General features: G+C 73.3%; 53 protein-coding genes, 3 pseudogenes and 2 riboswitches (2 of these 58 cut by a window edge). Of the genes and pseudogenes, 21 read left to right on the top strand and 35 right to left on the bottom strand.

Annotated features, from left to right (window positions below; genetic code table 11):
- The 9 genes from ACY8FT_RS03070 to ACY8FT_RS03110 all read left to right on the top strand — a co-directional run.
- Nucleotides 1-26, top strand: partial view of a DUF881 domain-containing protein gene (locus ACY8FT_RS03070; protein ID WP_462417470.1) — the 3' end only. Its footprint begins 799 nt before the window's first position; the window shows 26 of its 825 coding nt (coding positions 800-825); its start codon lies beyond the left edge, outside the window; the stop codon is at nucleotides 24-26.
- Nucleotides 23-355: a small basic family protein gene (locus ACY8FT_RS03075; RefSeq protein ID WP_462417471.1), complete on the top strand. Its 333-nt coding sequence runs from the start codon at nucleotides 23-25 to the stop codon at nucleotides 353-355. The genes ACY8FT_RS03070 and ACY8FT_RS03075 overlap by 4 nt, the downstream gene beginning before the upstream one ends.
- The gene (locus ACY8FT_RS03080) at nucleotides 348-1109 is read left to right on the top strand and encodes a DUF881 domain-containing protein (RefSeq protein WP_462417472.1); all 762 of its coding nucleotides are present in this window, start codon (nucleotides 348-350) and stop codon (nucleotides 1107-1109) included. The genes ACY8FT_RS03075 and ACY8FT_RS03080 overlap by 8 nt, the downstream gene beginning before the upstream one ends.
- A 65-nt stretch (nucleotides 1110-1174) precedes the next feature.
- Entirely contained in the window at nucleotides 1175-1564 is a 390-nt protein-coding gene (gene gcvH, locus ACY8FT_RS03085) for a glycine cleavage system protein GcvH (protein ID WP_462417473.1), read from the top strand.
- Nucleotides 1565-1636: 72 nt separating this feature from the next.
- Nucleotides 1637-2092, top strand: coding sequence for an FHA domain-containing protein (locus ACY8FT_RS03090; RefSeq protein ID WP_462417474.1), 456 nt, complete (start codon nucleotides 1637-1639; stop codon nucleotides 2090-2092).
- Entirely contained in the window at nucleotides 2089-2799 is a 711-nt protein-coding gene (gene ftsR, locus ACY8FT_RS03095; protein WP_462417475.1) for a transcriptional regulator FtsR, read from the top strand. Before ACY8FT_RS03090 ends, ftsR begins: the two co-directional genes overlap by 4 nt.
- Before the next feature lie 111 nt (nucleotides 2800-2910).
- The gene (locus ACY8FT_RS03100; RefSeq protein WP_462417476.1) at nucleotides 2911-3462 is read left to right on the top strand and encodes a MerR family transcriptional regulator; all 552 of its coding nucleotides are present in this window, start codon (nucleotides 2911-2913) and stop codon (nucleotides 3460-3462) included.
- Between the two features lie 45 nt (nucleotides 3463-3507).
- A riboswitch (glycine riboswitch) is annotated at nucleotides 3508-3593 on the top strand.
- A gap of 72 nt (nucleotides 3594-3665) precedes the next feature.
- Complete coding sequence (gcvP, locus tag ACY8FT_RS03105; RefSeq protein ID WP_462417477.1) at nucleotides 3666-6623, top strand: aminomethyl-transferring glycine dehydrogenase; 2958 nt, start codon at nucleotides 3666-3668, stop codon at nucleotides 6621-6623.
- A gap of 102 nt (nucleotides 6624-6725) precedes the next feature.
- The gene (locus ACY8FT_RS03110) at nucleotides 6726-8231 is read left to right on the top strand and encodes a glutamate--cysteine ligase (protein ID WP_462417478.1); all 1506 of its coding nucleotides are present in this window, start codon (nucleotides 6726-6728) and stop codon (nucleotides 8229-8231) included.
- A gap of 25 nt (nucleotides 8232-8256) precedes the next feature.
- Here the strand turns inward: ACY8FT_RS03110 and ACY8FT_RS03115 are convergent, their stop codons facing one another.
- Complete coding sequence (locus ACY8FT_RS03115) at nucleotides 8257-9021, bottom strand: histidine phosphatase family protein (RefSeq protein ID WP_462417479.1); 765 nt, start codon at nucleotides 9019-9021, stop codon at nucleotides 8257-8259.
- Nucleotides 9022-9040: 19 nt separating this feature from the next.
- Between ACY8FT_RS03115 and ACY8FT_RS03120 the strand changes: the two genes are divergently transcribed.
- Nucleotides 9041-9496 carry an OsmC family protein gene (locus ACY8FT_RS03120; protein ID WP_462417480.1) on the top strand — a complete coding sequence of 152 codons (456 nt, stop codon included), beginning with the start codon at nucleotides 9041-9043 and terminating at the stop codon, nucleotides 9494-9496.
- A complete protein-coding gene (locus ACY8FT_RS03125) occupies nucleotides 9493-10863 on the top strand; it encodes an APC family permease (RefSeq protein ID WP_462417481.1) in 1371 nt (456 codons plus the stop codon). The genes ACY8FT_RS03120 and ACY8FT_RS03125 overlap by 4 nt, the downstream gene beginning before the upstream one ends.
- Here ACY8FT_RS03125 and ACY8FT_RS03130 read toward each other — a convergent pair.
- Entirely contained in the window at nucleotides 10796-11638 is an 843-nt protein-coding gene (locus ACY8FT_RS03130) for an aldo/keto reductase (RefSeq protein ID WP_462417482.1), read from the bottom strand. The two genes, ACY8FT_RS03125 and ACY8FT_RS03130, sit on opposite strands and share 68 nt — an antisense overlap.
- Before the next feature lie 130 nt (nucleotides 11639-11768).
- Between ACY8FT_RS03130 and ACY8FT_RS03135 the strand changes: the two genes are divergently transcribed.
- Nucleotides 11769-13013, top strand: a complete 1245-nt coding sequence (locus ACY8FT_RS03135) for an alanine racemase (RefSeq protein WP_462417483.1) — start codon at nucleotides 11769-11771, stop codon at nucleotides 13011-13013.
- Nucleotides 13010-14353, top strand: coding sequence for a D-arabinono-1,4-lactone oxidase (locus ACY8FT_RS03140; RefSeq protein WP_462417484.1), 1344 nt, complete (start codon nucleotides 13010-13012; stop codon nucleotides 14351-14353). The genes ACY8FT_RS03135 and ACY8FT_RS03140 overlap by 4 nt, the downstream gene beginning before the upstream one ends.
- Here ACY8FT_RS03140 and ACY8FT_RS03145 read toward each other — a convergent pair.
- The 4 genes from ACY8FT_RS03145 to ACY8FT_RS03160 are packed head-to-tail and all read right to left on the bottom strand — an operon-like array spanning nucleotide 14343 to nucleotide 19444.
- Nucleotides 14343-15737: an aldehyde dehydrogenase family protein gene (locus ACY8FT_RS03145; protein WP_462417485.1), complete on the bottom strand. Its 1395-nt coding sequence runs from the start codon at nucleotides 15735-15737 to the stop codon at nucleotides 14343-14345. The genes ACY8FT_RS03140 and ACY8FT_RS03145 overlap by 11 nt on opposite strands.
- A gap of 19 nt (nucleotides 15738-15756) precedes the next feature.
- Nucleotides 15757-16656 (bottom strand): homoserine kinase, encoded by a 900-nt coding sequence (gene thrB, locus ACY8FT_RS03150; RefSeq protein WP_462417486.1) that lies wholly within the window; start codon nucleotides 16654-16656, stop codon nucleotides 15757-15759.
- Complete coding sequence (thrC, locus tag ACY8FT_RS03155) at nucleotides 16653-18176, bottom strand: threonine synthase (protein ID WP_462417487.1); 1524 nt, start codon at nucleotides 18174-18176, stop codon at nucleotides 16653-16655. Before thrC ends, thrB begins: the two co-directional genes overlap by 4 nt.
- Complete coding sequence (locus tag ACY8FT_RS03160) at nucleotides 18173-19444, bottom strand: homoserine dehydrogenase (RefSeq protein ID WP_462417488.1); 1272 nt, start codon at nucleotides 19442-19444, stop codon at nucleotides 18173-18175. The genes thrC and ACY8FT_RS03160 overlap by 4 nt, the downstream gene beginning before the upstream one ends.
- 215 nt (nucleotides 19445-19659) lie before the next feature.
- On the opposite strand from ACY8FT_RS03160, the gene ACY8FT_RS03165 reads away from it, so the two are divergent.
- Complete coding sequence (locus ACY8FT_RS03165) at nucleotides 19660-20841, top strand: hypothetical protein (RefSeq protein WP_462417489.1); 1182 nt, start codon at nucleotides 19660-19662, stop codon at nucleotides 20839-20841.
- Nucleotides 20842-20953: 112 nt separating this feature from the next.
- Nucleotides 20954-22312 (top strand): MFS transporter, encoded by a 1359-nt coding sequence (locus ACY8FT_RS03170; RefSeq protein ID WP_462417490.1) that lies wholly within the window; start codon nucleotides 20954-20956, stop codon nucleotides 22310-22312.
- On the opposite strand, the gene ACY8FT_RS03175 is transcribed toward ACY8FT_RS03170, so the two are convergent.
- The 8 genes from ACY8FT_RS03175 to ACY8FT_RS03210 form a co-directional block, all read right to left on the bottom strand.
- Nucleotides 22280-23533 (bottom strand): acyltransferase family protein, encoded by a 1254-nt coding sequence (locus ACY8FT_RS03175; RefSeq protein WP_462417491.1) that lies wholly within the window; start codon nucleotides 23531-23533, stop codon nucleotides 22280-22282. The genes ACY8FT_RS03170 and ACY8FT_RS03175 overlap by 33 nt on opposite strands.
- Before the next feature lie 69 nt (nucleotides 23534-23602).
- The gene (locus tag ACY8FT_RS03180) at nucleotides 23603-24847 is read right to left on the bottom strand and encodes a sugar phosphate nucleotidyltransferase (protein WP_462417492.1); all 1245 of its coding nucleotides are present in this window, start codon (nucleotides 24845-24847) and stop codon (nucleotides 23603-23605) included.
- A 42-nt stretch (nucleotides 24848-24889) separates the two neighbouring features.
- On the bottom strand, nucleotides 24890-26026 hold the full coding sequence (locus ACY8FT_RS03185; RefSeq protein WP_462417493.1) for a ThiF family adenylyltransferase: 1137 nt from the start codon (nucleotides 26024-26026) through the stop codon (nucleotides 24890-24892).
- Nucleotides 26023-26820, bottom strand: a complete 798-nt coding sequence (locus tag ACY8FT_RS03190) for a thiazole synthase (RefSeq protein ID WP_462417494.1) — start codon at nucleotides 26818-26820, stop codon at nucleotides 26023-26025. The genes ACY8FT_RS03185 and ACY8FT_RS03190 overlap by 4 nt, the downstream gene beginning before the upstream one ends.
- On the bottom strand, nucleotides 26817-27053 hold the full coding sequence (gene thiS / locus ACY8FT_RS03195) for a sulfur carrier protein ThiS (protein ID WP_462417495.1): 237 nt from the start codon (nucleotides 27051-27053) through the stop codon (nucleotides 26817-26819). The genes ACY8FT_RS03190 and thiS overlap by 4 nt, the downstream gene beginning before the upstream one ends.
- Complete coding sequence (gene thiO / locus ACY8FT_RS03200; protein ID WP_462417496.1) at nucleotides 27050-28195, bottom strand: glycine oxidase ThiO; 1146 nt, start codon at nucleotides 28193-28195, stop codon at nucleotides 27050-27052. The genes thiS and thiO overlap by 4 nt, the downstream gene beginning before the upstream one ends.
- A riboswitch (TPP riboswitch) is annotated at nucleotides 28185-28290 on the bottom strand. Its footprint overlaps the gene before it by 11 nt.
- Nucleotides 28291-28294: 4 nt before the next feature.
- Nucleotides 28295-29485, bottom strand: coding sequence for a methyltransferase domain-containing protein (locus ACY8FT_RS03205; protein WP_462417497.1), 1191 nt, complete (start codon nucleotides 29483-29485; stop codon nucleotides 28295-28297).
- Nucleotides 29486-29489: 4 nt separating this feature from the next.
- Nucleotides 29490-30224, bottom strand: a complete 735-nt coding sequence (locus ACY8FT_RS03210; protein ID WP_462417498.1) for a glutamine amidotransferase — start codon at nucleotides 30222-30224, stop codon at nucleotides 29490-29492.
- Nucleotides 30225-30332: 108 nt separating this feature from the next.
- Here ACY8FT_RS03210 and ACY8FT_RS03215 point away from each other — a divergent pair, with 108 nt between their 5' ends.
- Nucleotides 30333-31142, top strand: coding sequence for an alpha/beta fold hydrolase (locus ACY8FT_RS03215; protein WP_462417499.1), 810 nt, complete (start codon nucleotides 30333-30335; stop codon nucleotides 31140-31142).
- Between the two features lie 39 nt (nucleotides 31143-31181).
- Here the strand turns inward: ACY8FT_RS03215 and ACY8FT_RS03220 are convergent, their stop codons facing one another.
- The 6 genes from ACY8FT_RS03220 to ACY8FT_RS03245 form a co-directional block, all read right to left on the bottom strand.
- Nucleotides 31182-32723 (bottom strand): MDR family MFS transporter, encoded by a 1542-nt coding sequence (locus tag ACY8FT_RS03220; RefSeq protein WP_462417500.1) that lies wholly within the window; start codon nucleotides 32721-32723, stop codon nucleotides 31182-31184.
- Entirely contained in the window at nucleotides 32720-33370 is a 651-nt protein-coding gene (locus tag ACY8FT_RS03225; protein WP_462417501.1) for a TetR family transcriptional regulator, read from the bottom strand. The genes ACY8FT_RS03220 and ACY8FT_RS03225 overlap by 4 nt, the downstream gene beginning before the upstream one ends.
- Before the next feature lie 90 nt (nucleotides 33371-33460).
- Nucleotides 33461-34504, bottom strand: coding sequence for a DUF2207 domain-containing protein (locus ACY8FT_RS03230; protein ID WP_462417502.1), 1044 nt, complete (start codon nucleotides 34502-34504; stop codon nucleotides 33461-33463).
- 42 nt (nucleotides 34505-34546) lie between these two features.
- Nucleotides 34547-35572 (bottom strand): DUF2207 domain-containing protein, encoded by a 1026-nt coding sequence (locus tag ACY8FT_RS03235; RefSeq protein ID WP_462417503.1) that lies wholly within the window; start codon nucleotides 35570-35572, stop codon nucleotides 34547-34549.
- 75 nt (nucleotides 35573-35647) lie between these two features.
- Nucleotides 35648-35782, bottom strand: coding sequence for a hypothetical protein (locus tag ACY8FT_RS03240; RefSeq protein WP_462417504.1), 135 nt, complete (start codon nucleotides 35780-35782; stop codon nucleotides 35648-35650).
- A gap of 24 nt (nucleotides 35783-35806) precedes the next feature.
- Nucleotides 35807-37273 (bottom strand): DHA2 family efflux MFS transporter permease subunit, encoded by a 1467-nt coding sequence (locus ACY8FT_RS03245; RefSeq protein WP_462417505.1) that lies wholly within the window; start codon nucleotides 37271-37273, stop codon nucleotides 35807-35809.
- Between the two features lie 119 nt (nucleotides 37274-37392).
- Between ACY8FT_RS03245 and ACY8FT_RS03250 the strand changes: the two genes are divergently transcribed.
- Nucleotides 37393-38625, top strand: coding sequence for a serine/threonine-protein kinase (locus ACY8FT_RS03250; protein WP_462417506.1), 1233 nt, complete (start codon nucleotides 37393-37395; stop codon nucleotides 38623-38625).
- 17 nt (nucleotides 38626-38642) lie between these two features.
- Here ACY8FT_RS03250 and ACY8FT_RS03255 read toward each other — a convergent pair whose 3' ends face one another.
- From ACY8FT_RS03255 to ACY8FT_RS03300, 10 genes and pseudogenes are all read right to left on the bottom strand, one after another.
- Complete coding sequence (locus ACY8FT_RS03255) at nucleotides 38643-39875, bottom strand: hypothetical protein (RefSeq protein ID WP_462417507.1); 1233 nt, start codon at nucleotides 39873-39875, stop codon at nucleotides 38643-38645.
- Between the two features lie 45 nt (nucleotides 39876-39920).
- Nucleotides 39921-40418, bottom strand: a complete 498-nt coding sequence (locus ACY8FT_RS03260) for a GtrA family protein (RefSeq protein WP_462417508.1) — start codon at nucleotides 40416-40418, stop codon at nucleotides 39921-39923.
- On the bottom strand, nucleotides 40411-41250 hold the full coding sequence (locus tag ACY8FT_RS03265) for an SOS response-associated peptidase (RefSeq protein ID WP_462417509.1): 840 nt from the start codon (nucleotides 41248-41250) through the stop codon (nucleotides 40411-40413). The genes ACY8FT_RS03260 and ACY8FT_RS03265 overlap by 8 nt, the downstream gene beginning before the upstream one ends.
- Before the next feature lie 36 nt (nucleotides 41251-41286).
- Nucleotides 41287-43971, bottom strand: a complete 2685-nt coding sequence (locus ACY8FT_RS03270) for a multicopper oxidase domain-containing protein (protein WP_462417510.1) — start codon at nucleotides 43969-43971, stop codon at nucleotides 41287-41289.
- The gene (locus ACY8FT_RS03275) at nucleotides 43971-44420 is read right to left on the bottom strand and encodes a hemerythrin domain-containing protein (protein ID WP_462417511.1); all 450 of its coding nucleotides are present in this window, start codon (nucleotides 44418-44420) and stop codon (nucleotides 43971-43973) included. Before ACY8FT_RS03275 ends, ACY8FT_RS03270 begins: the two co-directional genes overlap by 1 nt.
- Before the next feature lie 93 nt (nucleotides 44421-44513).
- Nucleotides 44514-45848 carry an NADP-specific glutamate dehydrogenase gene (gdhA, locus tag ACY8FT_RS03280; RefSeq protein WP_462418387.1) on the bottom strand — a complete coding sequence of 445 codons (1335 nt, stop codon included), beginning with the start codon at nucleotides 45846-45848 and terminating at the stop codon, nucleotides 44514-44516.
- Between the two features lie 63 nt (nucleotides 45849-45911).
- Nucleotides 45912-46247 carry a YnfA family protein gene (locus tag ACY8FT_RS03285; RefSeq protein ID WP_462417512.1) on the bottom strand — a complete coding sequence of 112 codons (336 nt, stop codon included), beginning with the start codon at nucleotides 46245-46247 and terminating at the stop codon, nucleotides 45912-45914.
- Nucleotides 46248-46297: 50 nt separating this feature from the next.
- On the bottom strand, nucleotides 46298-47683 hold the full coding sequence (locus ACY8FT_RS03290; RefSeq protein ID WP_462417513.1) for an MFS transporter: 1386 nt from the start codon (nucleotides 47681-47683) through the stop codon (nucleotides 46298-46300).
- 27 nt (nucleotides 47684-47710) lie between these two features.
- Entirely contained in the window at nucleotides 47711-48721 is a 1011-nt protein-coding gene (locus ACY8FT_RS03295) for a class I SAM-dependent methyltransferase (RefSeq protein WP_462417514.1), read from the bottom strand.
- A gap of 67 nt (nucleotides 48722-48788) precedes the next feature.
- Nucleotides 48789-49076: pseudogene (locus ACY8FT_RS03300) on the bottom strand (branched-chain amino acid transport system II carrier protein); the annotation flags it as partial.
- A gap of 217 nt (nucleotides 49077-49293) precedes the next feature.
- Between ACY8FT_RS03300 and ACY8FT_RS03305 the strand changes: the two are divergent.
- Entirely contained in the window at nucleotides 49294-49476 is a 183-nt protein-coding gene (locus tag ACY8FT_RS03305) for a hypothetical protein (RefSeq protein WP_462417515.1), read from the top strand.
- 184 nt (nucleotides 49477-49660) lie between these two features.
- On the opposite strand, the gene ACY8FT_RS03310 is transcribed toward ACY8FT_RS03305, so the two are convergent.
- Together ACY8FT_RS03310 and ACY8FT_RS03315 are read right to left on the bottom strand one after the other, a co-directional pair.
- On the bottom strand, nucleotides 49661-50071 hold the full coding sequence (locus tag ACY8FT_RS03310) for a VOC family protein (protein ID WP_462417516.1): 411 nt from the start codon (nucleotides 50069-50071) through the stop codon (nucleotides 49661-49663).
- A gap of 43 nt (nucleotides 50072-50114) precedes the next feature.
- Entirely contained in the window at nucleotides 50115-50885 is a 771-nt protein-coding gene (locus tag ACY8FT_RS03315) for an inositol monophosphatase family protein (RefSeq protein ID WP_462417517.1), read from the bottom strand.
- 84 nt (nucleotides 50886-50969) lie between these two features.
- Here ACY8FT_RS03315 and ACY8FT_RS03320 point away from each other — a divergent pair, with 84 nt between their 5' ends.
- The 3 genes and pseudogenes from ACY8FT_RS03320 (at nucleotide 50970) to ACY8FT_RS03330 (ending at nucleotide 52301) form a co-directional block, all read left to right on the top strand.
- Nucleotides 50970-51452, top strand: a complete 483-nt coding sequence (locus ACY8FT_RS03320; protein WP_462417518.1) for an HAD family hydrolase — start codon at nucleotides 50970-50972, stop codon at nucleotides 51450-51452.
- Nucleotides 51453-51485: 33 nt separating this feature from the next.
- Nucleotides 51486-51617, top strand: a pseudogene (locus ACY8FT_RS03325) (HAD family hydrolase); the annotation flags it as partial.
- 213 nt (nucleotides 51618-51830) lie between these two features.
- Nucleotides 51831-52301 (top strand): NUDIX domain-containing protein, encoded by a 471-nt coding sequence (locus ACY8FT_RS03330; RefSeq protein WP_462418388.1) that lies wholly within the window; start codon nucleotides 51831-51833, stop codon nucleotides 52299-52301.
- Nucleotides 52302-52307: 6 nt separating this feature from the next.
- Here the strand turns inward: ACY8FT_RS03330 and ACY8FT_RS03335 are convergent, their stop codons facing one another.
- The 3 genes and pseudogenes from ACY8FT_RS03335 to ACY8FT_RS03345 all read right to left on the bottom strand — a co-directional run.
- Nucleotides 52308-53081: an HNH endonuclease gene (locus ACY8FT_RS03335; RefSeq protein ID WP_462417519.1), complete on the bottom strand. Its 774-nt coding sequence runs from the start codon at nucleotides 53079-53081 to the stop codon at nucleotides 52308-52310.
- Nucleotides 53082-53774: 693 nt separating this feature from the next.
- Nucleotides 53775-54213: pseudogene (locus ACY8FT_RS03340) on the bottom strand (sugar O-acetyltransferase); the annotation flags it as partial.
- 134 nt (nucleotides 54214-54347) lie between these two features.
- Nucleotides 54348-55411: the 3' portion of a M4 family metallopeptidase gene (locus ACY8FT_RS03345; RefSeq protein WP_462417520.1), read on the bottom strand. Its footprint extends 529 nt past the window's final position; 1064 of the gene's 1593 nt are visible here — the last part of the coding sequence; the start codon falls outside the window, past its right edge; the stop codon is at nucleotides 54348-54350.

Below are 55411 nucleotides of genomic sequence, written 5' to 3' on the forward strand. Positions count from 1 at the left end.
GCCCCGTCACCGTGGAGTCGCCATGATCCCTGCCCTCGGACTGCTGCTCGGCATCGTGCTGGGCATCTGGCTCCAGCCCGACGTGCCCTGGTGGCTCGAGCCCTACCTGCCCATCGCGGTCATCGCCGCCCTGGACGCGGTCTTCGGCGGTGCCCGGGCCGCGCTGGACGGGATCTTCTCCGAGAAGGTCTTCGTGGTCTCGTTCCTGTCCAACGTGCTGGTCGCCGCGTTCATCGTGTGGATCGGCGACCAGCTGGGCGTGGGCTCGCAGCTGACCACGGGCGTGGTGGTCGTCCTGGGGCTGCGCATCTTCAGCAACCTCGCCGGCATCCGGAGGCACCTCTTCCATGCCTGAGCAGCCCGAGCGGACGCACCCCGCCTCGCAGGTGGCCGACGAGCGGCTGCAGGACGTGAGGCCCGACGGTGCCGCGCAGCAGGACGCGCACCGGCGGGGATGGCGCGTGTTCCGCGGCCGGGGGAGCCTGACCGCCGCCCTGCTGCTGGGCCTCCTGGGCTTCGCACTGTCCACCAGCTCGCTGGACCCGCAGCGCGGCGCGGTCCGGGAGCTCACCGAGGCGGAGATGGTCGAGCTGCTGCACGACGTGGAGCAGCACGACTCCGAGCTCGACGCCCAGCGCCGCGCGCTGGAGGAGCAGAAGGCCGAGCTGGCCGCCGGCCGGGACAGCTCGGCCGCCGAGCGGCAGGCCCGCGAGCGCAGCCAGGAGCTCGGGATCCTCGCCGGGGTGCTCCCTGCCGCCGGGCCGGGCATCCAGCTGACGATCCCGGGGGGCGAGGGCATCGGCGCCCCGGTGCTGCTGGACGCGGTGCAGGAGCTCCGGGACGCCGGCGCCGAGGCGATGGAGGTCAACGGGCACCGCGTGGTCGCCAGCAGCTCGTTCGTCGAGGACGCCGAGGGGCGGGTGGTCATGGACGGCGAGCGATTGGCCCCGCCCTACCGGTTGAAGGCGATCGGGCCGGGGGACACGATGGCCACGGCCATGCGGATCCCCGGCGGGATCGTCGAGTCGGCCAAGCAGGACGGCGCCTCGGTGACCGTCGTGACGCTGGACGAGGTGCGCGTCGAGTCGACGGTGCCGCTGCCGGAGTGACCGAGCGCGGTCGCCTGCGTGACCGCAGACACTAGGATTGCCCCACCATCACCCGAAGGAGCGCGATGAGCGACATGGAATACCCCAAGGACCTGCTGTACACGGACAAGCACGAGTGGCTCCGTGAGTCCGGCGACGGTGTCTACCGCGTCGGCATCACCGCCTACGCCCAGGACGCCCTCGGCGACGTGGTCTTCGTGACCCTGCCCGCGGTCGGTGACACCTTCGCGCGCGACGACGCGGCCGGTGAGGTCGAGTCGACCAAGTCCGTCAGCGACGTCTACGCCCCGCTGAGCGGCGAGGTCACCGCCGTCAACGATGCCCTGGACTCCGCTCCCGAGTCGATCAACTCCGACCCCTACGGTGAGGGCTGGATGTTCGAGATGAAGGTCTCCGAGGCCTCCGAGGTGGAGGAGCTCCTCGACGCCGAGGCCTACTCCGCGACGCTCGACTGAGCGTCCACCCCCTCACGACGGGTGCCCGGTGCGCCGGGCGCCCGTCGTCCACCACGTGAAAGGATCAGGCGCATGAGCACCACCCCGGAGGACAGTCCGCGCGTCCCGGGACCGGAGACGGCGCGCATCGACGTGTCGGACGGTGCCGTGCCCGTCGCCCAGTCGCGCACCACGAGTGCGCTCACCGACGAGGAGCTGCGGCTGATCGAGGCGCTGCGCCCGGGCACGGCGCTGCTGCTGGTTCCCAGCGGCCCGTCGGCCGGCGCCCGGTACCTGCTGGACCAGGAGAACACCACCGTCGGTCGCGCCGCGGAGCAGGACATCCTGCTGGACGACGTGACGGTCTCCCGGCACCACGCGCGCTTCGTCGCGGTCGGCGGAGGCTTCCAGGTGGTGGACTCCCGCTCCACGAACGGCACCTACCTGAACGGTGAGCCGGTCGAGGCGGCCGAGCTCGCCGAGGGCGACGTCGTGCAGATCGGCAAGTTCCGGCTGACCTTCCACCCCGCGAGCGCCCCTGCCGCATGACGGGCGCGGGTCAGCACACGATCGGACAGGTGGTCCGGGCCCTCTCGGAGGAGTTCCCCGACCTGACGATCTCCAAGATCCGCTTCCTGGAGGGCAAGGGGCTCATCAACCCGGAGCGGACCCCCTCGGGCTACCGCATGTTCTCCGACACCCAGGTGGACCGCCTGCGCTTCATCCTGACCTCCCAGCGCGACCGCTTCTGGCCGCTGCGGGTGATCGCCGACGCTCTGGACCAGATGGACCGCGGGCTGGCCGTCGACCTCGACGCCCCGGCCCCCGGCCGCCCCGCGCCGCCGCCGCAGGGCGCCCTGCCGTCGGCCTCCGCCCCGGCGGTGCAGGCCGCCGACTTCGCCTCCTCGGACGAGTCGGTGCGCGTGAGCCGGTCCGAGCTCTGCCGCAGCGCCGGGGTGGAGCCGTCCCTGCTGGACGACATGTCCTCCTTCGGCCTCGTCCACGCCGACCGGGACGGCTGGTACACCTCCTACGACGTGGAGATCGCCCGGGCCGTGGGCACCTTCGCCGAGTTCGGCCTGGAGCCGCGTCACCTGCGCATGTTCCGCCTCACCGCCGACCGCGAGGCCGCCCTGGTGCAGCAGACGCTCACCGCCTTCCGCCCGGCCCCCGAGGAGCGGGAGAGGCGGCGTGGCCAGCTGGCCGCCGCCTGCCTCTCACTGCACGTCGCCCTGGTGCGCGCCGAGCTGGGCTGACGTCCTGGAATGTCCTCACCCTCGACGTCAGGGTGAGGTGGCGAGGTCCCCGTGGGCCGTCTCGGCGTGGCGACGTTGCCGCCCCCGGGGCGGCGCAGTACGGTCCCCGGTGTGACGACCAAGCCGCCCGCACAGGGCTTCCCGGGGGAGCAGGACCCGCTGTTCAAGGACCCGTCGGCTGCCGCGCGGGACGCGCTCGGCTACCGCGGGCCGCAGGCCTGTGCCGCTGCCGGCGTCACCTACCGCCAGCTCGACTACTGGGCCCGCACCGGCCTGCTGCGCCCCAGCGTGCGCGGCGCGACCGGCTCCGGCTCGCAGCGGCTCTACTCCTTCCGCGACATCGTCGTGCTGAAGATCATCAAGCGCCTGCTCGACACCGGCGTCTCCCTGCAGCAGATCCGGGTCGCGGTCGAGGCCGTGGCCGACCGGGGCGCCGACGACCTCGCCTCGCTGACCCTCATGTCCGACGGCGCCTCGGTCTACGAGTGCACCAGCGACGACGAGGTGATCGACCTGGTGCGCGGTGGACAGGGCGTCTTCGGCATCGCGATCTCCAGCGTGTGGCGCGAGGTCGAGGGGAGCCTCGAGGAGCTGCCCGGGGCGAACGCCCGCGAGCAGGTCGTCGACGAGCTCGCCGCCCGACGGGCCCGTCGCGGCGCCTGACGCACTCGGCAGCCGGCACGTGACGTAATAGACTCCCCGTGCCGTCGACCCCGTGGGGGAGAGTCCCGCAGCGGGACGCCGAAGGAGCAACCTCCCCGGAATCTCTCAGGCGCACGGACCCCGTGGGCGAGGCAACTCTGGCCGGCCCCTGCGCCCACAGAGGGGGAGCTGACCAGACCCACGCAGCGACGCGAGGAGGAACCATGGTTCCCGACGGCACCACCCCGACCCCCGCCCACGAGGCCACGGAGGCACCGGTCTTCGATGCCAGCGACGAACTGGCCCCGCACCACGAGCCGGACTTCGTCCGCCGCCACATCGGCCCCCGCGCCGAGGACGTCGAGCACATGCTGGGGGTGGTCGGCCAGCCGTCGATGGACGCGATGATCTCCGCGGCCGTGCCCGGAGGGATCCAGGGTGACGAGCAGCTCACCATGACCGCGGCCCCCACCGAGCAGGCCGCCACCGCCGAGATGCGCGCCTACGCCGAGCGCAACACCGTCGCCCGCTCGATGATCGGCCTGGGCTACTACGGCACCCACACCCCGCCGGTCATCCTGCGCAAGATCCTGGAGAACCCGGCCTGGTACACGGCCTACACGCCGTACCAGCCGGAGATCTCCCAGGGCCGCCTCGAGGCGCTGCTGAACTTCCAGACGATGTGCGCCGAGCTCACCGGCCTCACCACCGCCGGCGCCTCCCTGCTCGACGAGGGCACCGCCGTCGCCGAGGCGATGACGGTCATGCGCCGCACGGCCAAGGTGGGTGCCAAGGACAACAGCGCCGTGCTGCTGCTCGACTCCGGCCTCATGCCGCAGTCCATCGCCCTGACCCAGACCCGCGCCAAGCCGCTGGGCATCCCGGTGGTCGTCGCCGACCTCACCGGGGTGGACTCGGTGGACGCCCTGCGCGCCGCCGCCGGCGACCGTGACGTCTTCGGCGTGATCGTCCAGTACCCCGCGGTCGACGGTGCCGTGCGCGACTGGGCTACCCTGACCGAGGTCGCGCACGAGGCCGGCGCGCTGGTGACCGCCGCGGCCGACCTGCTGGCCCTCACCCTGCTCACCCCGCCCGGGGAGTGGGGTGCCGACGTGGCCGTGGGCACCACGCAGCGCTTCGGTGTGCCGATGGGCTTCGGTGGCCCGCACGCCGGGTACATGGCCGTCCGTGAGGGCCTGGAGCGCACCCTGCCCGGCCGACTCGTCGGGGTCTCCAAGGACGCGGAGGGCCAGGTGGCCTACCGCCTGGCCCTGCAGACGCGCGAGCAGCACATCCGCCGCGAGAAGGCGACCTCCAACATCTGCACCGCGCAGGTGCTGCTGGCGGTCATCGCCTCGATGTACGCGGTCTGGCACGGCCCGCAGGGCCTGCGCTCCATCGCGCGCGACGTCCACGGCAAGACCCGTCGCCTGGCCGGCTCGTTGACCGGCGCGGGGCTCGAGGTCCTGCACCGGGACTTCTTCGACACCCTCGCCGTCCGCGTGCCGGGCAAGGCCGGCAGCATCGTGGCCGCCGCCCGCCGCGAGGGCGTGCTGCTCTGGAAGCAGGACGAGGACACTGTGCTGGTCAGCGTCGACGAGACGACGCTGGACACCGACCTGCAGGTGGTGGCCGAGGCCTTCGGCGTCTCTCTGGCCGACCGCCTGGGCCCGGCGCTGGATCTCACCTGGCCGGAGAACCTGCAGCGCACCAGCGACTTCCTGACCCCCGAGGTCTTCCACCTGTACCGCTCGGAGACCCAGATGCTGCGCTACCTGCGCGAGCTCTCCGAGCGCGACTACGCGCTGGACCGCGGCATGATCCCGCTGGGCTCCTGCACCATGAAGCTCAACGCCACCACGGCGATGGAGCCGATCACCTGGCCGGAGTTCGCCGAGCTCCACCCGTTCGCCCCGGCCGAGCACTCCGAGGGCATCCGCGCCCTCATGGACGAGCTCGCCCAGTGGCTGTGCGACATCACCGGCTACGCCGCGGTCTCGCTGCAGCCGAACTCCGGCGCGCAGGGCGAGCTGGCCGGCCTCATGGCCATCCGCGCCTACCACGCCTCGAAGGGCCAGGAGCACCGCGACGTCTGCCTGATCCCGGCCTCGGCCCACGGCACCAACGCGGCCTCGGCCGTCATGGCGGGCATGAAGGTCGTCGTCGTGAAGACCGCCCCCGGTGGCGACATCGACATGGAGGACCTGCGGGCCAAGATCGACGAGCACGGCCAGAAGCTGGCCGCGATCATGGTCACCTACCCCTCCACGCACGGCGTGTTCGAGGAAACCATCAGCGACCTGTGCGCGATGGTGCACGACGCCGGCGGTCAGGTCTACGTCGACGGTGCCAACCTCAACGCCCTCATCGGCGTGGCCCGCCCGGGCCGGTTCGGCTCCGACGTCAGCCACCTGAACCTGCACAAGACCTTCACCATCCCGCACGGTGGCGGCGGCCCGGGCGTCGGTCCGATCGGCGTCCGGGAGCACCTGGCGCCCTTCCTGCCCAACCACCCGCTCGTGGAGCAGGCCGGTCCCGCCACCGGTGTCGGACCCATCGCGGCCGCGCCGTGGGGCTCGGCGAGCATCATGCCGATCCCGTGGGCGTACATCCGCATGATGGGCTCGGCCGGTCTGCGTCGCGCCACCCGCGTGGCCGTCCTGTCGGCCAACTACCTGGCCAAGCGCCTGGACGAGCACTACCCGGTGCTCTACACCGGTCAGGATGGCCTGGTGGCCCACGAGTGCATCCTCGACCTGCGCCAGATCACCAAGGACACCGGTGTGACCGTCGACGACGTGGCCAAGCGCCTCATCGACTACGGCTTCCACGCACCGACCATGTCCTTCCCGGTGGCCGGGACGCTCATGGTCGAGCCCACCGAGTCCGAGTCGCTGGCCGAGCTCGACCGCTTCGTCGACGCGATGGTGGCGATCAAGGCGGAGATCGACCAGGTCGGGCAGCAGCAGGACGCGGACGACTCGGTCCTGCGCCACGCGCCCTACACGGCCCGGTCGATGGCGGGGGAGTGGCCCTACTCCTTCACCCGCGCCGAGGCCGTGTACCCGGCCGGCGTGAACCCGGCCACCAAGTACTTCCCGCCGGTGCGCCGCATCGACGGGGTGTACGGCGACCGCAACCTCATGTGTTCCTGCCCGCCGGCGGAGGCCTTCGAGGACTGAGCCCGGCGCCCGTCGGTGTGACCCACGCCGGGGCCGGTGACCGTGCGGTCGCCGGCTCCGGCGTGTTTTCATGGTCCACCACACCGCGAAAGGGGCACGGCCATGGGTGCTGAGGTCGAGAAGACGGAGTACTCGGCGGAGGATCGCATGCGCTTCCGCGAGGAGGTGGGCAACGAGCTGGAGACCTTCGCGTGGCTGCTCGCCCACGCCTCGTTCGACGCGACCTTCCCCAAGATCGGTCTGGAGCTGGAGCTCAACCTGGTCGACGACGACATGCAGCCCGCGCTGAGCAACGACGCCGTGCTCGACGAGTTGGGTGAGCACTTTCAGTCCGAGCTCGCGCGCTTCAACATCGAGGTGAACGTCGCCCCGCGGCCGATGGCCACCGGTGCCTCCCCGACGCTGGAGCACGTGGTGCGCGGGCACCTGCAGGAGGCCCAGGACGCCGCCGAGCGCGCCGGCTGCCACATGATGGCCGTCGGCATCCTGCCCACCCTCCGCGAGGAGCACCTGCAGGGGGAGTGGATCTCCGGCGGGGCCCGGTACACGGCGCTGGAGAAGGCCGTCCTGCGCGAGCGGGGCGAGGACGGGGTGCTCGATATCGAGGGACCCACCGGGGAACGTCTGCGCCAGCAGGTCAGCGACCTCGCCCCGGCCGCCGCGTGCACCTCGCTGCAACTGCACCGGCAGGTGTCGCCGGAGAAGTTCGCGCCCTTCTGGAACGCGGCGCAACTGGTGGCGGCCGTCCAGGTGGCGATCGGTGCCAACTCGCCCTTCCTGTTCGGGCGCCGGCTGTGGGCCGAGACGCGCGTCCCGCTGTTCGAGCAGACGATCGACACGCGCACCCCCGAGCTGCGCAACCAGGGCGTCGCCTCCCGGGCCGTCTTCGGCCGGGACTGGATCTCCTCGCCGGTGGACCTGTTCCGGGAGAACATCGGCTCCTACCCGGCGCTGCTGCCCGAGCTGTTCGAGCTGCCGCCCACCGAGGGCGGACCGACCAGCGAGAGCCCCGGCGACGCCAAGGGGCGTGCCCCCGAGCTGCCGCGCCTGATGCTGCACAACGGCACCGTCTGGCGGTGGAACCGGGGCATCTACGACGTGGTCGACGGCGTGCCCCACCTGCGCGTGGAGAACCGCGTGCTCCCGGCCGGGCCGACCGCCGCGGACACGCTGGCCAACTGCGCGCTGTACTACGGCCTGGTGCGCACACTGGTGGACACCTCCCCGTCGCCCTGGGTCGGGTTCGCGCACGCCGAGGCCGAGCGGAACTTCTACGCCGCGGCCGAGCACGGCATCGAGGCCGAGCTCGCGTGGCCCGGCGTCTCGGGGAAGATCCCGGTCACCGAGCTGGTCAGCGAGCACCTGCTGCCGCTGGCCCGAGCCGGTCTGCTGGCCGGCGGCACCACCGAGGAGGACGCGGACACCTACCTGGGCACCATCCGACGCCGCTGCGAGAAGCGCACCAACGGCGCCACCTGGCAGGTGCGGACGGTGGAGGCGCTGGAGGCCGCGGGCGCCGATCGGGACGAGGCGCTGCAGGAGATGAGCCGGCTGTACTGGCAGCACAACGCCACCCACCAGCCCGTGGACACCTGGCCGGTGCCCTGAGGGCGGAGCGGGACCGGGCGCCGGCTCAGGGCACCTGGTTCCAGTGCTGGATGGTCGGGGTGTCGCGGTGGTGGCCCAGCACGCAGAGGCTGCCGGCCTCGAACTCCAGTGCATCGGCCAGGTACGGCGTCTGCCGCAGGTAGACCGCCGTCAGGACGCGCAGGTGGTGGCCGTGACCGACCAGCAGCACGTCCCCGGTGGCCAGGTGCGGCCAGACGTGGCCCAGCACGCGGCTGGCGCGCGCGGCCACCATCTCCACGGTCTCACCGGGGGTGTCGCCGGGCGGGACGCCGTCGAAGACGGTCCACCCGGGGCGGCCCTCCTCCCTGGCCTGTGAGGTGGTGCGGCCCTCCTCGGCCCCGTAGTCCCACTCGGCGAGGTCGGCGTCCAGCGCGTCGGGGACGACGCCGGCCAACCGGGCCGTCTCGGCCGCCCGCTGCAGCGGGGAGCAGCGCACGTGGACCAGGTCGTACTCGGCGAGCAGGGTGGGCAGTCCGCCGGCGCGCTCCCGGCCGACGTCCGTCAGCGGCAGGTCGGTCAGCCCGGTGTGCCGCCCGGTGCGGGACCACTCGGTCTCCCCGTGGCGGACCAGCAGCAGGCGCCCCCGCCCGGGCTCGGTGGGGCGCATCTCGACCGGCTCGTCGCGCACGAAGCGGCCCAGCTCCGCAGCGGTCCGGGACGCGTCGCCCGGTGCCCCGTCGACCGTGCCGAGCGGAGGGGCGAACGGCTCTGGCGTGGCGTCGGTCACGGGCTGCTCGGTGGGCGAGGCGGTGTCCGGTGCGTCATCCATGTACGGCAGGCTATGCCCCATGAGCACGCAGTCCTCCGGTCAGGCCAGTCCCCGGTCGGTGCGCCTCGAGCGCACCGACTTCGCCACCTTCACCGTGACCAACGAGCGCGGTGCCTCGATCACCATCGGGGACGGGCGCGACGCGGACTTCACGCCGGTCGAGCTGCTGCTCGCCGCCGTCGCCGGGTGCTCGGCGATCGACGTCGACTTCATCACCGCCAAGCGCTCGGAGCCGGAGCACTTCGCGGTGGAGGCGCGCGGCACCAAGGTGCGCGACGAGCACGGCAACCACCTGACCGACGTGTCCGCCGACTTCGACGTCGCCTTCCCGCAGGACGACGACGGCCGGCGGGCGGACGAGGTGCTGGCCCACGCCGTGGCGACCTCCCGCGACCGGCTCTGCACCGTCAGCCGCACGGTCGCGCTGCCCACCCCGGTGGAGTTCACGCTCACCGACGGGCGGGCGGTGGAGTGAGTCGCCGGCTCCGTCTCGCCGACGCGCTCACCATCGGCCTGGCGGCCATGGTGGGCGCCGGGGTGTTCGGGGTGTGGGGACCCGCAGCCCGCGCCGCCGGCCCCTGGCTGCTCGCCGCGCTGGTGGTGGCCGCCGTCGTGGCCTGGTGCAACGCGAGCTCCAGCGCCCAGCTGGCGGCCCGGTACCCCGGCGCCGGCGGCACCTACCTCTACGGCCGTGAGCGGCTGGGGCCCTTCTGGGGCTACCTCGCCGGCTGGTGCTTCAGCATCGGCAAGACGGCCTCCTGCGCCGCCATGGCGATGGTGGCCGGTGCCCACCTCTGGCCCGGCCACGAGCGACTGGTGGGGGTGCTGGTCGTCCTGGCGCTCACCGCGGTCACCTTCGGCGGCGTTGTGAAGTCCGCCCTGGTGGCCCGGGTCGTGGTCGCCCTGGTGGTCGTCGGCATCCTCGTGACGCTCGCGCTCTCCTGGGTGTTCACGCCCGACCCCACGCTGTGGACGGCCGGGGTGGACGTGCCCGAGCCCCCGGGGAGCCCGACGGTCGGGGGCGTCCTGCAGGCGGCCGGGCTCATCTTCTTCGCCTTCGCCGGCTACGCGCGCATCGCGACGCTCGGGGACTCCGTCGTCGACCCCCGCCGCACCATCCCGCGCGCCATCAGCTGGGGGCTGACTATCACGCTGGTGCTCTACACGCTGGTGGCGGTGACCCTGCTGGGCCGTCTGGGCACCGCCGGCACGGTCGCCAGCGAGGCCCCGCTGCGCGACCTCGCCGGCGGCGTCTCGACCTGGTGGGCCGTGGTGATCGGCGTGCTGGCCGGGCTCGCCGCGGTCGGCTCGCTGTGGGCGCTGCTGCTCGGCGTGGGGCGCACCCTCATGGCGATGGGGGAGGAGCGCGACCTGCCCGCCGCCCTCGGGGTGACCGCCACCGCCGCCACCGGTGAGAAGGTGCCCCGCGTCGCCGAGCTCGTGGTGGCCGCGGCCGTCGTGCTGCTGGTGCTCGTGACGGACCTGCGCGGCGCCATCGGGTTCTCCAGCTTCGGGGTGCTGCTCTACTACGCCGTCGCCAACGCCTCGGCCTTCACGCTGCGCCGCGAGTGGTCCGCGGGCTGGGTCGTCCCGGTCGTCGGGCTGGTCGGCTGCCTCGCCCTGGTGTTCAGCCTCCCGACCGCCAGCATCATCGGTGGACTGGTGCTCGTCGCGGTCGGCCTGGTCCTGTGGTTCGTCCGGCGCGACGTCCCGCGCCGGGGCGGCTCCGCGGGTGGTGCCGTGCGCAGCGCCCCGGCCGCGGGCTCCTCCCGGGTCAGGCCTCCTCGTGGTGGTCCGGATCCCCGTCGAACAGCCGACCGTCCGGTCGGGCGAGCGCGGTGATCGCCCGCACCTCGTCCTCGGTCAGGGCGAAGCCGAACAGGTCCAGGTTCGACCGCTGACGCTCCGGGGTCGCCGACTTCGGGATCGGCAGCACACCCCGCTGCAGGTGCCAGCGCAGGATCACCTGGGCCGGCGTGACCCCGTACCGCTCGGCCGGGCCGGCCACCTCGGGTGCGTCGTAGCGGGCGCGGCGCTTGCCCAGCGGGCTCCAGGCCTCGGTGAGGATGCCGCGCTCGGCGTTCGCGGCGAGCATCTCCTCCTGCGGGAAGGAGGGGTGCAGCTCGATCTGGTTGACCGCCGGGGTGACCCCGACCGACCGGATGATCCGGTCCAGGTGGTGGGCGTGGAAGTTGGAGACGCCGACGCTGCGGGTCAGGCCGCGCTCGCGGGCCGTCACCAGCCCCTCCCACGCGTACTCGAACTCGCCCTGCGACGGGTTCGGCCAGTGGATGAGAACCAGGTCGACGTGGTCGGTGCCCAGTCGGCGCAGGGACTCCTCGAGGCTCTGCGCCGCGCGGCGGTGGTCCCGGCCGGGAACCTTGGTGACCAACCGGATCTCGTCGCGGTCGATGCCGGAACCGGTCACCGCGCGCCCGACCTCCTCCTCGTTGCCGTAGCTCACTGCTGTGTCGAGCAGCCGGTACCCGGCGTCGAGGGCGTGGCGCACGGCCGAGACACCCTCCTCACCGGTGAGCTGGTAGGTGCCGAGCCCGACGAGCGGCAGCCGGGTGCCGTCCTCGAGCGTGTGCGTGGCGTGGGCGCTCAGGTTCTCCATGCCCTGACCCTAGACGCCGCCGGTGCCGGCGGGCCGACCCTCGCCGCCGGCGCCGGGCCGGTCCTTGCCCGCTGACCGGGTCGGTGTGCCCTGCCAGCACCGCCCCGCACGGGCACACTAGGTTTGCCCCATGAGCCACGCCACGGACGCCAGCCCCACCTGGCAGCTACTTGACGCCGCGACGCAGGGCCTCCCCGCACCGGTGGGGGCGGTCCGCTGGTCCGCGGTGGAGCGCAACCTGACCCGCTTGGTCGAGGCCGCCGACGGGTTGCCGGTGCGCGTGGCCAGCAAGAGCATCCGCTGCCGTGCCGTCCTGGAGCACGCCCTGCGCCACCCCGGTGTGCGGGGCGTCATGGCCTTCACGCTGCCCGAGGCGATCTGGCTCGCCCGCACCGGCACCAGCGACGACCTGCTCGTCGCCTACCCCACGGCCGACGTGGCCGGACTCGACGCCCTGGTCTGCGACGAGGAGCTCGCCCGCGCCATCACCCTCACCGTCGACGCCCCGGCGCACCTGGCCGTCATCGCCGCGGCCCGGGCCCGCACCGGGGGCACGGCCACGGTCCGGGTCGTGCTCGAGGCCGACGTGTCCCTGCGCGGTGGACCGGTCTCCATCGGCCCGCAGCGCTCCCCGCTCCACGGGCCGGAGGCGATCCGTCGCGCCGCCGAGCAGGTGGTGGCCGAGCCCGGTGTCGAGCTGGTCGGGCTGCTGACCTACGAGGGCCACGTCGCCGGCGTGCAGGACCTGCCCATCCCGGGCGACCGCGGCGACGCGGCCTACCGGTGGGTGGTCACGCGCATGCAGCAGGTCGCCCGGCGCCGGCTACCCGGGCAGCGTCGCCACGTCGTCGAGGCGCTCGCCGACGTGCTCGGCCACGCCCCGGAGCTGGTCAACGGCGGGGGGACCGGCTCGGTGGGCTGGTCGGCCACGGATCCCGTGCTCACCGAGGTCACGGTCGGCTCCGGCATCCTGGTGGGCCACCTCTTCGACCGCTACCGGTCGATCGATCTCGAACCGGCCCTCGGCATCGGGCTGGACCTCGTCCGCACCCCCGGTCCCGACGTCGTGACCGTCCTGGGCAGCGGCTGGGTGGCCACGGGGGAGCAGCGCCCCGACCGGCTGCCGCTCCCGGTGCACCCGCCCGGCCTGGCGCTCACCGCCACCGAGGCCGCCGGCGAGGTGCAGACCCCGCTCACCGGGGCCCGGGCCGCGCGGGCGGCCGGGCACCCGCTGGCCGTCGGCGACCGCGTGTGGATGCGCCACGCGAAGTCGGGCGAGCCCGCCGAGCGACTGGACGAGTACGTGCTGGTGCAGGACGACGGCACCACCGAGACCGTGCCCACCTACCGTGGCGAGGGAAAGGCCTTCCTGTGACGACGACCCAGCCCACCGGCTTCCGCACCTGGTCCGGCAGCGTGGAGGTGCCCGAAGCACCCCGTGCCACTGCCGACGGGGTGGAGGAGGTCGTCGAGTCCGTCCGCTCTTCCGTGCGCGAGGGCCGTCCCATCCATCCGGCCGGCAGCGGTCACTCGTTCACCGGCGTCGCGGCACCGCGACGCGGTGGCACCGCCCCGGCCGGCCGCACGCTGGCCCTGACCGGCCTGCAGGGGGTCGTCGACGACTCCCGCGCCGACGAGGGACTGCTCACCCTGGCCGCTGGCACCCCCCTGCACGCCCTGCCGGGGGTCCTGGCGCCCTACGGCCTCGCCCTGGAGAACATGGGGGACATCGACCGGCAGACCCTGGCCGGTGCCGTCTCCACCGGCACGCACGGCACGGGGCTGGCGTTCGGCGGTCTGGCCACGCAGGTGCGCGGCCTGACCCTCGTCGACGGTCGTGGTGAGCTGCACCGCCTGGAGGAGGACGACCCGCGCCTGGCCGGGGCGGTCGTCGGTCTGGGTGCCCTCGGCGTGGTGGTCGACCTGACCCTGCAGCTGGTGCCCGCCTACTGCCTCGACCTGCAGGTCGACCGCCAGCCGATCGACGACGTCTTCGGTCGGTGGGGTGAGCACTCCGCGGCGCACGACCACTTCGAGGCCTTCTGGTTCCCGCACCACCCGCGCGCGATCACCAAGGCGACCGCACGCCGTCCCGCCGACACCGAGACGGTCGACCGCGGGTGGTGGGGCGAGAAGGTCGTCGACCGGGTCGTGTCGAACGTCGGCCTGGCCGCCCTCGCCCGCGCGACCGACCTCTTCCCGAACGCCGCCCGTCGCCTCAACCGCACCTTCGGGGGGCTCAGCCCCTACCGCGTCTGCGGGCCGTCCCACCGGGTCTTCGTGAGCAGCCGGACGGTACGCTTCCGCGAGATGGAGTACGCCGTGCCGCTGGCCGACCTGCCCGCCGTCATGGCCGAGGTCGAGGCCGTGGTCCGGCGCCGTCGCTGGCCGGTCGGCTTCCCGCTGGAGATCCGCTCCAGCGCCGGGGACGACCTGTGGCTGTCCACCTGCCACGGCGGCCCGCGCGCGTACGTCGCGGTCCACACGGTGCACGCCGACGGCCGGGCGCGGGCCTGGTTCGCCGAGCTCGAGCGCATCCTGGTGGCCGCCGGCGGGCGCCCGCACTGGGGGAAGATGCACCGCCTCGAGGCCGCCGAGCTGGCCGGCCTCTACCCGCGGATGGAGGACTTCCGCACGCTGCGCCGCGAGCTCGACCCGGACGGCCTGTTCGCCAACGAGTACACCGACCGCGTGCTGGGCCCCGTCACTGGATGACGCGCAGCAGGCGCTCCTTCAGCCGGCCGTGGGGCGGGTAGGCCACCCGCATCGTGTCCGGTGCCAGCGGCTTGTCCAGCACCGACCGCTCGTGGGTGAAGGTCCGGATGGACGCCTCGCCGTGGTAGTTGCCCATGCCGCTGGCGCCGACCCCGCCGAAGGGGAGGTCCGGCACGGCCACGTGGGCCACCGGCAGGTTGATGCCGACGCCGCCGGAGCGGGTGCTGGCCAGCCAGAGGTCCTGCTCGGTCCGGTCGTCGGTGAACAGGTACAGCGCCAGCGGTGACGGGCCGGCGTTCACCAGCTCGATGGCGGCGTGCACGTCGGTCACCGGGACGATCGGCAGCACGGGGCCGAAGATCTCCTCGGCCATGGCCGGGTGGTCCGGGGCCACGTCGGTGAGCACGGTGGGGGAGAGATAGCGCTCGGCGAGGTCCACCTCGCCACCGACGGCGGCACCCTCCACCATCGGGGCCAGCCGTCGCGCGTGGTCGTCGTTGACGATGCGGCCGTAGTCGCCGCTGGTGCGAGGGTCGGCTCCGAACATCTCGGTGATCGCCCGCTGCAGCTCGGGCACCAGCGCCGCCTGCACCTCGGGCGTGCACAGGACGTGGTCAGGGGCCACGCAGGTCTGGCCGGCGTTCGTGAACTTGCCCCACACGATGCGGCGGGCCGCGGCACGCAGGTCGGTGTCCTCACCCACCCAGGTGGGGGACTTGCCGCCGAGCTCCAGGGTCACCGGGGTGAGGTGCTCGGCCGCCGCGCGCATCACGATGCGGCCGACCCGCTCGCCGCCGGTGTAGAAGACGTGGTCCCACGGCTGCTCCAGCAGGGCGGTGGTCTCCGGCACGCCGCCGGTCACCACCTGCACCACCTCCGGGTCCAGGTAGCGCGGCACCAGCCGGACCAGCGCCTCGGCCGTCGCCGGGGCCAGCTCGCTCGGCTTGAGCACCACCGTGTTGCCACCGGCGAGCGCCCCGACCAGCGGCATGAGCACGAGGTTGACCGGGTAGTTCCACGGCCCGATGACCAGCACCGTCCCCAGCGGCTCCCGGCGCACCCGTGCGCGGGCGGGGCGGAAGGCCAGCGGCACGCTGGCCCGACGGGGCGCCAGCCAGCGCTCCAGGCGGTCGAGCACGTGGTCGATCTCGGCGACCACCACCGAGAGCTCGGTGGTGCGGGCCTCCACCGCGGACTTGCCGAGGTCGGCCTGCAGCGCCGCGAGGAGCTCGGGCTCGCCCTCCTGCACCAGCCGGCGCAGGGCCTGCAGCTGCTCGCGGCGGGCGTCCAGCTCGCGCAGTCGGCCGGTCTGCCAGGTCTCCCGGGCCAGCCGGTGGGCGTCACGGGCCGACTGCTGCGGGGGGTTCTCGTCGGGCGTCGTCATACCCCCAGCCTAGGCGGCGTCAGCCGGCGGACGACACGAGCACCCGGGCCCCCACGCGGTCCACGGGGAGGGCGTGCAGCTCCCAGCCCCAAGGATGGTCGGTGAGGTGCGCCTGCAGGGCCACGGCGGTGCCGGCCGCGGGGGCGACGACCAGCAGGGTCGGCCCGGCGCCGCTCACGCAGCTGGCCGCGGCGCCGCTCTCGCGAGCGACCCGGTGGATGTCGGCCACCCCGGGGACGAGGGCCTCCCGGTAGGGCTGGTGCAGCCGGTCGTCCATCGCCTCACCGAGCAGTTCCACCCGCCCCGTGGCCAGGGCCGCCACCAGCAGGGCGCTGCGGGCGGCGTTGTGCACCGCGTCGCCGTGGGGGACCCGGTCGGGCAGAGCCCCGCGGGCCGCGGCCGTCGAGACCGGGTGGTCGGGCACCAGCAGGAGCAGGTCCGGCATCGAGCCCTCGGGCACGGGCACCGGCAGGCTGTCGACGCCACGCCCGGTCATCGCCGAGACGACGACGCCGCCGAGCACCGCGGGGGCCACGTTGTCCGGGTGGCCCTCCACCAGGGTGGCCAGCCGCACGTGCTCGGTGGCGTCCCAGTCCCGGTCGTGCAGCACCCCGGCGGCCACCACGGCCCCCACGATGCAGGTGGCCGACGAGCCGAGCCCGCGCGACTCGGGCACCTCGCCCTCGACGGTGCAGGCCACCGACAGCGGCGTGATGCCGTGCTCGGCGCAGGCCCGCTCGTAGGCGGCCGCGACGAGGTGGTCCTCCGCCCGGGAGCGCTCCGGGGCGTCCTCGTCCACCACGGTCAGCTTCACCCGGTTGCGGAGCTCCAGCGCCACGCCCAGGGCGTCGAACCCGGTGCCCAGGTTGGCCGAGGTCGCCGGCACGCTGACCGTGACGGACCCGCGCGCTCCGGTCATCGGTGCAGGACCTCCTCGATGACGGCGGGGACGTCGGGCACCTCGACGACGCGCTCGTGCAGCACCGAGGCGTCACGGAGCCCGGCCAGCCCGGCCGGTGCGCCGCGCTCGTCGGCGGCCCGGGCAGCCAGGTGCACCAGGCTCTCGAACTCGTCCGGGTCCGCCTCGTGCCCGAGCGCCGCGAGCACCGCCGGGGCGAACTTGTAGGGGCTGGCCGTGGCGGCCACGAGCGCCGGGCGCCGCTCGGGCCGGTCGCCCCCGGTCAGCTCCCCGTCCCGGTACTGCTGCAGCACCGACAGTGCCACCGCGGTGTGGGGGTCCACCAGGGCGCCGTGGGCGGAGTGCACCTCGCGCAGGGTCGTCGCGGCCCGCTCGGTCGTCGCGGTGCCCGCCACCACCGGGGCGTCACCGGCGGTGGGCAGCTCGCCCCAGTCGAAGTGCCGGTCCTGCGCGAGCGCCTCCATGGCCGTGCGCACGCGCTCGGTGTCCCGGCCGCTGAGGTCGTGCAGGTACCGCTCCAGGTTGCTGGAGACGAGGATGTCCATGGAGGGGGAGTCGGTGCGGACGAGCTCGCGCCGCGCGTCGTATGTGCCGGTGGCGAAGAAGTCGGCCAGCACCTTGTTGTCGTTCGTGGCGCACAGCGTCGCGCCCAGCGGCACACCGGCGGCTCGGGCCCACGTGGCGGCCAGCAGGTTGCCGAAGTTGCCCGTCGGCACCACCACGTCCACCGGCTCGCCGGCCTGCACGACGCCGGCCCGGCGCAGGGCCGCGTAGCCGGTGACGTAGTAGACCATCTGCGGCAGCAGGCGTCCCAGGTTGATGGAGTTCGCCGAGCTGATCGAGTAGCCGCGCTCCTGCAGGCGCTCGCGCGCCCCGGCGTCGGCGAAGAGGGCCTTCACCGCGCGCTGGGCGTCGTCGAAGTCCCCGTGGATGCCGAGCACGTGGACGTTGTCGCCGGCCTGCGTCCGCATCTGCTGCTTCTGCATGTAGCTGACGCCCTCGGTGGGGTAGAGGACGACCACCTCGGTGCCGGGCACGTCCTTGAAGCCCTCGAGGGCCGCCTTGCCGGTGTCGCCGCTGGTCGCGGTCAGGATCAGCATGGTGCCGGCGTCGTCGGTGGCACCCCGGGCCTCCCGGGCGAGGGTCACCAGGTGGGGCAGCAGGGTCAGGGCGACGTCCTTGAACGCGTGCGTCGGACCGTGGAAGAGCTCCAGCAGGCCGGTGGTGTCGGAGCCCTCCCCGAGCAGCCGCACCGGCACCACGTCGTCGCCCTCGAAGCGGGCGGCGGCGGTCTCGACGGCCTGCCGCAGGTCGGCCTCGTCCAGGCCGCCCTCGCCGGTGAGGTACGGGCCGATGACGGACGTGGCCACCTCGGCCCACGGCGCGTCCAGCAGGGACTCCACGTAGATCGGCACGATCCGCTCGGGCACGTAGAGCCCCCCGTCGGGCGCCAGGCCGGTCAGCAGGGCACGGGCCGCCGCGGTGGGCTCGACGCCCCCGCGGGTGCTGGTGAACCTCATGCCGTGCCCTCCTGCTCCGAGCCCTCCCAGCGGATGACGCAGCTGCCCGGGTCCTCCAGCCAGGGCGTCAGCACCGAGCGGCGCAGCGGGCCGGTGATGCCCGCCAGGGGCTCGGTGCCCAGTCGGTCCTGCAGCAGCTCCTCGGCGCGGTCGGCTAGGCCGGTGCTGCTGCGCAGGTACCAGCGGCCGGTCACCGTCGCGTTCGCGTCCTGCAGCGGCCGGTCGGACAGCGGGCTGGCCGTCGGCACCGCGCCCATGAGGACGTCCACCACGTCGGTGAGCACCGCCGAGGCGGTCTCGTAGCGGCCTGCACCGGGGCCGGCGAAGGTCAGCGCGCCGACGTGGTCGGCCTCGAAGGTCACGGCGTTGGTGGAGCCCAGGATGCCGGCGGCCCAGTGGTCCGGGGCGACGGCCACCGGCTCGACGACGGCGGTCACCTCGGGGCCCTGCGGGCCGTCCACCGACCGCGCCCGCCCGATGAGGCGCACCGTCCGCGGACCACCCGGCGCCAGCCGCACGGTCTGCAGGTCGGCGGCGGTCACGCGGTCGATGCCGGCGCACAGGATGTGCGGCTCGGTGACGGGTCCGCCGAAGGCCATCGAGGCGAGCAGCCGCAGCTTGCGCAGCGAGTCCGCGCCACTGACGTCCGCCGTCGGGTCGGCCTCCAGGTAGCCGAGCGCCTGGGCCTCCGCGGTCACCACGGCGTAGTCCTTGCCGGTGTCCATCGCCGTCAGGATGTAGTTGCAGGAGCCGTTGAGGATGCCGCTCACCGCCCGCACCCGGTCGACGCGGATGAGGTCGCGCAGCGCCCGCACGCAGGGGACGCCCCCGGCCACGGCGGCCTCGAAGAGCAGGTTCACCCCGTGCTGCTCCGCCAGGGCGGTCAGCTCCTCGCCGTGGGCGCTGAGCAGGGCCTTGTTCGCGGTCACCACGTGCTTGCCGCCCCGCAGGGCCTCGGAGACGAGTTCCAGGCCCTCCTCGACCGGGCCGGCGACCTCGATCACAAGGTCCACCGCCGGGTCGGTCACGGCCCCGTGGGCGTCGGTCGTCAGGGTCCCCTCCGGCGGGGGGACGTCGCGGTGGCGGTGCGTGTCGCGGACCACGACGTGGCGCACGGTCACGTCCACGCCCAGCTGGGACAGCCACCGCTCCCGGTGCCGGCCCAGCAGCTCGACCACGCCCTGGCCCACGGTGCCGTAGCCGATCACCGCGACGCCCACGGCGCGCGTCCCGCCCTGCACGGTCTGGTCGTCCGAGTTCTCCGTCATGCTGCACTCCTTCGTGCCACATAGCCCGACGTCCGGTGGAGCTGGCCCTTCCACCACATCGAGCCCCCGTCCGAGGATCCTAGGCCGCACTCCCCGTCAGGTATGAGGCGGGCGGGGGAGATCTCATGCCGTGGCCCTGTGCGGGAGGCTTCCGGTGGTGGGAGAGAATGGCCGCCAGGTGCCGACAGGCGGTACCGCTGACCCAAGGGGGCACGATGAAGCGCACGTCCATGATGCTGATCGCGGCGATGGGCACCACGGCGGTGCTCGCCGGGTGCGGTGACGACGAGAAGAGCGGCGGTGGCGAGGAGCAGGGTGCGTCGGACCCGAAGGCCTCCGTCATGCAGGCCCTCGACGCGTCCGCCGAGGCCAAGGACATGACCACGACGATGTCGCTGGACACCGACGCCGAGACGCTGAACGGCCTCATGGAGGCCTCGGACTCCTCGAGCGGTTCCGGCGCCGCCCAGGACACGCAGTCGCAGGAGAAGGCCGTCGAGCTGCTGCCGAAGTCGAAGGTCACCGTCACGCAGCACTCCCGCGACAAGGCGCTGGGTGAGGAGAAGGACGCCAAGGACCTCGACTCCACGGTGAGCTTCCAGATCGGTGAGGGCACGGTCGAGGTCCGCCAGGTTGAGGGCGGCCTCTACTTCCGTGCCGACGTCGACAAGATCGGTCAGGAGACCGGCCTGTTCACTGCCGACCAGCTCCGTTCGGGCCTGAGCGGCTCCGGTGCTTCCTCCGACGACCCGTCCATGGAGTTCCTGGAGAAGGCCCTCGAGGGTGAGTGGGTGGGTGTCTCCCCCGAGAAGATGGAGGAGTTCGCCAAGGAGCAGGGCGTCGACCTCGACTCCCTCATGACGCAGTCCACCGGCACCGACCTCTCCGCCGAGAAGCAGGCCGAGCTGCAGAAGGACCTCAAGGGGTTCATGGACGAGCACGGCGAGTTCACCGAGGCGGGCGACCACGTTCGGGTCGCGCTGCCCATCGAGGAGAGCTGGGACGACTTCGCGACGATCGTGAACAAGTACCAGGCCGACGGCTCCGAGGAGATGCCGAAGCTGGACGCGGACGCCAAGAAGGCGATCAAGGACGACGCCAAGGGCTACATCGACCTCGAGGTCGACGGCGAGGAGCTCAAGGGCATGAACCTGGACTTCACCCAGGTCACCGACTGGGTCGACGTCGAGGAGATGGACGCCTCGAAGAAGCAGGAGTTCGAGGACTTCAAGGAGCAGGTCAGCGACGGCCCGCTCTCCCTGACGGTCGACTACACCGACGGTGAGGCCCCGGCCAAGCCGGACCAGTTCACCGAGGTGCCGCAGGAGCTCCTGGACGGTGGCGCCGCCGGCGCGGGGGGCTCCGGCTCCCTGCCCTCCTCGGCGAGCGCCTACTGACCACCCGCTCCCACGACGCGCCGGAGGCACCCGCACCCGCGGGTGCCTCCGGCGCGTCCTCCGTGTGGGAACGTGCTGCCCGTCCCACCGCCCACGTGACCTGAGGAGCGCCATGACGTCGGACCGCACGGAGCAGGCACCCGACCTGCCCCGTTTCCTGGCGCCCTTCGCCATCCGTGACTACCGCCTGCTGGCCGGTGCCCTGCTGGCCATGTCCTTCTCCGCCGGCGTCTGGACGGTGGCGCTGGTCTACGCGGTGAAGGGGGAGGGCGGTACCGAGCTCGACCTCTCCACGGTCACCGCGGTCGGCGCCATCGGGCTGATCCTCTGCGCCCTGGCCGGGGGAGTGGCGGCCGACCGACTGCCGCTGCGGGGCCTGCTGGCGGCCTGCTCGGGCGTCCTGGCCGCTGCCGCGCTCGCGGTCAGCCTGCTCGGTCGGGCGGGCATGCTGGAGATGTGGCACCTCATGGTGGCCGCGTTCGTGGCGATGTCCGCCGCCGGCATCTTCAACCCCGCCTACTCCGCGCTGCTGCCGCGGGTGCTCCACGACGACCAGCTGCTGGCGGCCAACGGCCTTGAGGCCGCGAGCCGTCCCGTGCTGCAGCAGGCGGTGGGGCCGGCGGCCGCCGGCTTCGTGGTCGGCGCGGCCGCACCCCACGTGGCGATCGCGGTGGTGACCGTCTCCCAGCTGGTTGCCCTGGCGTGCGTGCTGGCCATGCGCACCGGCGGCCTGACCCGCCGTGCCCTGCCCGTGGAGGACGCGCGGGAGCCGCAGTCGGTCTGGCGGGACTTCGTCGAGGGCGCCGGTTACACCTGGCGGACGCCGTGGCTGGCCGCCACCCTCGTCTGGTCGACCGTGGCGGTCTTCCTGTTCGTCGGCCCGATGGAGGTGCTGCTGCCCTTCATCGTCACCGAGCGGGGTGGGGGACCCGACACCTTCGGCCTGCTACTGGCCTGCCTGGGGGCCGGCGCGGCCCTGGGGGCCATCGCGGTGAGCTCCCGGCCGCTGCCACGGCGCTACCTCACGGTGATGCTCGTGGCCTGGTCCGTCCCGGCCGTGCCCTTCGTCCTGCTGTCCCTCACCGACCATTTCTGGCTGATGGGCGTGGTCCTGTTCCTCTTCGGCATCGGTGACGGCATCTCGATGGTCATCTGGGGCACGCTGCTGCAGCGTCGCGTGCCGCGCTCCCTGCTGGGGCGCGTGAGCTCGCTGGACTTCTTCGTCTCGCTGGCGATGATGCCGGTCTCCATGGCCCTGGCCGGCCCGGTGGCGCAGGTGCTGCCCACCTGGGTGATCTTCATGCTGCCGTCGGTCGGCATCCCCCTGGTCGGGCTGCTCTGCTACCTGCTGGCCGACCTGCGCGGTGACGAGCTGCGCTGCCCGCTGGACACCGAGGTGGACCTCGCCTCCTCCCACGCCGAGGTGGTCGACGGGGTCTCAGGCCTCCACTCGAGCGCGCGCGGTCAGTAGCCCGACGGCCACCAGCAGCGCCGCCGCCCAGAGCAGCTGGAGCGGGGCCAGGCCGAAGCCGGACGCCCAGAGCTGGTGGACGGCCACCGCCGCGAGGGCCGCCCCGAGGACCCCGCGCCAGGTGGTGCGAGTGGGCTCGAAGCGGCTGAACCAGACCTCCCAGCGCATCGCGCCGAGCACCAGGACCGCCAGCATGGCCCCGGAGAGCACGAACCAGACCGGGCGAACCATCCACCAGCCCTCCATGCTGCGGGGCAGGAGCAGGTCCGGGGCCAGCATGCCGATGCCGATCATCAGGGTCATGGCCGGGACGTGCCACAGGTAGATGAGCATGGCCAGCGCGTTGCCGGTGCTGATGCGACGCTGCCAGGCCGGGCTCGGGGCGTGGCCGAGCAGGCGGCGCCCGACGGCGGTGAGCACTGCCCACTGCGCGACACCGAGCACCGCAAGCGCGGCCGTCGCCGGCGCCAGGTTGGACACCGGGGCGTCCCGGACGCCGAGGTTGGTGGGGAACCACGGCCCGGGGACCACCATGGCCACGAGCAGCGCCGCGCAGACCAGCACCACGGCGACCAGCTGCCAGGTGGGGGCTCCCCAGCCCCGACGGCGGGCGTAGGCGATGCCGAGCTGGTGGCAGAAGGCCCACACGAACAGCAGGTTCCACCGGGTCAGGTCCGTGTCACCCCAGAAGCGCAGCACGTCCACCACCAGCGCACCGGCCAGCCAGAACGCGGCCGACCACCAGCCGAGGCGGTCGAACGCCAGCACCGTCAGGGGCGCCAGGGCGGTGCACACCAGGTAGACGGCCAGGAACCACAGCGGGTTGGCGATCTGGTCGCCGATCGTCGCGGTGACGCCCGGGACCAGGGCCCCGCCGAGCAGGACCGCCAGCAGGGCGACGACCAGCAGCGGGACCACCGGGGAGGCCAGCCGCCGGGCGCGCAGCCCCAGGTACGCCCCGAGCGGGTCCCCGGAGGCGCGCCAGCGGTCGACCAGCAGGGTGTTGGTGAACCCACCGGCCACGAAGAAGGCCGGCATCACCTGCAGCAGCCAGGTCAGGGCCCAGACCACGCGGCCGGACAGTGCGAGCTCCAGCTGCAGCCCGTCCTCCATCCAGAGGTGCAGGTAGCACCAGTGCATGGTCACCACGACGAGCATGGCGCTCAGTCGGACCACGTCGACGACCCAGTCCCGTTCCCTGCGTGCTCCCGCGCTCTCCATGGCGGGAATTCTGCACGCCGCCCCGCTCCGCGCGGCCCGCGGGTCGCGAGCCGGGTGGAGCGGCACCGGTCAGACGGTCGTGCCGGGCTCCAACCGGGCGCCGGCGTCGAGGCCGACCCCCTCGCCGATGACGCTGTGCCGACCGACGGGGGCGACGTCCTCGTCGGTGAGGTCCGAGGGGGCGGGGGCACCGACCGTGGCGCCCGGCCCGACCCGCACGTCCTCGTCGAGCACCGCGGAGCTGACCCGCGCGCCGGCGGCCACGTGCACGCCCTCGAACAGCACGCTGTCCAGCACCACTGCGCCCTCCTCCACGACCACGCCGGGCCCGAGCACGCTGCCGTGCACGTCGCCGGAGACGCGGCAGCCCGCGGTCAGCAGTGAGTCGGCCACCGAGGCCGTGGAGGTCACCAGCGCCGGGGGCAGGTCCGGGTGGCTGCTGCGGATGACCAGGTGCTCGGCCTCGAACACCACCTCGGGGCGCCGGGTGAGGTCGCGGTGCCCCTGCAGGTAGGCCGACGGGCGTCCCATGTCGCGCCAGTAGCCCTCCACCTGCCGCTGCCGGGTGCGTCCCCGGTCGATGAGGCGGGGGAGCAGCTCCTCGGGCAGGTCACCGAGCGGCTCGTCGGTCGCGCCGTCGCCCGGGGAGGAGGCACGGTCGGCCCGCGCGGCGTCCAGCACGTCGCGCAGCGCGGGCCAGGAGTGGATGATGACCTCGGCCGAGACCAGGGACTCCTCGTCGGGCTCCTCGGGCTTCTCCTCGATGCCCACGACCGTGTCGCCCTCCGCGGTCACCACGGCCTTGGTGCGGGCGACCTCGGCCGAGGCGGGCAGCGTGAGCACGGTGCACTCGGCCCCGGAGGCGACGTGCTCGGTGACCGCGCCGGCAAGGTCGCAGGCCAGCACCTGGTCGGCGCTCATCGTCACGACCACGTCGGGGGAGAGCTCCTCGATGGAGTCGCGGATGGCCAACAGGTCCTCAGTGTTGGAGTCCGAGAAGGCGGGGACGTCACCACGGCCGCTCTCGGGCACCATGCGGCGGTATCCGCCGCGGACCCGGTCGAGGTCCCACGGGCGGCCGTGCTGCAGGTGGTCGTCGAGGGTCGAGGCCATGTACTGCACGGTCACCCAGACGTCGGAGATGCCGGCGCTCGCGGCCAGTGAGATGGCGAGGTCCACCAGTCGGTGCGAGCCGGCGTAGGGGAGGGCCGGCTTGGCCCGCTCGCGGGTCAGCACGTCCATACGGGAACCGCGGCCGCCGGCCTGGACGACGGCGAGCACGTGGGGGGCATCGGGCGGAGGGAGTCGGGTCATGGTTCTCCTGCTCTGCGGTCGCACGGGCGCGCCCAGTCTGCCTCAGCCGGAGGCGTCGGGCACCTCCGCGGACCAGGCCCGCCAGCCGCCGGCCAGGTGGTCGACCCGGCCACCACGGGTGCTCACGGCGTCACGGGCCAGGCCGGACCGTGCACCGCTGGCGCAGTAGAGGACCGCGTCCTGGACCAGCTCGTCGTGGTCGCCGCGCAGCACCTCCTCCCAGGGCAGGCACAGGGCACCCGGCAGGGTGCCGGTCGTGCGCTCCTGCGGCTCGCGCAGGTCCACCAGGGTCGGTGCCGTGCCGGCGGCCAGCGCCTCCTGCAGGGCCGCCGGGGAGCAGCCTCGTGCCGGTCCGGGTGCGGCGGCCCGCTCGTCCTCGTCGGTGGACCCGTGCGCCCCGGTCGGTCCACCGGCCTCGGGGGTCGGCTCGCGTGGATCCTCCCGCGGGAGCCGGTAGGTGGTGAACCTCATGCTCCAGGCGTCGACCACCAGCAGCCGGCCGAGCAGCGGCTCCCCGCCGCCCACGAGCAGCTTGACGGCCTCGGTGGCCATCACCGAGGCCGTGAGCGCGCAGACCGGTCCGAGGACGCCTCCCCGGGAGCACGACGGTGCCCCGCGGACGGTGTCCGCCGGTGGGTAGAGGTCCCGGTAGCGCCAGCCGGCCCGGGCGTCGAAGGTGCTCGCCTGGCCGCTGGTCCCGCTGACGGCACCCCACACGTGGGGGATGCCGACCCGGGCGCAGGCGGCATCCACGGCGTCGCGCGTGGCGAAGGAGTCCGAGCCGTCGAGCACCAGGTCGTGCCCGGCCACCAGGTCCGGGCCGTTCTGCTCGGTCAGGCGGGCGGCGACGGTGCTCACCCGGACGCCGGGGTCCAGTCGCGCCAGGGCGTCGGCGGCGCTTTCGACCTTCGGCCGGCCGACGTCGCCCTGTCCGTGCAGCACCTGCCGGTGGAGGTTGGAGAGCTCCACGGTGTCGTCGTCCACGACGGTCAGGTGGCCCACGCCGGCGGCCGCGAGGTAGAGCAGGGCGGGCGAGCCCAGGCCGCCGGCGCCGAGGACCAGCACCCGGCCGGCGGCCAGGCGCGCCTGACCGCTCGCGCCGACCTCCGGCAGGGCCAGCTGGCGGACGTGGCGCCGGCTGGCCGCGGCGTCGAGCCCGGGGGAGGGCACGGTGCTCATGTGCCCTGCCCGAACTCGGCCAGGCCCTCGGGGGTGCTGGAGGCCAGGGCCCGCTCGCGGCGCGGGATGCGCCCGGCGCGGCGCGCCCACCAGCCGGCCCGCACGCCCTCGCGCAGTGCCGCGGCCATGGTGACCGGGTCGTGGGCCCGGTGCACCGCGGTGGCCAGCAGCACGGCGTCGCAACCGAGCTCCATCGCCAGGGCCGCGTCGCTCGCGGTGCCGATGCCGGCGTCCAGGACGACCGGCACCTTCGCCCGCGAGCAGATGAGGGCGATGTTGTGCGGGTTGAGCACGCCGAGCCCCGACCCGATGGGGGAGCCGCCGGGCATCACCGCCGCGCAGCCGAGGTCCTCCAGGTGCCGGGCGAGCGCGGGGTCGTCCGAGGTGTAGGCCCAGACGGTGAAGCCGTCGGCCACCAGCTGCTCGGCGGCGTCGGCGAGCTCCAGCGGGTCGGGCAGCAGCGTCTCGGGATCGGTGACCACCTCGAGCTTCACCCAGTCGGTGCCGAGCGCCTCACGCCCCAGCCGGGCGGTGAGGACGGCCTCGTGCGCCGTCTGGCAGCCGGCGGTGTTGGGCAGCACACGCAGTCCGAGGTCGCGGACCACCTGCAGCAGCGAGGGTCCGGCCGCGAGATCGGCCCGGCGCAGGGCGACGGTGGTCAGCTCGGTGCCGCTGGCCCGCAGCGCGTCGGCGAGCACGGCGTGGTTCGCCGCGCCGCCGGTGCCGGCGACCAGGCGCGAGGAGAGACGCGTCCCGGCGACCTCCCAGCCGGGGTCCTCGAGCGGCCCGTTCATCCGCCGGCCACCGGGGTCAGCAGCTCCACGCGCTCGCCCTGCTGCAGCACGCGCCCGGCCCAGCGGGGGGCGGGGACGACCTCCTCGTCCACGGCCACCGCGACGCCGGCGTGACCCGGCCCGACCGCCTCGGAGACGAGCTGCTCGAGGGTGGTGCCCGGTGCCAGGTGTCGCTCGTCACCGTTGAAGCGGATGGTGGTGTCGCCCGTCGGCGGGTCCTGGTGGGTGGTCATGGTGCCTCCTGGTCGTTCTCGGGGACGGTGGACGTGGGGGTGGGTTCCTGTCGCAGCCGCTCGGCGACGTCGGCGGCGGCCTGGTGGCACAGGACGATGCCGTGGCGCCCGTGGCCGGTGACGAGGAGCAGCCGGGTGCCGGAGGCCAGGCGGTGGTCGGCCACGGCGGGCAGGGCGTGGTGGCCGGTGGGGCGCCAGCCGGCGAGCGACTCCGCCAGGTGCATCTCGCGGACTGCGGGGTAGAGCTCGGCGGCGTCGGCGAGCAGGTCGAGCACCTCGCCGGCCGGGACGCGCTCGTCGAAGCCGCGCTCGACCGTGGTGGCGCCGATGACCAGTTCGCCGTCGGTGCGGGGCACGAGGTACACCTCCCGGTCCTGCACCCGGCCCCGCAGCACGTGTCGTGGCACGGGGGCCGTCGCGCTGCCGTACAGGCGCAGCACGGTGCCGGCGACCGGCCGCGTCCCGGTGGTGGGGACGGTGGGTGGGAGCACCCCGTCGGTGCGGGCGCCGGCGCACACCACCACGGTGCCGGCCGCGATCCGCTCACCGGAGCCGAGCTCGACCACACCGTCCGGGGCCACCCGTGCACGGTCGCTGAGGACCTCCACGCCGCGGCGGCGGCAGGCGGCGTGCAGCGCGGCCACCAGACGGCGGGGGTCCACCTGGCGGTCGTCCGGCACGGCCAGGCCCCCGGTCACCCGGCGGCTCAGACCCGGCTCCCGGCGGCGCAGCCCGCGACGGTCCAGCGGCTCGGGTGCCAGCCCCGCCCGCCGGGCGGCCTGCGCGAGGTGCTCGGTGCGGGCCAGGTCGTCGGCGCCCAGGGCCACGTGGAGGGTGCCGGCGGTCCGCAGGTCCAGGTCGATGCCGCTCTCGGCCTCCAGCGCCGCGGCCTCCTGCGGCCAGGCCTGCAGGGCACGGGCGCAGGCGGTGTGCACCTCCGGCTCAGTGCTGCGGAACTCGCTGGTGGGGGCCAGCATCCCTGCCGCGCGGTGACCGGCTCGCTCCCGGGGGCCCACGTCGACGAGGACCACCTGCCGGGTGCCGTCGGCCAGCCTCCGGGCCGTCGCGGCGCCGATCGGCCCGCCGCCGATGACGACGACGCGGTCGGGCTCCACCCGGGGTGCCGGGGCTTCTGCGGACACAGGACCTCCCTCCGCCGGTGCGAGCCGGATCAGGTTCGACGGTCGGCGGTGCTCCGCCCTCTCAGCCCGGCCTCAGGGCTCCCGTGGTTCGCGAGCACTCTAGTGCGGGCGCAGCGAGACCAGGACCTCGGCGTGCTCGGTGTTGGGGAACATGTCGAACAACCCGGCGGTCTCCGGTCGCCAGTGCGGCATGGCGAAGAGGTCCCGTGCGAGGGTCCGCGGGTTGCACGAGGAGTAGACGAGGGTGTCCAGGCCGCCCTCGGCGCCGGCACGGTCGAGCAGGGCGGGCAGCCGGTCGCCCAGTCCGCGGCGGGGCGGGTTGACCACCACGGTGCGGGGGCCGTCCGGCGTGCCGATGCCGGCGGCGCGGACCACGGCATCCGGGTCGGCCGCGTCGGCCCGGACGAAGCACGCCGGGAGCCCCTGGTCCAGGGCGGCCCGGGAGGCCGAGTCGACGCCGTCGGCCGAGATCTCGACCCCCACCGCCTCGAGTCCCGCGTGGGCGGCGTGCAGGGCGAACCCGCCGACGCCGCAGTAGAGGTCGGCCACCGACCGCGCACCGGCGGCCACCAGCAGCTCGGTGACCCGGGCGTAGAGCCGGCGGGCGACCTCGGGGTTCGTCTGGAAGAAGGCGTCCGGGCCCAGCAGCAGCGTCACCGGACCCATCGGCATCGGCAGCCGGGTCTGCTCGGTGAGCGGGATCTCGCGGTCCCCGGCGAGGGTCGCCTCGTGGGTGGGGTGGAGGTTGACGCTCACCACCTGCAGCGCCGGCAGGTCGTCCAGCAGCGCCGGCAGGTGCTCGCGCACGCGGCCCAGTGGCCCCTCGGAGCGCAGCACGATGCGCAGCATGAGCTCACCGGTGGGGGAGCGGGTGACGACCAGGTGCTTCAGCTCGCCCCGGCGGCGGTCCACCCGGTAGGGCGGCAGCGCCGCCCGGGTGACGAAGCGCGCGAGCCGGTCGAGCACCGGGCGCAGGTCCTCGGGGTACAGGCCGCACCCGCGCAGGTCCACGCCCTGGTCGTCCGCGTCGAGGATGCCGAGGGTCGGCGCACCGGCGGTCCCGCCGACAACGAGCTTGGCCCGGGCGCGGAAGCCCTCCGGCGGGCTCGCGACCGGGGCCTCCCAGGCGGCGCCCGGCACGACCTCGGCGAGCAGCTCCCGCACCGTGCGGTCCTTCGCGGCCAGCTGGGCGGGGTAGGGGGTGCCCATGAGGGTGCACGAGGCGCACCGGCCGGCGGCGTGGTACCCGCAGCGGACCGGTGGCTCGAGGAGCGGCAGGTGGTGCGTCATCGGCTCACCCGTACACCCGGGCGAAGGCGCTCAGCACCCGGTGGGCCGTGGACACGTCGGTGGTGCGGGCCATCTCCACCAGCGCCTGCGACTGCGAGGGCTCGAAGTAGCCCAGGTGCGCGTAGGCGGCGACCCGCGTGGCCAGTCCCCGGGCGTCGAGCTCGGGGTGGAACTGGGTGGCGCGCACGTGCCGGCCGATGCGGAACATCTGCACGGGGCAGTCCGCCGAGCTCGCCAGCACCACCATCTCGGGCGAGGGCCGCGTGATCGCCTCCTTGTGGCCGACGAAGGCGGTGAACTCCCAGGGCAGGTCAGCCAGCAGCGCGTCGTGCGCCGCGGCATCGGTCAGGCGGATGGTCGGGGCACCGAGCGGCTCGCCGTGCGTGCCGTCCACGACGGCGCCGCGCTGCAGCCCCAGCACGCCGACGCCGTAGCAGAGGCCCAGGGTCGGGAAGTCCTCGCGGACCAGCAGCTCGGTCAGCCCGGTGAGCTCGTCCTCGGCCCGGAGCTGGACCTGGCTCTTGCCGGCCGGGTCGTCCGAGGCCGTGAACGGGCTGCCCCCGATGACGACGCCCGCCCAGCTCCCCAGCTCGTGGGCCTCCGGCGGCAACGGCAAGGCCTCCAGGCGGTGCTGCACGACACGCTCGAGGGGGACCCCCATGTGCCGTGCGACGGCCCGGTGCTCCTCGTCCGCCAGCCGGTCGTCCGCACGGGTGGACAGCAGCAGGAACGGGAGCATGCGCACAGTCTGCGGCACAATGGCTCCGCTCCGACCACCGGGCGGACCGCGTGTCCGTCCCGGCCCCGGCCGCCCGCCCCCAGACCGATGACGCACGAGGAGTCGCCCATGACCCTGTCCCTGAACACCCAGCTCGTCGAGGGAGGGGACGAGCGGATCGTCTTCCTCCACGGCCTCATGGGGCAGGGGCGGAACTTCCGCACGGTGAGCAAGGACCTCGCGGACTACGCGACGAGCCTGCTGGTCGACCTGCCGAACCACGGCTCCTCCCCGCACACCGAGGAGTTCGACTACGTGCAGATGGCCGAGGCCGTGGCCGCGTCGGTCCGGGAGACCTGGCCGGAGGGCACGGTCAACGTCGTCGGCCACTCGATGGGCGGGAAGGTCGCCATGGCCGTGGCGCTGCTGCACCCGGACCTGGTGGACCGCCTGGCGGTGGTGGACATCTCCCCGGTGAGCACGGAGAACTCCAGCGAGTTCACCCACCTGCTCGGCTCCATGACCGAGCTCGACCTGGACGCCGTCGAGCGCCGGTCGGACGTGGACGAGGCGCTGGAGCCCAGAATCCCGAACTTCACCACGCGCGCCTTCCTGCTGCAGAACCTCACGCAGACCGAGGACGGCTGGGGGTGGAAGGCGAATCTGGACATGCTGCTGGAGAACCTCGGCGCGGTGATGGGCTTCCCCGAGGAGCTGCGGAAGCACTCCTTCGACGGGCCGGTGCTGTGGATCGCCGGGGGCGACTCCGACTACGTGCAGGAGGAGTACCGCCCCGCCATGGAGGAGCTCTTCCCCCGCACCCGACTGGTGACCGTGAAGGACTCGGGGCACTGGGTGCACTCCGAGCAGCCCGAGGTCTTCCACCAGACCCTGCGGAACTTCCTGCTGGAGTCCCTCACCGGCGGCGAGGACGAGTGACGCGGTGCCCCGGGGTCGCTCGACCCCGGGGCACCGGGCTCAGTCCAGCGTCGTGCGCAGCTCGTCCTCCCGGACCAGGAGCAGCAGCAGCGTCGCGATGAGCCCGCAGGGCACCAGCCACAGGTAGATCGGGGTGAGGGCGTCGGAGTAGGCCCCGACGATGACTCCGTGCGCCGGCTCGGGCAGGGCGGTCACCGCCTCCGGGGTGAGGGAGGACTCCGCACCGCCGCTGCCGGGGGCACCCTGGCCGGGCTGCTGCGGCAGGCGCTCGGCCACCAGGTCGTGCAGGCGCGAGGTGAACAGCGAGCCCACGACGGCCGAGCCGAGGGTCGCGCCGATCTGGCGGAAGAAGTTGTTGGCCGCCGTCGCCGTGCCCACCTCGCGCAGCGGGAAGGCGTTCTGCACCACCAGCACGAGGATCTGCATCGACAGGCCCAGCCCGACGCCGAGCACCGCAAGGGCACCGCACACGTGCCACAGCGCGTGCTCGGGGGAGAGGGTGGAGAGCAGGAACAGTCCGAGGGCGATGATGGCCGACCCGACGATCGGCAGGCGCTTGTAGCGGCCCGACCTCGTGACCTGCGCGCCGGCGATCACCGAGGTGACGAGCATCGAGGCCATCATCGGGATCATGAGCAGGCCGGCCACCGTCGCGGACTTGCCGTAGGCCATCTGCAGGTAGGTGGGCATGTAGCCCAGTGCGCCGAACATCGCGATGCCGATGAACAGCCCCGCCGTGGTGGCCACGACGAAGTTGCGCTGCCGGAAGAGGTGCAGCGGCAGGATCGGCTCGGTGGCCCGCCCCTCGACGAGCACGAGGACCGCCCACGCCACGACGGTGGCCGCCAGCAGCGTGATGATCTGCCAGGAGCCCCAGGCGTAGGTGTGCCCGCCCCAGGTGACCGCCAGGACCAGGCCGGTGGTGGCCAGGGCCGCCACGACCATGCCGGCCCAGTCGACCGAGATGCGGCCGCGCTGGTGGGGAAGGTGCAGGAAGCGCAGTGCGCCGAACAGGGCGACGGCGCCGAGCGGGAGTCCCATCCAGAAGGCCCAGCGCCAGCCGGGGCCCTCGGTGAACCAGCCGCCCAGCAGCGGTCCGGCGACCGACGCCAGGGCGAAGACACCGCCCATGACACCCATGTACTTGCCGCGCTGCCGGGCCGGGACGACGTCGGCGATGATCGCCTGCGAGAGGATCATGAGCCCGCCACCGCCGATGCCCTGCACGACGCGGGAGACGATGAGCCAGGTCATGTTCTGCGCCAGGCCGCCGATGACCGAGCCGACGACGAAGACCAGGATCGCGGCGACGAGGAGCGGCTTGCGGCCGATGAGGTCGCCCAGCTTGCCGTAGATCGGCATCATCACCGTGCTGGCCAGGATGTAGGCGGTGATGACCCACTGCATCTGGTTGACGCCGTGCAGCTCGCCGACGATGGTCGGCAGCGCCGTGGACAGCACGGTCTGGTTCAGGGCCGCCAGCAGCATCGCCAGCACCAGGGCGACGAAGATGGCCACCAGGTGGCGGCCATCGTCGTCCGCCGTCGTGCGGGAGGGCACGGTCATGCGGGTCGCGGTCACTCGGGCCTCCTGTGCAGGTGGTGGAAGATGTCGATGCTGCGCTGCAGCGTGTCGTCGGTGAGGGGTGCACCGGGGGTGTGCTCCGGGTGCGTGGTCGCGTGACGCAGGATCGCCCCGGCCAGGGCGGCGAGCATGCGCAGCGCCTCGGCCGGCCCGCCGGGGGCGCCGGCCACGCGGGGGTCGTCGGAGAAGTGCTCCTCGAGGGCCGAGACGACGAGCTCCTCGGCCCGGCCCAGGGCGAGCACCCGGAAGCGGCCCAGGGCGGGGTTCTGCTCGATCAGCTGCTGGCGGCGGGCGGGGGTCCCGGCCGGGTGCGCCGACCGCATGGTCGCGAGCAGCAGGCGGGTGGCCTCGACGAGCGGCTCCCCGGACGGGTCCAGCGACGCCAGGGACTTCTCGGGGACGTGCGGTGGTCGATAGCCGAAGACCGCCTCGTCCTTCGAGCCGAAGTAGTTGAAGAAGGTGCGGGGGGAGACCCCGGCGGCAGCGGCGATGGCCTCCACCGACGAGCGCTCGGCGTCTCCCGCCAGGGCCGCCTCGGCCGCTGCGTCGTGCAGCGCCTCCCAGGTCTGCTGGCGGCGTCGTTCGCGCAGCGAGGGGATGCCGCAGCAGGTGTCCGAGGGCTCACCGGAAGCACTGTTCTGCATGGATGCAAGTGTTGCACGAGTGCAAAGAGTGCAGATGTGCAGAAGAGCGTGGGATGCGTCACGAGGACACCCGCGCCCGGGGGAGGGGCGTCAGTCCCCGCCGTCACCGCCCCCGTCCCCGCCGGAGTCGCCCCCGCTGTCACCGACCCCGCCGGAGTCGCCCCAGCTGTCGACGACGGAGTCCGCGAACGAGCCGACATCCGTGGCGAACGACTCCAGCTCACCCGGGAGGCCTCCGGGCCAGCCCGCCGGGTCCCACGTGCCGCCGCCGGAACCTTCCGGGGACGAGGAGCTCCAGGTGGGCCCGGCGTCGCCCCCGCCGTGCGGTGCGTGGGGGTCCAGCTGGTGCCGCAGGGCGAACAGCGCGAGCTCGTGGTGGCCGAAGACGACCGCATAGGGCAGGAAGGTCATCGCGGTCGCCGCCGTGAGATCACCCGGGGCCCAGGGGCGCGGGTGCTCCCACGGCAGCGGGGCCGGCCGGTCGAGGACCAGGTCCAGCTGTCGCAGGTGGCGGGCCTCACGGCGCCCCGCCTCGGTCAGGCGCGTGAGCTTCTCCCGCCGGGTCAGGAGCAGGCCGAGCCCGGCGATGATGGGGATCCAGCCGAAGGTCTGCTCCCGGAAGCCGTCGAGCACCACCCCCACGAGGCCGCCGACCAGCAGGACGATCGGTGCCGCCAGCGGCCACCAGGTGCGCCGGATCAGGCCGCGCGCCCGCAGGTCCTGCTGGGCCTGCCTGGCCACCCCGCGCACGCGCTGTCGCAGACTCGGCTCGGCCGCGGGGACGACCACGGACCTCGGCGGGTCGCCGAACAGGGCGCGCAGGACGGCACCCGTCGTGCGGGGTACGGGGCGGCCGAGGTCGCGTGCCACGACGCCGTGGTCACCGTCCGCGTGCCGTCGGATGTCGACCAGCCCGTCGCGGGCCAGGGCGACGATCTCGCCCATCACGCCGCGGGAGCCACCTTGGACGAGGAGCGCGGCCTCCAGCGGGGTGACCGACGGCGGGGGAGCCGAGAGGACGGTCGCCGGATGGATGGTCGGATCGGGGCGGGTGCGGCGACGGTCGTGCGACATGGTCGCCACGAACAGGACGAGGCCGACGACGGCGGTGAGGACGAAGACGAGGGGTGCCACGGTGGGAGTCTCACAGGTCCGCGCGACCGACTGGTTCCGGCCTCAGGCCCCCATCCAGCCCTCCTCCCTGGCCCGGAAGTCGGTGCTGGACGCGTGCAGACCCCCGGCATCGGCCCACGGGCCGAGCTCGGCCCGGCTGATGGTGCGGATCCGCTGGACGAGGACGGCGACCTCCGGGGGCTGGGGTGTGGCCGATGCACCGGCTCCACCGGACGGGCGGTCCTGCCCGGCACGGATCGCCTCGAGGACGCCGTCATGGGCCTCGAGGACGACCGCGTACGGCAGGAGGGCCATCGCCGTGTCCGGGGAGAGGTGGGCCATGGGGCGACCGTGGGGCCACCTGCGCTGCTCCTCGTAGGTCATCTCGGGCAGCCCGGGGTGGTGCACCTGTTCCTGCAGGACCGCCTGCAGGAGGCGCAGGTGACGAGCCTCCTGCCGACCGGCCTCCGTGAGTCGGCTCCTGCCGCCGAGGGCCAGGAGGGTCATGAGGAGGCCGACACCCAGGAGGACCTGTGGCCCGATGAACGGCTCCGCGTCGAGCAGGCGCACGACGGGCAGCAGGGCGAGAGCGCCGATCAGGACCGTCAGGGCAGGGGCGAGAAATTCCCACGAGCGCCTCGTGAGGCCCCGGGCCCTCAGTTCTCGCTGGGACTCCCGCGCCACTCCTCGGAGGCGGTCCAGGATCTCGGGGTCCTGGGAGGGCACTGCCGTCGGCTGTGGAGGTGCGCCGAAGAGCGCCTGCACGACCCGTCGTGACACGGCGGGCACCGGCTGTCCCGGGTCGCGGGCGACGAGGACGAACCCACTGCGGGAGGTGCCGGTGATCTCCACCAGGCCGGCGCGGGCGAGGGCGACGACCTCACCGAGGACCCCGCGCGAGCCGCCCTGCACCAGGAGTGCCGCCTCCAGTGCGGTGACGCCGGGCATAGGGGCGTCGACCACGGTCTGGGGGTGGTCCACGTGGGGCGGTCGCGTGGCCGGCCCGTCAGCCGGTGTCGTCCGCAGGTGCACGACGAGTGCGATGACGCCGACGAGCGCGCACATGACCGTCAAGAGAACCGCCCCCATGCAGGCACTGTCGCACAGGTGCTGCAGCGGGGCCCGAGGGCGTCCCGGGGTGCGGGTCCGGGTCCGGTCAGCGGCTCACTTGCCCCAGGAGCCGACGGTCATGGTCGGCTTCCACCCGTCGAGGCAGCCCTGGATCTCCACGTCCTCCACCCGGACCGGCTCGCCCTCGACCGTGAAGCGCAGCGCCGTGCCGGTGGTCTCCTCGCACACGGCAAGCTCGTCGGTGGGCTCGGCTCAGAGGGTGACGGGCTCGCCCTCCGGACGGCGGACCAGGAAGGTCAGGGCGAGGGCGACGACGAAGATGCCGGCGCCGACACCCATGGCGAGCGAGACGCCCCCGGCCAGGGAGTCGGACGGACCCAGGCCGCCCGTCGTCAGCTGGGCGGAGCGCGCGGACATGACCGTGATGGCCAGGGCCGTGCCCGCCGCCGCGGCCACCTGCTGGAAGGTGCCGAGGATCGCCGAGCCGTGTGAGTGCAGGTCCAGCGGCAAGGTGCCCAGACCGGCGGTGAACAGGGGCGTGAACATCAGCGCCAGCCCGAAGCTGACGAGCGGGTGGATGATGACGAAGGTCCACCACGGGCCCGAGGTGGCGGCGAGCGCGCCGGCCCCCAGGGAGACCAGCACCGTCACGGCGCCGGGGACCACGAGCGGCCGGGGGCCGAGCCGGTCGTACCAGCGGCCGATCAGCGGGGCGAGCAGCCCCATCATGAGCCCGCCGGGCATCATCACGAGGCCGGCCTGCAGGACGCTGAGGCCGCGCGCGTGCTGCAGCCACAGCGGCAGCAGGATCATGGTGCCCATCATCGCGATCATGGCCGCGCACATGACGGCCATGGCGACGGCGAAGTTGCGGTGCGCGAGGGCTCGCAGGTCCAGCAGCGGGGAGCCGCCGCCGCGCACCAGGGACAGCTGCCGCCAGACGAGGGCCACCACGCACACGAGGCCGACCACCAGCGAGACCGCGGGGTCGACGACCGGCTCGGCGGCGCCGGCACCGGTGTGGCCGCCGAGGGAGCTCATGCCGTAGATGAGCCCGCCGAAGCCGAGGGCCGCCAGGGGGAGGCTCAGCGCGTCCAGCCGGCCGGCGGCACCGGCGGTGTTCGGCGGCAGCAGGCGGTGGCCGACGACCAGCATGACCGCGGCCAGCGGCAGCACCAGCAGGAAGAGCCAGCGCCAGGAGGCGACCTGCAGCACGAGGCCCGACGTGGTCGGCCCGAGGGCCGGGGCCACGGAGATCGCCAGCGAGACGTTCCCCATCGTGCGGCCGCGCTCCTCGACGGGCACGAGCGCCATGGCCGTGGTCATGAGCAGCGGCATCATGATGGCGGTGCCGACGGCCTGCACGACGCGCCCCAGCAGGAGCACCCCGAATCCCGGGGCGAGGGCGCACAGCAGCGTGCCGAGGGTGAAGGCCCCCATGGCGGTGGCGTAGGCCGAGCGCCGGTCGAGCCGGTGCAGGAACCAGCCCGTGGTGGGGATGACGACGGCCATCGTCAGCATGAAGGCGGTCGACAGCCACTGGGCCGCCTGTGCGGACACGTGCAGCGACTCCATGAGCTGCGGGATGGCGTTCACCATGATCGTCTCGTTGAGGATGACGACGAAGGTGGCGACGGTGAGCACCCGGAGGATCGGGGCGTGGTCCTCGCGGAGGTCGTCCGGGTGGTCGACGGTCTCGGGGGCCGAGGTGGTGGGCATGCGTGGCCTCCGGTGGCACGGGACGGTGGGGGAGAAGGCCAAGACTATGGGGGCCTTCGCAGGGCGTGAACCGGCTTTCTCGTGACGTCCACCACCTGATGCCCGGGTACAGTCGCGGCGTGGGAGACGTTTTCGCAGGACGCTACGAGCTGGTCGACCCCCTCGGCGAGGGTGGGACGGGGGTCGTCTGGCGCGTCTGGGACCACCGGCAGCACCGGTACTCCGCGGCCAAGGTGCTCCGGCAGGTCGACGCGGCCTCGATGGTGCGCTTCGTGCGTGAGCAGGGGGTCCGGGTGCAGCACCCGCACCTGCTGGTGCCGTGGGGCTGGGCCGGGGACGACGAGCGGGTGATGCTCGTGATGCCCGTGGTCGACGGGGGATCGGCCTCCACCCTGCTGCGCGAGCACGGTGCGCTGCCGCCGGTCTGGGGCGCCACGCTGCTGGACCAGCTGCTGCAGGGGCTCGGCAGGCTGCACGACGAGGGCATGGTGCACCGCGACGTGAAGCCGGCGAACCTGCTGCTCGACGCGACCGGGCGCGGGATGCCGCGGGCCCGACTGGCGGACTTCGGGCTCGCGATGGCCATGGGGGACCCGCGCCTGACGACCGGGCCCTTCGTGCAGGGGACGCGGGGCTACATGGCGCCGGAGTCACTGACCCACGGCTGGGACCCCAGCCCGGCCGCCGACCTGTTCGGGGCCGGCATGACCGCCCGGGAGATGCTCACCGGTCGGCGCCCCGAGGGGGCGGACCAGGCCGCGGTCGCCGGCGAGCTGATCCGGGCCCGGGTGCCGAGCGAGCTCGCGGCCGTGGTGCTGGACCTCGTGGAGCACGACCCCGACGACCGGCCTGCCAGCGCGCAGGAGGCCCTCGAGGCCCTGCGCGCCACCGGGTGGGTCGCCGCCGCCGAGGAGCAGCTGGAGGAGGGGGTGAGCGTCCACGACCACCTGCCGGAGCTCCCCGGCGGGTGGGGGCCGGAGGGGCCGACGGTCGGGGACGACCGCCTGCCCGCGGGGCCGCCCCGGCACGACCGGAGCCTTCCCCCCTCCGGTGCGGCGACCACGACGATGTACGACGTCCCGGTGCGCAGCGACCAGGCGGACCTGCAGGGACCCGCGGCCCCGACGCAGGCGGCACCGGCCGCCCGGCCGTCCGGGGACTCTGGTGCGCGTCGCGCCGTGAGCCGACAGGACGGGTCGTCCGGCGGGACGCGCCTCATCACGGGCCCCTCGGAGCGCACGACCGGACCGGACCGCGCGGCCGCACCACTGGTACCCACCTGGCTGGCCTGGGGGCTGGTGGTCAGCGGGATCCTCGTGCTGCTGCTCGTCCTGGTGCTCGCGGTGCTCTGAGGGGGGGGAGGGGCCGGTCAGCTGCGGCCCGTGCGGCGGTTGAGCAGCAGGGCCAGCGCGCCCGCCCCGAGCAGCAGGACTCCCACCGCGCCGCCGGCCCACAGCAGCGGGTCGCCCGGGACGAGGCCGCCCTGGCCACCGCCGCGGGCGGCGGCGGCCTCACCACCGTCGCCGGAGTCGTGCCGCACGACCTGGTCACGCTCCTCCGACGGCTGGCTCTCCGGGTCGTGCTCCGGCTCCCCCTCCGGGTCGCCGAGCACGTCGACGGTCAACGTGAACGGCACCTCCTGGTTCGTCGCCCCGTACTCGTCGGCCGCCACCACCACGTACTGGCCGCCGGGCAGCGTCGGGCCGGCGTCCTCCCGGTTCAGCCAGGCGATGGGCCGCGAGGACGCCTGCAGCACCGTCTCCGCGTCGTCCTGGACGGAGCCGGAGTCCTCGTGGGAACCGCCCAGGTCCACGTTCAGGGGGCGCCGGTCGGCACCCACCAGGGCGACGGAGATGCCGCCCGGGGCGAGGGCCTCCTCCTGGGGGGCCACGTCGACCTGCGCCTGCACGCGCTGACCCCAGTCCGCGGGCACCTTGTAGACGCGACGCTCGCCGGCGACCAGCGTGCCGGTGTAGCTGCGGCCGGCCTCGAGCTCGGGGGCGTCGGCGAAGCTGAGGGCACCCTGCTTCTGCTCGGCGTCGTCGGAGGGCTTCATCTCCTCCCACTCGACGTCCTCGGAGGGCGTGGGCAGTCCACCCCTGGTGGTCACCGCCGCCTCCTCGGCGACGTGCAGCTCGAACGGCAGGCGCCCCGCCGTGTCGTCCTGGGCGCTGACCTTGACGACCACCTCGTCGGTGTTGCCGCAGTCGTCATCGTGCACGTCCTGGGCGTGGCCGACGACCAGACCGACGGTCTCTTCGGAGACCTCCCCGCACTCGGTGCCGCGGCCGTCGAGCACCTCGACCCGGAGCCACTCCCCGGTGATCGACGTGGCCCCCACCCGGAGGATCGAGTCGTTCGCCGTGCGCCGCACCCGGTAGAAGGAGGACTCCCCGCCCGCCTCCGTCTCGTCGGTGTAGGTACCAGCACCCAGCCCGGGCGCGCTGAACAGCGAGTCACCCCCGTCCACCGCGGTGCCACTGGCGCGGAACTCCTCGGGTTGGCGCCCATCGCCGCTCGACTCGCCGGCGGCCGCGGGCAGTGCGGGCCAGAGAACCGCCAGGGCGGTACCGGCGACGATCGAGCGGGCGGTGAGCTGCATCCGTTCCTCCAGGGGCAGGGGGGAGCCGAGGGGGCTCCCATCATCTCAGCGGTGGGCGATCGGCCGACGGCTGCCGGGATTGCCGTGGCCGAACACGACGAAGCGCATGGCCAGGTACATGTAGACCGCCTCGCACATGCCGGCGACCAGACGGGCCGCGGGCAGTGGTGCGCCGGCGGCCTTCAGGCCGGTGTTCACGCCGAGGATGAAGGCCAGGTAGTTGATCGCCACCACCACGACGTACCGCAGGGACTGCCGGCCGGCGTGGCCGTGGCTCTCGAAGTTGAAGTGCCGGTTCACCACGAACGCCGTCCCCAGGGCGATGAGATAGGCGACCGTGGTGGCCACGGGGTAGGGCAGCCCCACCGGGTGGTGGAGCACCCACAGCAGCACCAGGTCCAGCGCGAAGGTGCACAGGTTGAGCATCGCGAAGCCGACCGCGGTCGGCGGGATGCGACGTCGCAGCGGCCCGGGGATGACGGACCAGACCGTGTTGCGCAGGCGGACGAAACGGTCGACCGACGGAGTGCGTGTCTCAACCACCGAGCACCTCGCCGGTCTGCGGGTCCACGACGCCGACGAGCTGCTCGACCGGGACCGGGCGCACCAGCTCGGGACCGTTCGTGGCCACCCGGCTCACCCCGGTGCCGACCGGCCAGGCCTGGAAGCGTCCCTCGGGCTGTGCGCCCAGCAACGCCTCGACGTGCGCGTCCTGCGTGGCGGTCGGGTCCAGCCAGTCGTCCCAGTCGGCGGGGTCCAGCACGACCGGCTGCCGGTCGTGGATGCGGTCGAGCCCCGGCTCGGCGGCCTGCGTCAGGATCGTGAAGCTCACCACCCACGACGAGCCGGCCGCGGCGTCCGGCTGGGACGGGCCCAGCCGGTGGAACTCGTACAGCCCCGCGAACGCCAGCGGTGCGTCGTCGGTGCGTGACATGAAGAAGGGCTGCTTGCGCGGCTTCCCGGAGCTGTTCGTGGCGACGGGGGAGGCCTGCCACTCGTACCACCCGTCGGCAGGGACCAGGCACCGCCGCTTGCGGGCCGGCGCGGCGAAGGTGCGCTTGTCGAAGAGCGTCTCGCTGCGCGCGTTGATCATGCGGTTGCCCATCGACGGGTCCTTCGCCCACGGCGGCACGAGCCCCCAGGAGAGCAGCCGCAGCTGTCGCTGCGGTGCGGCGTCCTCCTGCCACTTCGGGCTGCGGGTGAGCACGACGGGCACCTGCTTGCTCGGCGCGACGTTCCAGTCCGGCCGGCCGGGGGCGGGCTGCTGCTCACCCTTCATGACGGGCGCGCCCGGGGTGGCGGTGCCGTCGACCTCCACCTCGAACTCCTCGACGAGGGCGTCCGGGGAGGCGCTGGCTGCGTAGCGTCCGCACATGGGAGGAGAGACTACGCAGCCACGGGAGGTCGGTGGTCACGACTGCTCAGGGTCGGTCACCTCCACCACACCGTGGGCGCCCCGCTCGGCGTCGATCATGACGTGCGAGACGAAGGGGTAGTGCCCGGCCTCGGGGAAGGTCAGCTCGACGAAGCCGCCCTCGGCCGGCTGGAGCCCGAGCGCCTGCGCACCGGTGCCCTCCGCCCGGGGGCCCAGGCGGTAGTCGCCCTCGGCCCACAGCGTGTCGAACTGCCCACCGATGACGTGGAAGGACATCGGCCGGTTCGGGCCGGCGTCCAGCACCCAGAAGCGCACGCGGTCACCGACCTTCGCCGTCAGCGGGTGCTGGTCGTACTGGTTGGCGATGCCGTTGAAGGCCACGAAGGCCGGCTCCTCCCGGGCAAGCGCCTCGGCGTCGGTCGGTGCGCCGTTCTCGGACTGGTACACCTCGGACTGCACCATCACGTACTCGTGGTCGACCGGCGGCAGCCCCTCCTCGGGCTCGATGACCACGGCCCCGTGCATGCCCGAGGCGATGTGGGTGCTCATCGGCGCGGTGGAGCAGTGGTACATCCAGATGCCCGCGCGCTCGGCGGTGAAGCGGTAGGTGAGCGACTCCCCGGGCTCGATCGTCCGCATCGGTCGGTCGGGGGCCAGGGCGCCGGCGTGGAAGTCGATGGAGTGCCCCATCGACCCGTCGTTCACGAGCTTCACCACGAAGGTGTCGCCGACCTTGCCGCGCAGCACGGGGCCGGGGGCGCGGCCGTTGAAGGTCCACCGCTGCTGGGTGACGCCGGGGGCGACCTCCAGGTCCAGCTCGGAGGTGCGCAGGGTCACGTGGTGCTCGGTGCCCGCGGGCAGCTCGGGAAGCTCGGCGTCCACGGGGTCGGTGACCTCGGCCCCCGGGTCGGCCCGCAACGGTTCAGGGGCGTTCTCGCCGCCCTCCGTGCCGTCGGGTCCGGTACCCGGCGCGGCGCCGCCCCGGTCGTCCTGCCCGGCACCGCCGCCCTCGACGCGCACCTCGAAGGTCATGCCCTGCTGACGGTGGCCGACGATCGTGCACCAGCCCTCGGTGTCCTCGCCGACGACGCCGAGGTCCAGGGTGGCGCTCTCACCCGCCTTCAGTCGAGGCGTCTGCTGCCCGGCGATGGCCAAGTCGTGCGCCTGGTCGTCGGAGTTCACGACCTCCAGCACGACGCGCTCCCCGCGGGGGACGGTGACCGAACCGGGGTCGAAGCGCATGTGGACCGCCTCGACGCGGACGTGCGTGGTCTCCCCGGTGGGGGTCACATCGGCCGCGGCCGAGGGGGACCCACCGGTGGGGGAGCCCCCGAGCACGGGGCCGGCGGCCGAGCCGAGGGAGACCGCGAGCGCCAGGGCGGACAGGGCCGCGGCCACCTGTCCGGCGGACCAGATGGACGGGAGCCGGTCCGGCCCGGAGGTGCGCGGGGCGGTCGTGGTCGGTACCTCGCCTGCCGCGCGGGCCGCCATCTGCTCCCGCCGCGCACGGACGGCGGCCTTCACGGCGGCGAACATCAGCGGGATGAACGAGGCCAGGGAGAGCAGGACGAGGGTGGAGACGATGACGCGGACCACGCTGGGCACCGGCAGGAGGCACAGCAGGAGGCCGAGGTTGGTGACCGTCAGGCGGACGGCAGCCCAGCGGTCGAAGCGCGAGGCGGCGGCGCGGACGACGGTCTTGCCGCCGCCGATCGCCACGGGCATGAGGTAGGACAGTGCTCCGGTGAGCAGCTGGGCGGCGAACCCGGCGACGACGACCGCGGTGGTCCAGCCGAAGCCGTCGGCGAACTCCTGCCAGGAGTCGGTGGTGGCCAGGCGGACCAGCACCATGCCGATGCCGACGAACCACCAGAGCAGGGCGGCGCCGACCGAGGCGGACGCGAACTCCCGCGGCGGGGCCGTGCGGACCGGGGAGAGCACCCCGACGCCCCACCAGGCCAGGCCCAGTGCGTACAGGCCGAGGCCGGCCAGGGAGACCGGCTGCCAGCCGCCCAGGGCCCCGGTGACCAGGACCACCAGCGCCGTCACGAGGACCGGAAGGGCGTGCCGTGTGTGCCGCTCCGCGCGCGACCCGATGCGGGTGCGCAGCATGGTCGGCCAGAGCGTGAGCAGGGTGCCGGTGACGGTGAGGCCCACCCAGCCGAGCAGGTTCACCATCGTGTGGGCCAGCAGGAGCCGGCCGTGCCAGGTGTCGTCGAGCCCCAGCGCGAGCGTGGCGCCGAGGGCGGCGCCGACCGGCAGGCACAGGGCGGAGCAGACGTGGTAGCGGACCGTGATGCCGAAGCGTCCGGGCAGCGCCCCGCGCAGGCGTCGCCACAGCTGGTGGGCGTGGTCGAGGACGGCCACCGAGACGAGCACCGCGCCGGCGACCGTGACCGGCCACCAGGTGGTCGGCACGCCGACGATCACCAGGGTCGTGCCGGCGAGCAGCGTCCACAGGCGGCGGGACTGCTGGGGTCGGTCGTCGATGCCCGGCCCGTTCTTGAGCAGGGTGCCGGAGAAGTGCGTGCTCCACACCATGATCGAGTGCGTGAGCGCACCCAGGAGCACCAGGTGGACCATGAGCCATCGCGAGGACGGCACGAAGGGGTGCACCAGGGTCGTGGCCACGGCCAGTGCCAGCCAGACGACGCCCGGACGGTCGCGGAGCAGCCAGCGGCGGCCCCGGGCGGGTCGTCCGCCGGCGGGGGAGCCCGCCATCAGCTGGCGGCGGTGGGCGCGGGTGGCGTGAGGTCGTCGACCTCTTCCCAGTCCGGACCGCCCAGGGCGATCGCGGCGGCGGGGAAGAGCCCGTTGTTCTCGCGGTCCATGTGGTTGCGCAGCTGCTTGATGAAGGCGTCCACGCCCGAGAGGTCACCCTCGCGGATGCGGGCGAGCTGTTCGTCCAGGGAGTCGTGCTCGGCGCAGAGGTCGTCGACGTGGTCGACGATGTGCTCCTCGCGCCGCAGGAGGGTGAAGAGGCCGACCTCCTCGGCGTGCGTGTGCGGGTCCAGCAGCTCGGCCACGTCGTCGGCTGCTTCGCGGGCTGCCTCGGTGTCGCCGGCCTCGGCGGCCCGGTGCAGGGGCCCCGTGAGGTTGATCAGGGAGTCGTGCTCGGCCATGAAGCGGCCGATGACCCGGATGGACTCACACCCGCAGTAAGTGCACATGGATACCTCTCGCGGCGCCGGGGGAGGGCGCCTGATCATCGACGATCGTGTGTCGTAGATGCTACGCCTGCCCCCGGCACCACCGGCCGTCGGTCAGATGACGCCCTGGGCGAGCATCGCCTCGCTGACGCGCACGAAGCCGCCGATGTTGGCGCCGGTCACGAGGTCGCCCGGCACGCCGTACTCCTCGGCGGTCTCGGTGCAGGTGCGGTGGATGTTGCCCATGATCTCGCGCAGCCGCTCGTCGGTGTAGCCGAACGACCACGAGTCGCGGGTGGCGTTCTGCTGCATCTCCAGGGCGCTGACGGCCACACCGCCGGCGTTGGAGGCCTTGCCGGGGGCGAAGACGACGTCGCTGCCGCGGAAGGTTTCGACGGCCTCGGGGGTGGCCGGCATGTTGGCGCCCTCGGCGACCACGAGGCAGCCGTTGCGCACCAGCGTGGCCGCGGCGTCGCCGTCGAGCTCGTTCTGGGTGGCGCAGGGGAGCGCGACGTCGCAGGGGACGTCCCAGATGCAGCCGCCGGTGACGTACTGCCCGCCCTTCTCGTCGGCGTAGACGGAGATGCGCTCGCGGCGCTGCTCCTTGAGCTCGATGAGGTGCCGGATGTCCAGGCCGCGCTCGTCGACGACGTAGCCGGAGGAGTCGCTCATGGCCACGACCGTGCCGCCGAGCTCGACGACCTTCTGGGCGGCGTGGAGCGCGACGTTGCCCGAGCCGGAGACGACGGTGCGCAGACCGTCGAACGAGCGGCCGGACTCCGCGAGGACCCGCTCGGTGAAGTAGACGGTGCCGTAGCCGGTGGCCTCGGTGCGGGCGCGGGCGCCGCCCCACTCGAGCCCCTTGCCGGTGAAGACACCCGCCTCGTAGCGGTTGGTGATGCGCTTGTACTGGCCGAACAGGAAGCCGATCTCCCGGCCGCCCACGCCGATGTCGCCTGCCGGCACGTCGGTGTACTCGCCCAGGTGGCGGTGCAGCTCGATCATGAAGGACTGGCAGAAGCGCATGACCTCCAGGTGGGATCGGCCCTTCGGGTCGAAGTCCGAGCCACCCTTGCCGGCCCCGATGGGCAGGCCGGTCAGCGAGTTCTTGAAGATCTGCTCGAAGCCGAGGAACTTGACCGTGCCCAGCAGCACGGTGGGGTGGAAGCGCAGGCCGCCCTTGTAGGGGCCCAGGGCGGAGTTGAACTCGACGCGGAAGCCGCGGTTGACCTGCACGTGGCCGGCGTCGTCCACCCACGGCACGCGGAAGATCAGCTGTCGCTCGGGCTCGCACAGGCGCTCGATGATGCTGGAGTCGGCCAGCTCGGGGCGGCGCTCGAGCACGTGGGTGAGGCTGGCCAGCACCTCGTCGGTGGCCTGGTGGAACTCGTCCTCCCCGGGGTTCCGGCGCTGGATGGTCTCGCGCACCTCGGCCAGGCGCGGGTGCAGGGCGTGCTGGGGCATCGGGCCTCCTCGGGGCGTGGTCGTGCGCACAGCGTAGTGAGGCCCCGGTCACGCCCCTCGTGGCGCGTACATGATGACGGCCACGCCGGCCAGGCACAGGGCGGCGCCGGCGAGGTCCCAGCGGTCCGGGCGGAAGCCGTCGAGCACCATCGCCCAGGCCAGTGACCCGGCCACGAAGACGCCCCCGTAGGCGGCCAGGACGCGCCCGAAGTTCGCGTCCGGCTGCAGGGTGGCCACGAGCCCGTAGAGCCCGAGGGCGACCACGCCCCCGCCCACCCAGAGCAGACCACGGTGTTCGCGGATTCCCTGCCAGACCAGCCAGGCGCCGCCGATCTCCAGCAGGGCGGCCAGCACGAACAGGGGCACCGAGCGCAGGACGTCCATGCCCCGCATCGTGCCTGACGCGGCCGGCCGGGGCCGTGGACGGTCCGGGCTCAGACGACGGCCGGCTGCGGGTTGCCCGCCTCGGCGATGCCGCGGCGCACGTCCAGCCGCGCGAGCAGCAGTCCACCGGCGACGAAGAACACGAGCAGCGCCAGGATGGCGGGCCGGTAGGAGCCGGTGAGCTGGAAGACCAGGCCGAAGGTGAGCGTGCCGAACCACGAGGTACCCCGCTCGCCGGCCTGGTAGAAGGCGAAGAACTCCGACTCGCGACCCGGCGGCACGAGCTGGCTGTAGAGGGAGCGCGCCAGCGCCTGGGTGCCACCGAGCACGAGCCCGATGAGCACTGCGCACCCCAGCCAGGTGAGGAAGGCACCACGGGGGACGAAGTAGGCCAGGCCCACGACGACCACCCACAGGCCCACACCCAGCAGGACGGTCCTCTTCGCGCCCCAGCAGGTCGCGATGACCCCGAACAGCAGGGCCCCGCCGACGGCCACGAACTGCACCAGCAGGATGGTGGTCATCAGCTGACCGGTCTCGAACCCCAGCGCCATGGAGCCGTAGATGCTGGCAGAGGAGATGACGGTCTGGATGCCGTCGTTGAACAGCAGGTAGGCCACCAGGAAGGTGAGCGTCTGCGGGTAGTGCCGCAGCTCGTGGAAGGTGGCGCCGAGCTGCTTCAGCGACCCGGCCACCGGACCGGCCGTCCGGTCCACCGGGATGGCGGTGGTGCCCTGCACGTGCCGCAGGCCGATGACGGGGACCAGCGTGAACACGGCCCACCACAGGCCGGCCGAGAACAGCGAGACGCGGACGGCGTCCTCCATCGACAGCCCCAGGGACTCGTGCATCTGGATGAGCACCAGGTTCGCCGCGAGCAGCAGGCCGCCTCCGGCGTAGCCCATGGCCCAAGCGCGCGAGGAGACGCGGTCGCGCTCGTCGGGGGCGGCGATGCGCACCAGCAGCGCGTCGTAGACCACCGTGGAGGCGCCGAGCGCCACGTTGCCGACGATCACCAGCAGCACGCCGAGCTGCCAGTTCGTGCCGCTCAGCAGCACCATCGCCATCGCGGCCGCGGAGCCGATCCAGGCCAGGGTGCCCAGCAGCCGCGTCGGACGCGGGTGGCGGTCGGCGATCGCACCGACCACCAGGACGACGGCCACGGAGATGATGGTCGCCAGCGTGATCGTGTACGAGGCGAGCGACCCGGCCGCGATCGGGAGTCCGAGCAGGTGGACCGGTGCGGTGCACGCCTGGTCGGCCGGCAGGTCCGGGCACGCGTCCGCGCTGGCCAGCTGGGTGAGGTAGGGGCCGATGAGCACGGTGCCGGTGGTGGTCACGTAGGCCGAGTTGGCCCAGTCGTACCAGCCCCAGGCGCGCTGGTGGGATCGGGTGCGCTCGACGGCGGGGTCGGCCGCGGGGACGGTGGTGGTCACCGCGGCAGCATGGCAGGTCGTGCGACCTCAGCGGGGCCCGGTGGCACGGATGACGGTGAACTCCCGGTCGCGTGCCACCTCGTCGACCCGGGCGAACACTTCGCGGGCGATCTGCCGGTAGGGCAGGTGGGAGTTGTACACGCACCACAGCTCGCCACCGGGGCGCAGCACGCGGGCGGCGTCGCGCAGCATCGCGAGGGTGGGGGAGGAGTCCTTGGCGGTGCCGACGTGGAAGGGCGGGTTCGTCACGACCAGGTCGGCGCTCGCCGTGGGCTGCTCGGTGAGACCGTCGGCGAGCACGGCGGTGCCGGTCAGCTCGTTGGCCGCGAGTGTCGCCCGGGTGGAGGCCACGGCAGCCCGGGAGACGTCGATGCCGGTGGTCGTGTTGCCGCGGCGGGCCAGCACGGTGGTGAGGACGCCGTTGCCGCAGCCGAGGTCGATCGCCTCGCCCCGTGGCCAGTCGGGCTCGGTGCCGAGCAGCAGACGGGTGCCGCGGTCCAGCCGAGCCCCGGCGAAGACCGGACCGTGGGCCACGAGGGTGAGCCCGGTGTGCGGCTCGGTGGCGGTGCGGGGCGAAGGCGCGGCGACCGCCCGCGGTTTTCTGGCGTGCACCGCGCGGCACTTGCCGACCCCGCGCTGGGCCTGCACCTCCTCGAAGGCGCTGGCGAGCACGTCGTTCTGCCGGGGTGTCATGTGTTTGCTCCGACCCGCGGTCACGACCAGCACGTCAGGGGCCGCGTGCGCCGCGATGGTGCGGGCCTGCTCCTTGAGCGCGGGGAGGGAGGCCGGCAGGTGCAGCAGCACGAGCTCGGCGCCCTGCACGGCCCCGGTGAGGGTGTCGGTGGACGGGCCGGCGTCCACCCGGTCGTGGTGGGAGCGCACCTCGGGCCAGACGGCCTCGGCCTCGCGGGAGAGGTCCACGGAGCCCTCGACGACGGCCACGCGCGTGGCCTCCGGCACCAGGCGCTGTCCGTCGGCCAGCAGGAGGCGGCTGACGGCATCGAGGGTGGGGGAGAGGCCCTGCTCGGGGGAGGTCACCGCCGCAGGATAGGTGGCCTGACCGGGGCGAGACGCCGGATGGCGCGGTCCGGGGCGTGGTGTCCAGGGGGTGGACGACCGAGACCACCAGCAGCACCGAGAGCAGCGCGTGGAACAGCGGCGTGAGGTGCTCGCCCACCCAGGTGATGAGATGCTCGGGGCGCAGTGCCGCCAGCAGGGTCAGCGCGAAGAAGGCCAGCAGTGGACCGATCGCGAGGTAGAGCAGGACCGTGAAGGCCGTCGCGGACGCAGCACCGGCAGGGCGCAGCAGCTCCAGCACGTTGCGGCTGCCCGAGAGGGTGCCGGCGGCGATGGCGGCGACGGGGAGGCCGATCGCGGTCACGTAGAAGCCGAGCGTGGCCCATGCCGTCGTTCGGCGTCAGGCACCGGCGAACTGTAGGGGGGCGGATGTCTGGACGTCGCCAGCGGGGTGAGGGAGCACCTGTTGTCCTCGTAATGACATAATGTCGATTATCGGCGTCCAGGGTGCTGGGGGCGAGGCTGCGCAGGAGTGGCCCCGACGTCGCATGGATGGACCCGTGCGGCGGTCCTGCGCTGGCTACCGTTCCGTCATGGTCGCCGACGCCGATCCCATCGAGATGCAGGACCTCGAGGCGCGCGCTCTCGCCGATGACCTCGTGCAGGTCTTCTGGATCTCGAGGCGTGGCGGGCGTCGAGCGCGACGGACCTCGCTCTGGCGACGATCCGACGACAGGTGGCGGACGATCTACCACCAGGGCACGCCGATGGCGTGACGCCTCTCCCGCTTCACAATGCCGAATCACGCCACAGTCTTCTGACATAACGTGCATCCGGTCCCTCAGGCCCTGTCCTTGACCGATCACCTCGACGGTGCCGAGAGGGCGGGGACGTCCGCCGGGGCGGGCCGGAAGAGGTCGAGCCGGTCGGTGCGCCGCTCGGGGCCCGGTGCATGGGGCCTCACTCCCCCACGCACAGCTGCCACGTGATGCCGAACCGGTCACCCACCCAGCCGAACTGTCCAAAGCCGTAGTCGCCGACGGGCATGAACACCGTGCCGTCCTCGGAAAGCGCGTCGAAGAGCCGCTGCAGCTCGTCGGCATCCTCGACTTCCACCCACAGCGACATCGCCGGGGTGAAGTCCCACGCGTGCCCGACCGGGCTGTCGCTGCAGCGGATGCGCTGGCCCGCCACGCGGAACTCCGCGGTCATCACGGTGCCCTCGGCATCGGCTCCCCCGGGGCCGTTCGCGTCCCAGAGCGTCTCGGAGAGGATCTCGCCATCAGGGAAGAGGCCGCGGTAGAAGCGCATGGCCTCGCCGGCGCGCTGGCCGCGGCTGGGCTGGAAGGTCAGGAAGGGCTGGGCCTGCATGGGTGCTCCGATCAGGTGTGGTCGATTGTCGATTGAACTGCCCTCAACCCCGCAGCAGCGCCACGGCCTCGTCGACGGCCGTCGGTGGCCCGGCCAGGGACCACACGACGCCGTGCACCTCGACCTGGGCCGTCACTCCCCCGGGTGCGCCCTCCACTAGGGCGCACCCGGGCATCCAGTCCCACTCGGGCACGCTGTGGTGCAGCCACAGGTCCATCCGCCCGTCGGCCACGGCGGCCAGGTCCATGGACCCGGACCCGTTCATCCGGATCGCCTTGGCCGCCGAGGCCACGGCCGTGAATGGCCCGGCCACGTGGGCCTGCTCGTAGTAGCGCGTGTGCAGGTACGTGGCCAGGGCGCAGTCGGCCAGGGGACGGTCGGCGAGGCGCGCGACGGCCTCACCGCTGCGTGTGGTGGGCCAGTCGCGGCCACCCACCCAGGTCGTCTCCGAGCCGGCATGGTGCACGGCGCCGAGTGCCAGCTCTCCTCTGTCGTCGAGGGCGAGCGCCGAACACCACCAGTCCAGGCCCTGCACGAAGTTGAACGTGCCGTCCACCGGGTCGATCACCCAGCGTCGCCCCGTCGTCCCCTCGCGGGCTGCCCCCTCCTCCCCCACGATGCCGTCGTCGGGGCGTTCCGCGGTCAGGCGCTCCACCACGAACTCCTCCGCAGCCATGTCGGCCGCCGTCACCACGTCGCTGGCAGAGGTCTTCTGGTGGGTCTCCACCCCGCCGACCCGCATGCGCCGGGCGAGTTGTCCCGCCTCCGACACGAGGGAACCGGCGAGGTGGGCGTCGTCGTGCAGGGAGGTCATGCCCCGACCCTAGTGATGAGCCGGCACTCAGGCTCACGAGCCACTGCAGGATGCAGGGCCAGTGAGCATGCGAGGCTCGAACGCATGCTCTTCGCGACGGATCTCGACGGCACCCTGGTCTCCCCGGGAGACCCGGTCCTCTCCCCCACGGCTGCCGACGTCCTGGAACGCGTCGACGCATCGGGTGTCCCCGTCGTCTTCGTGACCGCCCGCCCGTTGCGCTGGATGACGGAGCTCTGGCCCCACGTGGGCCGGCACGGTGCTGCGGTGGTCTCCAACGGCGCGGTCACCTGGGACGTCCACGAGGGGCAGCCGCTGGAGGTGCACGGCCTCGCTCCCGCGACGGGGCTGGCGCTCGTGGACCACCTGCGCAGCACCGTCCCGGAGGCGCGCTTCGCCATCGAGTGCCTGGACGGCATCCGCTGCGACGTGGATTACCCGCGAGAAGGCGGGATGCAGGGCGGTGCCCCGTTCGGGAAACTCGCCGACCTGTGGGACGAGCCCGCGTTGAAGCTCCTCGTGCGCCACGACGCCGGGGATCCGGCCATCCGCGAGCGCATCGTGTAGGCCGTCGGCGACAGTGCGCAGGCCACCTGGTCGGTGGAGGGTCTGGTCGAGATCAGCGCCCCCGGCGTCACCAAGGCGAGTGCGCTGAAGCAGCTCTGTGGGCGCAGGGGGGTGGATGCGGCCGACGTGGTGGCGTTCGGGGACATGCCCAACGATCTGCCGATGTTGGACTGGGCAGGCACTTCCTACGCGGTGGCCAACGCCCACGAGAGCGTCCTGGCGGCTGGGGGGGCACGTTGCTCCCTCGGTCGAGGAGGATGGTGTCGTGCAGGAGATGGCCCGCCTTGCTGGCGTGTGGGGCACCGTCGGAGACCACTCGGTGCGCCTGGTGGACGGGTGCGTGGAGACGGCTCCCGGCGGTGCGGCAGCCTTGACCCCATGACCGACTGGACGCTTCCGACCATCCCCGTCTCCGCCGGCGCCGTCATCCTCGACGAGGCCGGCCGCCTACTCATCCTCAAGCCCACCTACAAGAGCGGCTGGACGATCCCGGGCGGGGTCATGGAGGCCGACGGCGAGACCCCGTGGGAGTGCTGCCAGCGCGAGGTGTTCGAGGAGACCGGCCTGCGGGTGACCGACGGGCGCCTCGTGGCCGTGGACACGCGTGGGGCGAAGCGTGACGAGCAGCTCGGCATCCGGTTCCTCTTCCACTGCGGAACCGTCACCGCCGAGCAGGCCGCGGGGATCGTGCTGCAGGAGAGCGAGATCTGCGAGCATCGTTTCGCGCCGCTCGAGGAGGCGACGGGCCTGCTGCGCAAGCGGGTGCGTCGGCGCGTGGAGCGGGCCCTGGCGGGGCCGGGCGTCGTCTACCTCGAGGACGGCCGTTCACCGCTGGGCATCACCTCCTGACCGGGGTCAGCCCGCCCACCTACTCGCCGAGCTCGCGTACCGGTGCCCGGTCGGCGTGAGCGTCACGACCTCCTCCTGGTCGCCGTGCTCGTCGAGCCGGGCGATGCTCCGCCACCGCGGGTGGTTCTTCACCTGGTTGCAGTGCTGGCACAGGCCCTGACCGTTCTCGGGTGTGGTGGGCCCGCCCTCGGACCAGGACTCGACGTGGTCGGCCTCCCGGATCGGGGCATCGCACCACGGGGTCCGGCAGGTCTCGTCCCGGGCGACCAGCAGCTCCCGGTCGGCCTTCGAGAACAACCGCCGCCGGGCGTCCCGCTCGACCACGGTGCCGGACTCCGGGTGCACCAGCAGCCGACGCAGCGAGCACCTGCCCGCGCCACGCACCAGATCCCGTGCAATCGGCGCGGGCAGCGGTCCGTAGCCCTTGAGCGTGGCCGGGGTGTCGGTGTCGGTGAGCGCCTCGCGCACGGCCCGGCCTCCGAACAGCCCGCCCGCCGGCACGACCACCTGCACCTCCACCGGCGGACCGTCGGCGAGCGCCTGCCCGGTCACGCGCTCGGTGAGCACGTCCGCACGCAGCTGCGCCAGGGAGCGACCGTCGCCCTCGGCCCGCAGGCTCCGTGCCGCCCGGTCCAGCGCACCCCACACGGCCACGGCCTGCGTCGCCGGCAGATGGGCCGAGAGCACGGCCATGGTGTCCGGCTTCGGCCGCATCGACACCGAGCGCTGCTCGTGCTGCAGCGCCGCGTGCGCCACGTGCCCCCCCCGGGTCCAGCGCATAGGCACGTTGGGACACGCGGTGGCGCAGTCGCCCCACGGAGAGCTCCGCAAGCTGCGGTCCGAGCTCGGCATCGACGACGGCCCGCTTCTCGCGAGACAGGAAGACCGTCCCCCGGGCCAGGACCTCGGCCTGTTTCCGGCTGCCGCGGCCCGCGAGCATGGCCTCCCGGGTGGCGGGCAGCTCACTGCGCAGCACGGCGGCCAGCTCGCGGTCCCGGACCCCCTGGTGCGCCGACTGCTGCCGGGCCAGTCCCACCATCGAGGCCACGGCCTTGTCGGTCGTCTCGCGCGGGACGTCGGCGTCCGCGTCGTCACGGCGCATCCGGGCCGTCAACACGGCCACGGCCTCGAGCTGCGCCGCGACAGCGGTGTTCACCAACCGCTCGAGCGCCGAGATCGCGTCCACCATCCGTTCCGGCGGTGGATCACCGTCTCCCCACTGCTCGGCCAGCACGCACACGTGCCGGGCGAGCTCGTCGATCGTCTCCACGTCTCCCCCTGTGGATCAGGTCGTCCGTCGAGCCCCCTCGGCCCGACGCCCACCGGTCACCTCTCTCGGTGATGGAACAACAGTACGATCGACCACCGACAACCCCTGTCGACGCGCAGGTCGTCTGTGGATGGGTGGATGGCCGGCCTCCACGTGTGCCCCGGGCTTTCCACCCGCGGGGCCCGCCCTGCACGCCCCCGTCATCAGGGCTGGGTGTCGATCCCCTCCCGGATCACGCGTGCGGGGTTGCCCACCGCCACGACGTTCGCCGGCAGGTCCTTGGTCACGACGGCACCCGCCCCCACCACAGTGTTCTCCCCGATGGTCACACCGGGGCAGACGATGACGCACCGCCGAGCCACACGTTGTCCCCGAGCGTGATGGGCTGGGCGGCCTCCAGCTTGTCGCGTCGGGGCTGCGGGTCCACGGGGTGCGTCGGTGTGAGCAGCTGGACGTTCGGCCCGACCTGGCAGTCCAGGCCGATGGTGATGTCCGCGACGTCCAGGGCGACGAGGTTGAAGTTCACGAAGGTCCGCGCCCCGATGCGGATGTTCTCGCCGTAGTGCACGTGCAGCGGGGGCTTGATGACGGCCTCCTCCCCAGCTCCCCGAGGACTTCCGCGAGGATCTCCCGCGCTGCGGGGGCGCCGGCGAAGTGGTCGGGCGTGGGTTCGCTCGTGCCCCGACGCTCTCCCCCCCCGCGACGCAACACGAGGCGAGGCCCCGCACCGTGGGGGGCGGGGCCTCGCCGAGGAGGGGGAACTGCTGTGCTGCTCGTCAGCCCTTCTGGCGCGAGTTCGTCGCGCCAGCGGAGCACTTGGCCGAGCCGGCGGGCACGTCGATGGCGGTCATCGCGGCCTCGGCGGCCTTGCACTCGGCCGAGCCCTCACCGTAGAGCTCGATGGCGGACTCGATGACGCCCTCACGTGCCGCCGGGTAGTCCGAGGTGGAGGTCAGCTTCGTCGCCAGCGTGCGGTACCAGATCTTCTCCATGACCTCGCGACCGCCGCCCTCGACCTCGGAGCCGTCACAGGTGGGCGAGTCGTACTTCACACCGTCGATCTCCTTGGCGCCCGAACCCTCGGAGGCCAGGTAGAACCAGTGGTTCAGCGGACCGGAAGCCTGGTGCGGGTCCATGTTGGCGATGTCGCCGGAGTAGCAGTCGGGCGAGGCGCCGTCCTTGCTCGGCTCGTCCATGTAGCGCAGCGGGGTGCCGTCGCCGTTGATGTCGATCTGCTCGCCGATCAGGTAGTCGCCGCCGTCCTTCTCGGTGCCGGCGTAGTACTCCACGGCGGTGCCGAAGATGTCCGAGGTGGCCTCGTTCAGGCCGCCCGGGTCGCCCTGGTAGACGAGGCCGGCGGAGTTCTCGGTGACACCGTGGGCCATCTCGTGGGCCGCCACGTCCAGGGCCACCAGCGGGTTCTGGTTGCCCTCGCCGTCGCCGTAGGTCATCTGCGAACCGTCCCAGAAGGCGTTCACGTAGTTGTCGCCGTAGTGCACGCGGCTGGTCGCACCCTTGCCGTCGTCCCAGATGCCCGAGCGCTCGTGCTCGGTCTCGAAGTACTCGTAGGTCTTCGTGGCGCCGTAGTGGGCATCCACACCGGCGGAGGCGCGGTCCTCCATCGTGCCGTCGCCCCAGGCGTTGTCCTCGTCGGTGAGCACCTCGCCACCGGACTCGGAGTTACCCATGTCGATGGTCTTGTGGCCCTTCGAGTCCTCGAGGGTGAAGGCGCCGTCGGAGCCGGAGGTCTCGAACTTCACGTCACCGATGTAGATGCCCTTGCCGGTGCCCTCGGCCTGGGTCTCGACGTTCATGATCTCGTCCCAGGAGGCCAGGACCT

The sequence above is a fragment of the Kytococcus sp. Marseille-QA3725 genome, from assembly GCF_054950055.1.

Coding starts and splice junctions, on each gene's coding strand:
- ACY8FT_RS03160 (WP_462417488.1), bottom strand. CDS start 19,444: ATGACGGAGAACTCGGACGACCAGACCGTGCAGGGCGGGACGCGCGCC.
- ACY8FT_RS03225 (WP_462417501.1), bottom strand. CDS start 33,370: ATGCAGAACAGTGCTTCCGGTGAGCCCTCGGACACCTGCTGCGGCATC.
- ACY8FT_RS03170 (WP_462417490.1), top strand. CDS start 20,954: ATGACGTCGGACCGCACGGAGCAGGCACCCGACCTGCCCCGTTTCCTG.
- ACY8FT_RS03285 (WP_462417512.1), bottom strand. CDS start 46,247: ATGGACGTCCTGCGCTCGGTGCCCCTGTTCGTGCTGGCCGCCCTGCTG.
- ACY8FT_RS03335 (WP_462417519.1), bottom strand. CDS start 53,081: ATGCGCTGGACCCGGGGGGGGCACGTGGCGCACGCGGCGCTGCAGCAC.
- gcvH (WP_462417473.1), top strand. CDS start 1,175: ATGAGCGACATGGAATACCCCAAGGACCTGCTGTACACGGACAAGCAC.
- thrB (WP_462417486.1), bottom strand. CDS start 16,656: ATGACCGGAGCGCGCGGGTCCGTCACGGTCAGCGTGCCGGCGACCTCG.
- ACY8FT_RS03185 (WP_462417493.1), bottom strand. CDS start 26,026: ATGAGCACCGTGCCCTCCCCCGGGCTCGACGCCGCGGCCAGCCGGCGC.
- ACY8FT_RS03310 (WP_462417516.1), bottom strand. CDS start 50,071: ATGCAGGCCCAGCCCTTCCTGACCTTCCAGCCCAGCCGCGGCCAGCGC.
- ACY8FT_RS03145 (WP_462417485.1), bottom strand. CDS start 15,737: ATGACGACGCCCGACGAGAACCCCCCGCAGCAGTCGGCCCGTGACGCC.
- ACY8FT_RS03320 (WP_462417518.1), top strand. CDS start 50,970: ATGCTCTTCGCGACGGATCTCGACGGCACCCTGGTCTCCCCGGGAGAC.
- ACY8FT_RS03275 (WP_462417511.1), bottom strand. CDS start 44,420: ATGTGCACTTACTGCGGGTGTGAGTCCATCCGGGTCATCGGCCGCTTC.
- ACY8FT_RS03165 (WP_462417489.1), top strand. CDS start 19,660: ATGAAGCGCACGTCCATGATGCTGATCGCGGCGATGGGCACCACGGCG.
- ACY8FT_RS03135 (WP_462417483.1), top strand. CDS start 11,769: ATGAGCCACGCCACGGACGCCAGCCCCACCTGGCAGCTACTTGACGCC.
- ftsR (WP_462417475.1), top strand. CDS start 2,089: ATGACGGGCGCGGGTCAGCACACGATCGGACAGGTGGTCCGGGCCCTC.
- ACY8FT_RS03190 (WP_462417494.1), bottom strand. CDS start 26,820: ATGAACGGGCCGCTCGAGGACCCCGGCTGGGAGGTCGCCGGGACGCGT.
- ACY8FT_RS03245 (WP_462417505.1), bottom strand. CDS start 37,273: ATGCCCACCACCTCGGCCCCCGAGACCGTCGACCACCCGGACGACCTC.
- ACY8FT_RS03255 (WP_462417507.1), bottom strand. CDS start 39,875: ATGCAGCTCACCGCCCGCTCGATCGTCGCCGGTACCGCCCTGGCGGTT.
- ACY8FT_RS03130 (WP_462417482.1), bottom strand. CDS start 11,638: ATGGAGAACCTGAGCGCCCACGCCACGCACACGCTCGAGGACGGCACC.
- ACY8FT_RS03305 (WP_462417515.1), top strand. CDS start 49,294: ATGGTCGCCGACGCCGATCCCATCGAGATGCAGGACCTCGAGGCGCGC.
- ACY8FT_RS03120 (WP_462417480.1), top strand. CDS start 9,041: ATGAGCACGCAGTCCTCCGGTCAGGCCAGTCCCCGGTCGGTGCGCCTC.
- ACY8FT_RS03270 (WP_462417510.1), bottom strand. CDS start 43,971: ATGGCGGGCTCCCCCGCCGGCGGACGACCCGCCCGGGGCCGCCGCTGG.
- ACY8FT_RS03115 (WP_462417479.1), bottom strand. CDS start 9,021: ATGGATGACGCACCGGACACCGCCTCGCCCACCGAGCAGCCCGTGACC.
- ACY8FT_RS03215 (WP_462417499.1), top strand. CDS start 30,333: ATGACCCTGTCCCTGAACACCCAGCTCGTCGAGGGAGGGGACGAGCGG.
- ACY8FT_RS03180 (WP_462417492.1), bottom strand. CDS start 24,847: ATGACCCGACTCCCTCCGCCCGATGCCCCCCACGTGCTCGCCGTCGTC.
- ACY8FT_RS03330 (WP_462418388.1), top strand. CDS start 51,831: ATGACCGACTGGACGCTTCCGACCATCCCCGTCTCCGCCGGCGCCGTC.
- ACY8FT_RS03235 (WP_462417503.1), bottom strand. CDS start 35,572: ATGGGGGCGGTTCTCTTGACGGTCATGTGCGCGCTCGTCGGCGTCATC.
- ACY8FT_RS03110 (WP_462417478.1), top strand. CDS start 6,726: ATGGGTGCTGAGGTCGAGAAGACGGAGTACTCGGCGGAGGATCGCATG.
- gcvP (WP_462417477.1), top strand. CDS start 3,666: ATGGTTCCCGACGGCACCACCCCGACCCCCGCCCACGAGGCCACGGAG.
- ACY8FT_RS03080 (WP_462417472.1), top strand. CDS start 348: ATGCCTGAGCAGCCCGAGCGGACGCACCCCGCCTCGCAGGTGGCCGAC.
- ACY8FT_RS03315 (WP_462417517.1), bottom strand. CDS start 50,885: ATGACCTCCCTGCACGACGACGCCCACCTCGCCGGTTCCCTCGTGTCG.
- thrC (WP_462417487.1), bottom strand. CDS start 18,176: ATGAGGTTCACCAGCACCCGCGGGGGCGTCGAGCCCACCGCGGCGGCC.
- ACY8FT_RS03210 (WP_462417498.1), bottom strand. CDS start 30,224: ATGCTCCCGTTCCTGCTGCTGTCCACCCGTGCGGACGACCGGCTGGCG.
- ACY8FT_RS03090 (WP_462417474.1), top strand. CDS start 1,637: ATGAGCACCACCCCGGAGGACAGTCCGCGCGTCCCGGGACCGGAGACG.
- ACY8FT_RS03205 (WP_462417497.1), bottom strand. CDS start 29,485: ATGACGCACCACCTGCCGCTCCTCGAGCCACCGGTCCGCTGCGGGTAC.
- thiS (WP_462417495.1), bottom strand. CDS start 27,053: ATGACCACCCACCAGGACCCGCCGACGGGCGACACCACCATCCGCTTC.
- ACY8FT_RS03175 (WP_462417491.1), bottom strand. CDS start 23,533: ATGGAGAGCGCGGGAGCACGCAGGGAACGGGACTGGGTCGTCGACGTG.
- ACY8FT_RS03265 (WP_462417509.1), bottom strand. CDS start 41,250: ATGTGCGGACGCTACGCAGCCAGCGCCTCCCCGGACGCCCTCGTCGAG.
- ACY8FT_RS03075 (WP_462417471.1), top strand. CDS start 23: ATGATCCCTGCCCTCGGACTGCTGCTCGGCATCGTGCTGGGCATCTGG.